Annotated in this window: 52 protein-coding genes and 2 tRNA genes (1 of these 54 running past the window's edge); 41 read left to right on the top strand and 13 right to left on the bottom strand. The window is 57.8% G+C overall.

Annotated features, from left to right (window positions below; all coding sequences use genetic code 11):
- Window positions 1–360, bottom strand: the 5' portion of a protein-coding gene (gene pxpB / locus BHE81_RS19590; RefSeq protein WP_004176857.1) for a 5-oxoprolinase subunit PxpB. The gene continues 297 nt to the left of window position 1, outside the view; only the first 360 of its 657 coding nucleotides appear in the window; it begins with the start codon at window positions 358–360; its stop codon lies beyond the left edge, outside the window.
- A gap of 14 nt (window positions 361–374) precedes the next feature.
- Window positions 375–1118 (bottom strand): type 2 GTP cyclohydrolase I, encoded by a 744-nt coding sequence (locus tag BHE81_RS19585; RefSeq protein ID WP_004176858.1) that lies wholly within the window; start codon window positions 1116–1118, stop codon window positions 375–377.
- A 267-nt stretch (window positions 1119–1385) separates the two neighbouring features.
- On the opposite strand from BHE81_RS19585, the gene dtpD reads away from it, so the two are divergent.
- The gene (gene dtpD, locus BHE81_RS19580; RefSeq protein ID WP_004199663.1) at window positions 1386–2864 is read left to right on the top strand and encodes a dipeptide permease DtpD; all 1479 of its coding nucleotides are present in this window, start codon (window positions 1386–1388) and stop codon (window positions 2862–2864) included.
- Here dtpD and phrB read toward each other — a convergent pair.
- Together phrB and BHE81_RS19570 are read right to left on the bottom strand one after the other, a co-directional pair.
- Window positions 2836–4278 (bottom strand): deoxyribodipyrimidine photo-lyase, encoded by a 1443-nt coding sequence (gene phrB / locus BHE81_RS19575; RefSeq protein WP_009308193.1) that lies wholly within the window; start codon window positions 4276–4278, stop codon window positions 2836–2838. The two genes, dtpD and phrB, sit on opposite strands and share 29 nt — an antisense overlap.
- A 183-nt stretch (window positions 4279–4461) precedes the next feature.
- A complete protein-coding gene (locus BHE81_RS19570) occupies window positions 4462–4671 on the bottom strand; it encodes a DUF2517 family protein (protein WP_004142243.1) in 210 nt (69 codons plus the stop codon).
- A gap of 306 nt (window positions 4672–4977) precedes the next feature.
- Here BHE81_RS19570 and kdpF point away from each other — a divergent pair, with 306 nt between their 5' ends.
- Genes kdpF through kdpE form a run of 6 tightly spaced genes read left to right on the top strand, consistent with a single transcriptional unit; the run spans window position 4978 to window position 12763 of the window.
- Window positions 4978–5067 carry a K(+)-transporting ATPase subunit F gene (gene kdpF, locus BHE81_RS19565; protein ID WP_020323459.1) on the top strand — a complete coding sequence of 30 codons (90 nt, stop codon included), beginning with the start codon at window positions 4978–4980 and terminating at the stop codon, window positions 5065–5067.
- Window positions 5067–6746, top strand: coding sequence for a potassium-transporting ATPase subunit KdpA (kdpA, locus tag BHE81_RS19560; RefSeq protein WP_004142245.1), 1680 nt, complete (start codon window positions 5067–5069; stop codon window positions 6744–6746). The genes kdpF and kdpA overlap by 1 nt, the downstream gene beginning before the upstream one ends.
- A 20-nt stretch (window positions 6747–6766) precedes the next feature.
- Window positions 6767–8815 carry a potassium-transporting ATPase subunit KdpB gene (kdpB, locus tag BHE81_RS19555; RefSeq protein WP_004147607.1) on the top strand — a complete coding sequence of 683 codons (2049 nt, stop codon included), beginning with the start codon at window positions 6767–6769 and terminating at the stop codon, window positions 8813–8815.
- 10 nt (window positions 8816–8825) lie between these two features.
- Entirely contained in the window at window positions 8826–9401 is a 576-nt protein-coding gene (gene kdpC / locus BHE81_RS19550; protein ID WP_149888822.1) for a potassium-transporting ATPase subunit KdpC, read from the top strand.
- Window positions 9402–12089, top strand: a complete 2688-nt coding sequence (gene kdpD / locus BHE81_RS19545) for a two-component system sensor histidine kinase KdpD (RefSeq protein ID WP_004142255.1) — start codon at window positions 9402–9404, stop codon at window positions 12087–12089. It begins immediately after the preceding gene.
- Window positions 12086–12763: a two-component system response regulator KdpE gene (kdpE, locus tag BHE81_RS19540; RefSeq protein WP_002894776.1), complete on the top strand. Its 678-nt coding sequence runs from the start codon at window positions 12086–12088 to the stop codon at window positions 12761–12763. The genes kdpD and kdpE overlap by 4 nt, the downstream gene beginning before the upstream one ends.
- Here the strand turns inward: kdpE and BHE81_RS19535 are convergent.
- From BHE81_RS19535 to seqA, 3 genes are read right to left on the bottom strand one after another with little or no spacing between them, the layout of a single operon-like run.
- Window positions 12745–13182, bottom strand: coding sequence for a hypothetical protein (locus tag BHE81_RS19535; RefSeq protein WP_004893387.1), 438 nt, complete (start codon window positions 13180–13182; stop codon window positions 12745–12747). The two genes, kdpE and BHE81_RS19535, sit on opposite strands and share 19 nt — an antisense overlap.
- Window positions 13183–13236: 54 nt before the next feature.
- A complete protein-coding gene (gene pgm, locus BHE81_RS19530; protein ID WP_002894773.1) occupies window positions 13237–14877 on the bottom strand; it encodes a phosphoglucomutase (alpha-D-glucose-1,6-bisphosphate-dependent) in 1641 nt (546 codons plus the stop codon).
- 32 nt (window positions 14878–14909) lie between these two features.
- Window positions 14910–15458, bottom strand: a complete 549-nt coding sequence (seqA, locus tag BHE81_RS19525) for a replication initiation negative regulator SeqA (RefSeq protein ID WP_002894771.1) — start codon at window positions 15456–15458, stop codon at window positions 14910–14912.
- Between the two features lie 183 nt (window positions 15459–15641).
- Between seqA and ybfF the strand changes: the two genes are divergently transcribed.
- The 5 genes from ybfF to BHE81_RS19500 all read left to right on the top strand — a co-directional run bounded on the left by ybfF (window position 15642) and on the right by BHE81_RS19500 (window position 18887).
- Entirely contained in the window at window positions 15642–16415 is a 774-nt protein-coding gene (gene ybfF, locus BHE81_RS19520; RefSeq protein ID WP_004152229.1) for an esterase, read from the top strand.
- Between the two features lie 133 nt (window positions 16416–16548).
- A complete protein-coding gene (ybfE, locus tag BHE81_RS19515; protein WP_002894767.1) occupies window positions 16549–16842 on the top strand; it encodes a LexA regulated protein in 294 nt (97 codons plus the stop codon).
- 151 nt (window positions 16843–16993) lie between these two features.
- The gene (gene fldA / locus BHE81_RS19510) at window positions 16994–17524 is read left to right on the top strand and encodes a flavodoxin FldA (RefSeq protein WP_002894765.1); all 531 of its coding nucleotides are present in this window, start codon (window positions 16994–16996) and stop codon (window positions 17522–17524) included.
- A gap of 291 nt (window positions 17525–17815) precedes the next feature.
- Window positions 17816–18268, top strand: coding sequence for a ferric iron uptake transcriptional regulator (fur, locus tag BHE81_RS19505; RefSeq protein ID WP_002894761.1), 453 nt, complete (start codon window positions 17816–17818; stop codon window positions 18266–18268).
- 121 nt (window positions 18269–18389) lie between these two features.
- Complete coding sequence (locus tag BHE81_RS19500) at window positions 18390–18887, top strand: MFS transporter (protein WP_165859155.1); 498 nt, start codon at window positions 18390–18392, stop codon at window positions 18885–18887.
- Here BHE81_RS19500 and chiQ read toward each other — a convergent pair.
- Window positions 18884–19216 (bottom strand): ChiQ/YbfN family lipoprotein, encoded by a 333-nt coding sequence (chiQ, locus tag BHE81_RS19495; RefSeq protein WP_002894759.1) that lies wholly within the window; start codon window positions 19214–19216, stop codon window positions 18884–18886. The two genes, BHE81_RS19500 and chiQ, sit on opposite strands and share 4 nt — an antisense overlap.
- Before the next feature lie 47 nt (window positions 19217–19263).
- Window positions 19264–20667, bottom strand: coding sequence for a chitoporin ChiP (gene chiP, locus BHE81_RS19490; protein WP_004152230.1), 1404 nt, complete (start codon window positions 20665–20667; stop codon window positions 19264–19266).
- Window positions 20668–20896: 229 nt separating this feature from the next.
- Between chiP and BHE81_RS29145 the strand changes: the two genes are divergently transcribed.
- Window positions 20897–21049 carry a hypothetical protein gene (locus tag BHE81_RS29145; RefSeq protein ID WP_410404544.1) on the top strand — a complete coding sequence of 51 codons (153 nt, stop codon included), beginning with the start codon at window positions 20897–20899 and terminating at the stop codon, window positions 21047–21049.
- A gap of 53 nt (window positions 21050–21102) precedes the next feature.
- Here BHE81_RS29145 and glnS read toward each other — a convergent pair whose 3' ends face one another.
- Both glnS and nagE read right to left on the bottom strand, forming a co-directional pair.
- Window positions 21103–22770: a glutamine--tRNA ligase gene (gene glnS / locus BHE81_RS19480; RefSeq protein ID WP_002894753.1), complete on the bottom strand. Its 1668-nt coding sequence runs from the start codon at window positions 22768–22770 to the stop codon at window positions 21103–21105.
- Between the two features lie 178 nt (window positions 22771–22948).
- On the bottom strand, window positions 22949–24919 hold the full coding sequence (nagE, locus tag BHE81_RS19475; protein ID WP_149888821.1) for a PTS N-acetyl glucosamine transporter subunit IIABC: 1971 nt from the start codon (window positions 24917–24919) through the stop codon (window positions 22949–22951).
- Window positions 24920–25233: 314 nt separating this feature from the next.
- On the opposite strand from nagE, the gene nagB reads away from it, so the two are divergent.
- The 7 genes from nagB (at window position 25234) to BHE81_RS19430 (ending at window position 31773) form a co-directional block, all read left to right on the top strand.
- Window positions 25234–26034, top strand: a complete 801-nt coding sequence (nagB, locus tag BHE81_RS19465; RefSeq protein WP_002894749.1) for a glucosamine-6-phosphate deaminase — start codon at window positions 25234–25236, stop codon at window positions 26032–26034.
- 113 nt (window positions 26035–26147) lie between these two features.
- Entirely contained in the window at window positions 26148–27296 is a 1149-nt protein-coding gene (nagA, locus tag BHE81_RS19460) for an N-acetylglucosamine-6-phosphate deacetylase (protein ID WP_002894747.1), read from the top strand.
- Between the two features lie 8 nt (window positions 27297–27304).
- Entirely contained in the window at window positions 27305–28525 is a 1221-nt protein-coding gene (gene nagC / locus BHE81_RS19455; protein ID WP_004179041.1) for a DNA-binding transcriptional regulator NagC, read from the top strand.
- A 116-nt stretch (window positions 28526–28641) separates the two neighbouring features.
- Entirely contained in the window at window positions 28642–29394 is a 753-nt protein-coding gene (locus tag BHE81_RS19450) for an HAD-IIA family hydrolase (protein ID WP_002894738.1), read from the top strand.
- Between the two features lie 278 nt (window positions 29395–29672).
- The gene (gene asnB / locus BHE81_RS19445; protein WP_002894734.1) at window positions 29673–31337 is read left to right on the top strand and encodes an asparagine synthase B; all 1665 of its coding nucleotides are present in this window, start codon (window positions 29673–29675) and stop codon (window positions 31335–31337) included.
- A gap of 237 nt (window positions 31338–31574) precedes the next feature.
- Window positions 31575–31651 (top strand) — tRNA-Met (locus tag BHE81_RS19435).
- A 47-nt stretch (window positions 31652–31698) separates the two neighbouring features.
- Window positions 31699–31773, top strand: a tRNA-Gln gene (locus BHE81_RS19430).
- Window positions 31774–31892: 119 nt separating this feature from the next.
- Here BHE81_RS19430 and ubiF read toward each other — a convergent pair.
- Window positions 31893–33068, bottom strand: a complete 1176-nt coding sequence (gene ubiF / locus BHE81_RS19425; protein WP_020802204.1) for a 3-demethoxyubiquinol 3-hydroxylase — start codon at window positions 33066–33068, stop codon at window positions 31893–31895.
- A gap of 179 nt (window positions 33069–33247) precedes the next feature.
- Here ubiF and miaB point away from each other — a divergent pair, with 179 nt between their 5' ends.
- The 11 genes from miaB to BHE81_RS19370 all read left to right on the top strand — a co-directional run bounded on the left by miaB (window position 33248) and on the right by BHE81_RS19370 (window position 46505).
- The gene (miaB, locus tag BHE81_RS19420) at window positions 33248–34672 is read left to right on the top strand and encodes a tRNA (N6-isopentenyl adenosine(37)-C2)-methylthiotransferase MiaB (RefSeq protein WP_002894730.1); all 1425 of its coding nucleotides are present in this window, start codon (window positions 33248–33250) and stop codon (window positions 34670–34672) included.
- A gap of 153 nt (window positions 34673–34825) precedes the next feature.
- Window positions 34826–35872 (top strand): PhoH family protein, encoded by a 1047-nt coding sequence (locus BHE81_RS19415; protein WP_004176871.1) that lies wholly within the window; start codon window positions 34826–34828, stop codon window positions 35870–35872.
- Window positions 35869–36342 carry an rRNA maturation RNase YbeY gene (gene ybeY, locus BHE81_RS19410; protein ID WP_002894722.1) on the top strand — a complete coding sequence of 158 codons (474 nt, stop codon included), beginning with the start codon at window positions 35869–35871 and terminating at the stop codon, window positions 36340–36342. Before BHE81_RS19415 ends, ybeY begins: the two co-directional genes overlap by 4 nt.
- A gap of 147 nt (window positions 36343–36489) precedes the next feature.
- Window positions 36490–37368: a CNNM family magnesium/cobalt transport protein CorC gene (gene corC, locus BHE81_RS19405; RefSeq protein ID WP_004197606.1), complete on the top strand. Its 879-nt coding sequence runs from the start codon at window positions 36490–36492 to the stop codon at window positions 37366–37368.
- A 125-nt stretch (window positions 37369–37493) separates the two neighbouring features.
- A complete protein-coding gene (lnt, locus tag BHE81_RS19400; RefSeq protein WP_149888820.1) occupies window positions 37494–39032 on the top strand; it encodes an apolipoprotein N-acyltransferase in 1539 nt (512 codons plus the stop codon).
- Between the two features lie 354 nt (window positions 39033–39386).
- On the top strand, window positions 39387–40298 hold the full coding sequence (locus tag BHE81_RS19395; protein ID WP_002894712.1) for an amino acid ABC transporter substrate-binding protein: 912 nt from the start codon (window positions 39387–39389) through the stop codon (window positions 40296–40298).
- A gap of 164 nt (window positions 40299–40462) precedes the next feature.
- Complete coding sequence (locus tag BHE81_RS19390) at window positions 40463–41203, top strand: amino acid ABC transporter permease (RefSeq protein ID WP_002894709.1); 741 nt, start codon at window positions 40463–40465, stop codon at window positions 41201–41203.
- Window positions 41203–41877: a glutamate/aspartate ABC transporter permease GltK gene (gene gltK, locus BHE81_RS19385; RefSeq protein WP_002894707.1), complete on the top strand. Its 675-nt coding sequence runs from the start codon at window positions 41203–41205 to the stop codon at window positions 41875–41877. Before BHE81_RS19390 ends, gltK begins: the two co-directional genes overlap by 1 nt.
- Complete coding sequence (locus BHE81_RS19380; protein ID WP_002894706.1) at window positions 41877–42602, top strand: amino acid ABC transporter ATP-binding protein; 726 nt, start codon at window positions 41877–41879, stop codon at window positions 42600–42602. The genes gltK and BHE81_RS19380 overlap by 1 nt, the downstream gene beginning before the upstream one ends.
- Before the next feature lie 373 nt (window positions 42603–42975).
- A complete protein-coding gene (locus BHE81_RS19375) occupies window positions 42976–44646 on the top strand; it encodes a ShlB/FhaC/HecB family hemolysin secretion/activation protein (RefSeq protein WP_004176875.1) in 1671 nt (556 codons plus the stop codon).
- A 65-nt stretch (window positions 44647–44711) separates the two neighbouring features.
- A complete protein-coding gene (locus tag BHE81_RS19370; protein WP_023302163.1) occupies window positions 44712–46505 on the top strand; it encodes a filamentous hemagglutinin N-terminal domain-containing protein in 1794 nt (597 codons plus the stop codon).
- Between the two features lie 45 nt (window positions 46506–46550).
- On the opposite strand, the gene BHE81_RS19365 is transcribed toward BHE81_RS19370, so the two are convergent.
- Window positions 46551–47033: a zinc ribbon-containing protein gene (locus BHE81_RS19365; RefSeq protein WP_002894699.1), complete on the bottom strand. Its 483-nt coding sequence runs from the start codon at window positions 47031–47033 to the stop codon at window positions 46551–46553.
- A 226-nt stretch (window positions 47034–47259) separates the two neighbouring features.
- On the opposite strand from BHE81_RS19365, the gene leuS reads away from it, so the two are divergent.
- The 10 genes from leuS to rlpA form a co-directional block, all read left to right on the top strand.
- Window positions 47260–49842 carry a leucine--tRNA ligase gene (gene leuS, locus BHE81_RS19360; RefSeq protein WP_004176877.1) on the top strand — a complete coding sequence of 861 codons (2583 nt, stop codon included), beginning with the start codon at window positions 47260–47262 and terminating at the stop codon, window positions 49840–49842.
- A gap of 14 nt (window positions 49843–49856) precedes the next feature.
- A complete protein-coding gene (lptE, locus tag BHE81_RS19355) occupies window positions 49857–50447 on the top strand; it encodes an LPS assembly lipoprotein LptE (protein ID WP_002894693.1) in 591 nt (196 codons plus the stop codon).
- Window positions 50447–51478: a DNA polymerase III subunit delta gene (gene holA / locus BHE81_RS19350; protein WP_024622874.1), complete on the top strand. Its 1032-nt coding sequence runs from the start codon at window positions 50447–50449 to the stop codon at window positions 51476–51478. Before lptE ends, holA begins: the two co-directional genes overlap by 1 nt.
- A complete protein-coding gene (gene nadD / locus BHE81_RS19345) occupies window positions 51471–52121 on the top strand; it encodes a nicotinate-nucleotide adenylyltransferase (protein ID WP_004176879.1) in 651 nt (216 codons plus the stop codon). Before holA ends, nadD begins: the two co-directional genes overlap by 8 nt.
- 72 nt (window positions 52122–52193) lie before the next feature.
- A complete protein-coding gene (locus tag BHE81_RS19340; protein ID WP_023302165.1) occupies window positions 52194–52823 on the top strand; it encodes an adenosylcobalamin/alpha-ribazole phosphatase in 630 nt (209 codons plus the stop codon).
- Between the two features lie 222 nt (window positions 52824–53045).
- On the top strand, window positions 53046–53363 hold the full coding sequence (rsfS, locus tag BHE81_RS19335) for a ribosome silencing factor (protein ID WP_002894623.1): 318 nt from the start codon (window positions 53046–53048) through the stop codon (window positions 53361–53363).
- Window positions 53364–53366: 3 nt separating this feature from the next.
- Window positions 53367–53834 (top strand): 23S rRNA (pseudouridine(1915)-N(3))-methyltransferase RlmH, encoded by a 468-nt coding sequence (gene rlmH, locus BHE81_RS19330; RefSeq protein ID WP_002894620.1) that lies wholly within the window; start codon window positions 53367–53369, stop codon window positions 53832–53834.
- A gap of 27 nt (window positions 53835–53861) precedes the next feature.
- Complete coding sequence (mrdA, locus tag BHE81_RS19325) at window positions 53862–55763, top strand: peptidoglycan DD-transpeptidase MrdA (protein ID WP_002894617.1); 1902 nt, start codon at window positions 53862–53864, stop codon at window positions 55761–55763.
- Window positions 55763–56875, top strand: coding sequence for a peptidoglycan glycosyltransferase MrdB (mrdB, locus tag BHE81_RS19320; RefSeq protein WP_002894613.1), 1113 nt, complete (start codon window positions 55763–55765; stop codon window positions 56873–56875). Before mrdA ends, mrdB begins: the two co-directional genes overlap by 1 nt.
- Before the next feature lie 11 nt (window positions 56876–56886).
- Window positions 56887–57671, top strand: a 785-nt coding sequence (gene rlpA, locus BHE81_RS19315; RefSeq protein ID WP_228268723.1) for an endolytic peptidoglycan transglycosylase RlpA, incomplete at its 3' end; no start/stop codon positions are given.

The following is a 57671-nucleotide window of genomic DNA, read 5'->3' as shown; positions in this document are numbered from 1 at the left end:
GTGCAGTTCGACCACCTGCTTTTCGCTCAAACCGCTATGGCGCGCGACGTCGCCAAGATCTGGTCCCGCCTCGCCGCCGTAGATAACCGGGATACTTATCTCACGGGATTCCGGCTCCAGCGCATCGCTCTCTTCCCACCAGCGCTGCAGCTTGTCAATCGCCTCCCACGCCATCTCCTGCGGACGACGCAGCACAACGGTGATGTTGTTCATCCCCGGGATCACTTCAACCACCTCTTCGCGATCGGTCAACCGCTGCGTCAGTCCCCAGATACGTTTTTGGCTCTCCAGGGTCACCGGAGGCTCAAGCTCCAGGACCACCGCCGTTTCACCTAACAGATAACAACGCGCTCGCTGCACTTTCTTCTCTCCCGTCAGGCAGGGTTAGGAATATCAATAAAGGTAACATCCAGATCGGTCGTTTCCGTCAGCCATTCGCTGAGGGCGCGAATGCCGCCCCGCTCGGTGGCGTGGTGGCCGGCGGCATAAAAATGCAGGCCCTGCTCGCGGGCAGAGTGAATAGTTTGTTCCGACACTTCGCCGGTGATAAAGGCGTCCACGCCAAAGCGCGCCGCGGCGTCGATAAAGCTCTGGCCGCCGCCGGTACACCAGGCGACGCGGCTGACGGTGTCCGGCCCGGTATCGCCGCACCACAGCGGCTTGCGCCCCAGTCGCGCTTCGATCCACGAGGCCAGTTCGAGGCCGGAAACCGGCATCGACAGCTCGCCCCACGGCACCAGCGGTTCGATTTCGCCGAGCACGTTAATCCCCAGCAGATGCGCCAGCTGCGCGTTATTGCCCAGCTCCGGATGGGCATCCAGCGGCAGGTGCCAACCATAGAGATTGATATCGTTGGCCAGCAGGGTTTTCAGGCGACGGCGCTTCATGCCGCGGATCACTGGCGATTCGTTTTTCCAGAAATAGCCGTGATGAACAATCACCGCATCCGCCTGCAGACGGACGGCCTCATCCAGCAGCGCCTGGCAGGCCGTCACTCCGGTGACGATCTTGTGCACCGTTTCGCGTCCTTCCACCTGCAGACCATTAGGGGCGAAGTCACTGATGGCCGCACTATTGAGCTTGTCGTTAATCAGTTGTTCCAGTTCGCTATTTTTCATCGCCACTCCAGCAGATAATCAGGTTATACAAAGGCATAACATAACCATATCCATTCGGGTCGTCGATAGTCCGCTACCGGCACTGACCATGACTTTTTAACGAATCCCGCAATTTGTCTATTCATCCCGCCGCGCATTAGTGTATATTTATGCACTAATAAAGCATATTAAATAATCAGAAAGCCCCTCAAGCCATGAATATGACTGATAAATCGCTATTCATGCAGAACGATCGACTTTCGCTTTACGCCAGGAAACACACTTCATATGCAGACAACATCATCGCAACCGCGGGCGATCTACTACGTCGTGGCGCTGCAAATCTGGGAGTATTTTAGCTTTTACGGCATGCGCGCCCTGCTGATCCTCTATCTCACCAATCAGCTCAAATATGACGATAACCATGCCTACGCCCTGTTCAGCGCCTACTGTTCGCTGGTCTATGTGACACCGATCCTCGGCGGCTATCTGGCCGATAAGCTGTTAGGCAACCGGATGGCGGTCATGCTCGGCGCGCTGCTGATGGCCATTGGCCATCTGGTGCTCGGGGCCAGCGAAACCGCTCCGCTTTTCCTGTACCTGTCGCTGGCGATCATCGTCTGCGGCTACGGGTTGTTTAAATCCAACGTCAGCTGTCTGCTGGGCGAGCTGTACGAACCCGCCGATCCGCGTCGCGATGGCGGCTTTTCGCTGATGTATGCCGCCGGCAATATCGGCTCGATTATCGCGCCGATCGCCTGCGGCTACGTACAGGAGGAGTATAGCTGGGCGATGGGCTTTGCCCTGGCGGCCATCGGCATGGTCGCGGGGCTGGTGATTTTCCTCTGCGGCAACCGTCATTTCCAGCATACCGCTGGCGTCAACCGCCAGGCGCTGTGCGCGCGCCGCTTCCTGCTGCCGAACTGGGGCTGGCTGCTGGTGTTGCTGGTTACCGCCCCGCTGCTGATTGCGGTACTGTTCTGGCAGGAGTGGTCGGTGTATGCCCTGATCGTGGCCACGGCCATTGGCCTCGCGGTACTGGCGCGGATCTACCTGCGCGCCGAAACCGATAAACAGCGCAAGGATCTGCGCCTGATCGTCGTCCTGACCGCCTTCAGCCTGCTGTTCTGGGCCTTCGCCCAACAGGGCGGGAGCTCCATCAGCCTGTATATTGACCGCTTCGTTAACCGCCATATCATGAGCTACGAAGTCCCTACCGCTATGTTCCAGTCAATCAACGCCTTCGCGGTGATGCTCTGCGGGATGGTGCTGGCGTGGCTGGTGAAAGAGAGCGTGAACGGCAATCGCACCGTGCGCATCTGGGGGAAATTTGCCCTCGGTCTGGGCCTGATGAGCGCCGGGTTCTGCATTTTGACCCTCAGCGCCCGCTGGTCGGCGGCCTATGGTCAGTCGTCCATGCCGCTGATGGTGCTGGGTCTGGCGGTGATGGGCTTTGCCGAACTGTTTATCGACCCGGTCGCGATGTCGCAGATCACCCGCATTGAGATCCCGGGTGTCACTGGGGTGCTGACCGGTATCTATATGCTGCTCTCAGGGGCCATCGCCAACTATCTGGCCGGCGTTATCGCCGACCAGACCTCGCAGGCGTCATTCGACGCCGCCGGAGCGGTGAACTACTCCATTGACGCCTACATTACCGTCTTCAGCCAGATCACCTGGGGCGCGCTGGCCTGCGTCGGCGTGGTGCTGGTCATCTGGCTGTATCATTCGCTGAAAGTCAGGACCCGCCGTCTGGCGGTGGAGTAATTCCTTTTCTGGCGGCCTCCCAGGCCGCCAGCGTCTCCTGCCGCGCCTGCTTGTGATCAACTATCGGGCGCGAATAGTCCAGCGTGATCCCTTGTTTATCCGCCCACGCCCACGGCTGATGCAGGGCCTTCTCCGGCACCTTTGCCAGCTCCGGCAGCCAGCGACGTATAAACACCCCCTGTTTATCAAACTTTTCGCCCTGGGTGGTGGGGTTAAATATGCGAAAATAGGGCGCGGCGTCGGTGCCCGTTGAAGCCGCCCACTGCCAGCCGCCGTTATTCGCCGCCAGGTCGCCATCAATCAGCTGGCTCATGAAATAGCGCTCGCCCGCCCGCCAGTCGAGGCGCAAATCTTTCGTCAGGAAGCTGGCGACAATCATGCGCAACCGGTTATGCATCCAGCCGGTGGCGTTCAGCTGGCGCATGGCGGCATCAACAATCGGAAAACCGGTCTCCCCGCGCTGCCAGGCCTGCAGGGCGGCCTCCTCTGCGCGCCAGGCGACCTTATCTGTCCAGGCAGTAAATGGCCGTCCTTTACAGAGCTTCGGATAGTAGACCATCAGATGGCGGTAAAACTCGCGCCAGATCAGCTCGTTAAGCCAGGTGGCGCCGGCTCCGCCGTCCAGCGCGGCGGGATGTTCCGTCAGCAGACGATGCAGGCACTGGCGGGGGGACAGCACGCCGATGGCCAGGCAGGGCGACAGGCGACTGGTCCCTTCCACGGCCGGGAAGTCGCGCTGCCCCTCGTAATCCGCCGCCGCTTGCTGACAAAACGCGCGCAGACGCGCCAGCGCCGTTTTTTCATCCGCGGCAAACAGCAGCCCGTCAAACGGCGTTTGCGGGTAGTTAAGCTCAGGCAGCGGCGGCGCCTGGCGGGCAGGCGCCTGGCGCGGCTTCGGGGCCGCCACGCACGCCGGCAGTCCGTCCCGCAGACGGCGAATAAACGCATTTTTAAACGGGGTGAAGACTTTATACATTTCGCCGCCACCGGTCAGTACGCTGCCGGGCGGCAACAGGACGCTGTCGTCGAAGCCCTGGCAAATCACGTCGCGCAAGGTGTTCTCAACGGCGGCATCGCGCTGGCGTTCATTGAATTCGTACTGATAGTTGTAGAACAGGTGACTGACCTGATGCTGCTGGCAAAAATCGGCCAGCCGTTCGACGCTGGCGGTAAAATCGTCCGCCTCTTCTACCCACAGCGGTATACCCCGTTCCGCCAGCGCGGCATGCAGACTCTGTAAATGGCTGGCGATAAAAGCGGCCTGCCGTGGCGCCAGGTGATGTTCACGCCACTGCCCCGGGGTGGCGATATACAGCGCCAGCACCTGCGCCTGCGGATCGCGGCAGGCGGCAGCCAGCGCCAGGTTATCGTGAATGCGTAAATCCGTGCGTAACCAGACCAGATGGGTGGCCATATCACTCCTTATTATCCGTCAGCAATACTCATCTTATGATCTAAGCCGGCAAAAATAGCGCGCTCCGGCAAAATACGCACCAGCCAATTCCAAGGCGGCGCATAAAAACGAGTGTAGACAAGCGGCGAAAAAAAACCGCCGGGGCAACCCGGCGGTCTTGTTATTTTCTTCGCAGCAGGAGGATTAATAGAAATCGTGAGCGGCTTTCTCCGCCTGCGCCATCCACACCGGCTGCTCGCTGGTTTTCGACCACACCCGGTGCAGCCAGCTGTAGTAGCGGGCGCGATCTTTCCAGAACAGCATCACCGGCAGCGCCGCGACGCCAGCCACGACGGCGAAAGCACGACGCAGCAAAATAATATGAGCAGGATAAGCTTTGTACAACGCCATCATTTCTCTCCCCTTTGTCAGGCCGGCAAGCAGCGCCGGTAAAATTAATCATGTTTGTCTGAGCAAAATAATACCGCTCTGCTTGTAATTTTACTACTCATCCGACCACTAAAAAGCACGTATTTATACTTAATTTACATTCGCCACGTAAATTAGTTACGAAAAAGTTAAATTAATACTAACCATCAGTTAATTTGTGCCTTTGTCATTTTTATACTTTTTTTACACCGCACCCGCGGATTTTTGCGAAATCTTTGCGCCGTAATTTCTATCCTCCAGGTAAATCGAAAACACACCCGGAGGTGGATTGTGACTGCAGGCGTACTCACTGGCGTTGGGCTGGTGTTCCTGTTACTGGCTTATCTGGTTTATGCCTTGATACATGCGGAGGCATTCTGATGGCTGCCCAGGGATTTTTATTATTAGCCAGCTATCTGCTGGTATTGCTGGTGCTGGCGCGCCCGCTGGGGATGTGTCTGGCAAGAATGGTGAATGACATCCCGCTTCCCGGCCTGGCCGGGGTCGAGCGCGTCCTGTGGCGCGTGGCCGGGATCCGCGCCGAAGAGATGGGCTGGCTGCAGTATTTGCTGGCGCTCCTGCTGTTTAACGCCCTCGGCGGCCTGGCGCTGTTTGCCCTGCTGATGCTCCAGGGCGTGCTGCCGTTTAACCCGCAGCACCTGCCGGGGCTGTCATGGGATCTGGCGCTCAATACCGCGATCAGCTTTGTCAGCAATACCAACTGGCAGGCTTACGCCGGCGAAAGCACCATGAGTTATCTCAGCCAGATGGTCGGCCTGACGGTGCAGAATTTCCTCTCCGCCGCCACCGGCATCGCCGTGGTCTTCGCCCTGACCCGCGCCTTCGCCCGGCAGAAAATGTCGACCCTCGGCAATGCCTGGGTCGATCTGACGCGCATTACCCTGTGGCTGCTGCTGCCGCTCTCTCTGCTGGTGGCCCTGTTCTTTATTCAGCAGGGCGTGCCGCAGAATCTGCAGGCCTACCAGCCCTTTACCACCCTCGAAGGGGTGCACCAGCTGCTGCCGATGGGGCCTGTCGCCTCACAGGAAGCGATTAAGCTGCTGGGCACTAACGGCGGCGGTTTCTTCAATGCCAACTCCGCCCATCCGTTTGAAAACCCGACCGCGCTGACCAATCTCGTGCAGATGCTGGCGATCTTCCTGATCCCGGCGGCGCTGTGCTTCGCCTTCGGCGAGGTGGTAAGCGATCGGCGTCAGGGACGCGCCATCCTGTGGGCAATGACGCTGATCTTTATCCTCTGCGTCGCCGTGGTGATGTGGGCGGAGACCCGCGGCAATCCGCATCTGCTGACGCTGGGTGCCGACAGCAGCCTGAATATGGAAGGTAAAGAGAGTCGCTTCGGTATTCTCGCCAGCAGTCTGTTCGCGGTGATCACCACCGCCGCCTCCTGCGGCGCGGTCAATGCCATGCATGACTCCTTCACCGCGCTGGGCGGCATGGTGCCGATGTGGCTGATGCAGATTGGCGAAGTGGTATTCGGCGGCGTCGGCTCGGGCCTGTACGGCATGCTGCTGTTCGTTATGCTGGCGGTATTTATCGCCGGGCTGATGGTCGGCCGCACCCCGGAGTACCTCGGGAAGAAAATCGATGTCCGGGAAATGAAAATGATCGCCCTCGCCATTCTGGTCACCCCGACGCTGGTGTTGCTCGGCACGGCGCTGGCGATGATGACCGACGCCGGCCGCGCCGGGATGTTCAACCCTGGACCGCACGGCTTTAGCGAAGTGCTGTACGCCGTCACCTCGGCGGCCAATAACAACGGCAGCGCCTTCGCTGGCCTGGGCGCGGCGACGCCGTTCTGGAACCTGCTGCTGGCGTTCTGCATGCTGGTCGGCCGCTTCGCCGTCATCATTCCGGTGATGGCCATCGCCGGCTCGCTGGTGGCGAAGAAAATTCAACCGGCCAGCCCCGGCACCCTGGCCACTCACGACGCCCTGTTTATCGGTTTACTGATCGGCACCGTGCTGCTGGTGGGCGCCCTGACCTTTATTCCTGCGCTGGCGCTTGGCCCGCTGGCTGAACACTTTTCCTTACTTTGAGCGATGCGGAGCACCCTGTTATGAGTCGCAAACAATTAGCCCTGCTGGAGCCGACGCTGGTGCGCCAGGCGCTGCTGGATGCCGTGAAAAAACTCAGCCCGATGGTGCAATGGCGCAATCCGGTGATGTTTATCGTCTGGGTGGGCAGTCTGTTAACTACCCTGCTGGCGATCGCCATGGCTGGCGGCGCCCTGACCGGTAGCGCCACCTTTACCGCCGCCGTCAGTATCTGGCTGTGGTTTACCGTGCTGTTCGCCAACTTTGCCGAAGCGATGGCGGAAGGCCGCAGCAAAGCCCAGGCCAACAGCCTGAAAGGGGTGAAAAAAACGGCCTTCGCCCGCAAACTGCGCGCCCCGCAGCATGACGCGCCGGTCGACCACGTGCCGGCGGAAGACCTGCGCAAAGGCGACGTGGTGCTGGTGGAAGCCGGGGATATTATCCCCTGCGATGGCGAAGTCATCGAAGGCGGCGCCTCGGTGGACGAAAGCGCCATTACCGGCGAGTCTGCCCCGGTGATCCGTGAATCCGGTGGCGATTTTGCCTCGGTGACCGGCGGGACACGCATTCTCTCCGACTGGCTGGTGATCCGCTGCAGCGTGAACCCGGGAGAAACCTTCCTCGACCGGATGATCGCCATGGTGGAAGGCGCCCAGCGCCGTAAAACGCCGAACGAGATCGCCCTGACGATCCTGCTGATCGCCCTGACGCTGGTGTTCCTGCTGGCCACCGCCACCATCTGGCCCTTCTCGGCGTGGAGCGGCAATGCGGTCAGCGTTACCGTACTGGTCGCCCTGCTGGTGTGCCTGATCCCGACCACCATCGGCGGGCTGCTATCGGCCATCGGCGTCGCCGGGATGAGCCGTATGCTCGGCGCCAACGTGATCGCCACCAGCGGCCGCGCGGTGGAAGCCGCTGGCGACGTCGATGTCCTGCTGCTGGATAAAACCGGGACCATTACCCTCGGCAACCGCCAGGCTTCCGCCTTCCTGCCGGCTCGCGGCGTGGAAGAGCGAACCCTCGCCGACGCCGCCCAGCTCTCCTCGCTGGCGGATGAAACCCCTGAGGGGCGCAGCATCGTGGTGCTGGCGAAACAGCGCTTTAATCTGCGCGAACGCGATCTGCAGTCGCTGCACGCCACCTTTGTCCCCTTTACCGCGCAAACGCGGATGAGCGGCATCAATATCGATCAGCGCATGATCCGCAAAGGGTCGGTGGACGCCATTCGCCGCCACGTGGAGGCCAACGGCGGCCACTTCCCTGCCGATGTCGATAAACAGGTGGAAGAGGTCGCCCGCCAGGGGGCCACGCCGCTGGTGGTCGCCGAAGGCGAAAAGGTGCTGGGGATTATTGCGCTCAAAGATATCGTCAAAGGCGGCATCAAAGAACGTTTCGCCCAGCTGCGCAAAATGGGCATTAAAACGGTGATGATCACCGGCGATAACCGCCTGACCGCCGCGGCGATCGCCGCCGAGGCCGGCGTCGATGATTTCCTCGCCGAAGCGACGCCGGAAGCCAAGCTGGCGCTGATCCGCCAGTATCAATCGGAAGGTCGGCTGGTGGCGATGACCGGCGACGGCACCAACGACGCGCCCGCGCTGGCTCAGGCCGACGTGGCGGTGGCCATGAACTCCGGCACCCAGGCGGCGAAGGAAGCGGGCAACATGGTCGACCTGGATTCCAACCCCACCAAGCTGATTGAGGTGGTCCATATCGGCAAACAGATGTTAATGACGCGCGGCTCGCTGACCACCTTCAGTATTGCCAACGACGTGGCGAAATATTTCGCCATTATTCCGGCGGCGTTTGCCGCGGTCTATCCTCAGCTGGCCATGCTGAACGTGATGGGCCTGCATTCGCCCTCATCGGCGATCCTCAGCGCCGTTATCTTCAACGCGCTGATCATCGTCTTCCTGATCCCGCTGGCCCTGAAAGGCGTCAGCTATCGCCCGCTCTCCGCCTCGGCGATGCTGCGCCGCAACCTGTGGATCTACGGCCTCGGCGGTCTGCTGGTGCCCTTTATCGGTATTAAAGCCATCGACCTGCTGCTGACCCTGAGCGGTCTGGTGTGAGGAACAAACTATGTCATTGATTCGTCCAGCACTTGTGCTATTTATTCTGTTAACGCTGCTCACCGGCGGCGTCTATCCTCTGCTAACCACCTGCCTGGGACAATGGTGGTTTAACTCACAGGCCAACGGCTCGCTGATCCGCCTGAACGGTGAAGTGCGCGGCTCGGCGCTGATTGGCCAGAACTTCACCGCCGCAGGCTATTTCCAGGGCCGCCCGTCGGCCACCGCGGAGACGGCGGATAATCCCATGGCCTCTGGCGGCAGCAACCTCGCCGCCAGCAACCCGGCGCTGGATAAAGCGGTGAGCGAGCGCGTGCAGGCCCTGCGCGCCGCCAACCCGGACGCCGACCCGCGGGTGCCGGTCGAACTGGTCACCACCTCGGCGAGCGGTCTCGATAACAACCTGACTCCGGCCGCCGCGCTGTGGCAGGGGCCCCGGGTGGCTCAAGCGCGCCAGCTGAGCGTTGAGCAGGTAACCCAGTTGGTGAATCAGGCCACACAAACCCCGCTGCTGAGCTTCCTTGGCCAGCCGGTGGTCAATATACTGCAACTCAATATGGCGCTGGATGCCCTGAAGGATAAGTAAATGAGTGACGAGCCGCTGCGCCCGGACCCTGACCGCCTGCTGCAGCACACCGCCGCCCCGCATCGCGGCAAACTGAAAGTGTTCTTTGGCGCCTGCGCCGGGGTGGGGAAAACCTGGGCGATGCTGGCGGAAGCGCAGCGGCTGCGCGCCCAGGGGCTGGATATTCTGATTGGCGTGGCGGAGACCCACGGCCGTAAAGAGACCGCCGCGATGCTGCAGGGCCTGAGCACCCTGCCGCCGCGGCGGCTTGCCCATCGCGGGCGGTACGTCTATGAGTTCGATCTCGACGCCGCCCTCGCCCGCCGTCCGGCGCTGATTCTGGTGGATGAGCTGGCGCACAGCAATGCGCCAGGCTCCCGCCATCCAAAGCGCTGGCAGGATGTGGATGAACTGCTGGAGGCCGGGATAGATGTTTTCACTACCGTTAACGTCCAGCATCTGGAAAGCCTGAATGACGTCGTCAGCGGGATCACCGGCGTGCAGGTGCGGGAGACGGTTCCCGATCCCTTCTTTGACGCCGCGGACGACGTGGTGCTGGTGGACCTCCCCCCTGACGATCTGCGCCAGCGGCTCAATGAGGGCAAAGTCTACATCGGCGGCCAGGCCGAGCGCGCTATCGAAAACTTTTTCCGCAAGGGCAATCTGATTGCGCTGCGCGAGCTGGCCCTGCGCCGCACCGCCGACCGCGTCGATGAGCAGATGCGCGCCTGGCGCGACCGCCAGGGCCAGGAGAAAGTCTGGCACACCCGCGATGCGATCCTGCTCTGTATCGGGCACAACACCGGCAGCGAAAAGCTGGTGCGCGCCGCCGCCCGGCTCGCCGCCCGCCTGGGCAGCGTCTGGCATGCGGTGTATGTCGAGACCCCTTCCCTGCACCGGCTGCCGGAAGGCCGGCGGCGGGCTATTCTCGCCGCGCTGCGTCTGGCCCAGGAGCTGGGGGCCGAAACCGCCACCCTCTCCGACCCGTCGGAAGAGAAAGCGGTCCTCCATTACGCCCGCGAACATAACCTCGGCAAAATCGTCATTGGCCGCCAAAGCAAGCGCCGCTGGTGGGATCGCAGCGGCTTCGCCGATCGTCTGGCTCGCCATGCGCCGGACCTCGATCTGGTGGTGATCGCCCTCGATGAGAAACCCTTCCCCCTTGCCGCACGCGCCAGCGACAGCCGTCCGGCGCTGGAGAAATGGCGCCTGCAGCTGCAGGGCTGCGCGGTGGCGGTGGCGCTATGCGCCATCATTACCCTGGTGGCCATGCAGTGGTTGATGGCCTTCGAAGCCGCCAACCTGGTGATGCTCTATCTGCTGGGGGTGGTGATCATCGCCCTGGTCTATGGCCGCTGGCCGTCGGTGCTGGCGACGGTGATCAACGTCATCAGCTTCGATCTCTTTTTTGTCGCCCCGCGCGGGACGCTGGCGGTGTCGGATGTCCAGTATCTGCTCACCTTCGGCGTGATGCTCACCGTGGGCCTGCTTATCGGCAACCTCACCGCCGGCGTACGCTACCAGGCGCGGGTGGCGCGCTACCGTGAACGCCGTACCCGCCATCTGTATGAGATGTCTAAAGCGCTGGCGGTGGGTCGTAGCCAGCAGGATATCGCCACCACCAGCGAGCGGTTTATCGCCTCCACCTTTCAGGCCCGCAGCCAGCTGCTGCTCCCGGACGCCCAGGGAAAACTGCTGCCCTTAACCCACCAGCCAGGGCTGACCCCGTGGGATGATGCCATCGCCCGCTGGAGCTTTGATAAGGGCCAACCTGCCGGCGCCGGCACCGATACCCTGCCCGGCGTGCCGTATCAGATCTTGCCCCTGAAGAGCGCCGCCCGCACCTGGGGACTACTGGTGGTGGAGCCGGAGAATCTGCGCCAGCTGATGATCCCGGAGCAGCAGCGGCTGCTGGAGACCTTTACCCTGCTGGTGGCCAGCGCCCTGGAGCGCCTCACCCTGACCGCCAGCGAAGAGCAGGCCCGGCTGACCAGCGAGCGGGAAAGCCTGCGTAACTCGCTGCTCGCCGCCCTGTCGCACGATCTGCGTACTCCGCTGACCGTGCTGTTTGGCCAGGCGGAAATTCTGACCCTCGATCTGGCCAGCGAAGGTTCAAAGCATGCTCCGCAGGCCAATGAAATTCGCCAGCATGTGCTCAACACCACCCGGCTGGTGAACAATCTGTTGGATATGGCGCGGATCCAGTCCGGCGGCTTTAATCTGCATAAGGAGTGGCTGACGCTGGAGGAAGTGGTCGGCAGCGCGCTGCGCATGCTCGAGCCAAGCCTCGGCGGCCAGCATATTCAGCTGGATTTACCCGATCCCCTCCAGCTGGTGCATGTCGACGGGCCGCTGTTCGAGCGGGTGCTGATCAACCTGCTGGAAAATGCCCATAAGTATGCCGGCGCCCGGGCGAGCATCGGCATTCGCGCCGAGGCGGACGCCCGGCAGCTGTCGCTGGAGGTATGGGATAACGGTCCTGGGATCCCGGCAGGCCAGGAACAGACTATCTTTGATAAATTCGCCCGCGGCAACAAAGAGTCGGCGATCCCTGGCGTCGGGCTGGGCCTTGCCATCTGTCAGGCCATCGTCGACGTCCACGGCGGGACCATCTCCGCCAGCAACCGGCCCGAGGGCGGCGCCTCATTCCGTGTTACACTGCCGGGAGAAACGCCCCCTGAACTGGAAGAGCTACCTGAGGAATTGTGATTAACGTTCTGATTATCGAAGACGAACACGCTATCCGACGCTTTCTGCGCACCGCGCTGGAAGCCGACGGCATGCGCGTATTTGAAGCGGAAACCCTGCAGCGTGGGCTGATTGAAGCCGCCACCCGTAAGCCCGACCTCGCGATCCTCGATCTCGGCCTGCCGGATGGTGACGGCATTGATTTTATTCGCGACCTGCGTCAGTGGAGCCAGATGCCGATTATCGTCCTGTCAGCGCGTAGCGAAGAGCATGACAAAATTGCCGCCCTGGATGCCGGCGCCGATGACTACTTAAGTAAACCCTTTGGCATCGGCGAGCTGCAGGCCCGTCTGCGCGTCGCGCTGCGTCGCCACGGCGCGGCGCAGGCCGATGAGCCGGTGGTGCGCTTCGCTGACCTGGAGGTCAATATCCCCGCCCGCCGCATCCTGCGCGGCAGCGAAGAGATCCACCTGACGCCTATCGAGTTTCGCCTGCTGGCGGCGCTGTTGAATAATCCCGGCAAAGTGCTTACCCAGCGCCAGCTGCTGAATCAGGTGTGGGGGCCTAACGCCGTGGAGCACAGCCACTATCTGCGGATCTATATGGGTCATCTGCGACAAAAGCTGGAGGCCGATCCGGCACGGCCGCAGCATTTGCTGACCGAGACCGGGATTGGCTATCGCTTTATGCCCTGAATCCCGCCTCTGCAGTACCAGAGGCTGGCGATTTTCAGCCCTTCAGAGAGCAGCAGAAAGCCTGCCAGGATCGCTACATGCCGGACCCCGGCAGCCTGAATCAGCCACAGGCCCAGCGATAGCGAAGGCTGCATAAACAGCAGCCTGAGCGGCGCCTGCCCCCAGGCCAGCCACAGCGCATAGCGGCTCTGGTGGAAAAAAAAGATCATCGATAGCGGGATGCTGATAATCAGCAGAACATTCAGCGGGTACAGCCAGACCGCCGCGGAGCCCCAGGTGTGCAGCAGCTGGAGATAAGCCAGCAGATCGTCGTAAAAAGGGAGGCGGCGGTGGGCAATATTCCACCATAAGAATTGCAGGACGAAAAAGAGATCCATCCACGCCCAGAACAAAAAAAGAGACTTCCGTTGTATTTTCATCGCTATCCTTGCGAAAAAAATCAGGCCCGCAAGGGGCCTGATGGTAATGCGTCGTTAAGCGTTCTTCAGCACTTCGCTGACAATCTCTACCGCTTCTTTTTCAATCAGCTTGCGATGCTCTTCGCCGAGGAAGCTTTCGCAGTAGATCTTGTAGGCGTCTTCAGTGCCTGACGGACGCGCCGCGAACCAGCCGTTGTCGGTCATCACCTTGAGGCCGCCAATCGCCGCCCCGTTGCCCGGCGCCGCGGTCAGACGGGCAGTGATCGGATCCCCCGCCAGGGTGTCAGCGCTGACCATTTCCGGAGAGAGCTTGGACAGCGCCGCTTTCTGCGCGGAGGTCGCGGAAGCCTGCAGACGGTTGTAGCTCGGCGCGCCGAAGCGTTCCGCCAGTTCGTTGTAATGCTCCTGCGGGTTTTTCCCGGTCACCGCGGTGATTTCCGCCGCCAGCAGGCACATGATGATGCCGTCTTTATCGGTGGACCACGGCGTGCCGTCGAAGCGCAGGAAGGAGGCCCCGGCGCTCTCTTCGCCGCCGAAGCCGAAGCTGCCGTCGAACAGGCCGTCGACAAACCACTTAAAGCCCACCGGCACTTCCACCAGCTTGCGGCCCAGATCGTTCACCACGCGGTCAATCATCGCGGAGGAGACCAGCGTTTTACCCACCGCCACCTCTTTGCCCCACTGCGGACGATGCTGGAACAGATAGTTGATCGCTACCGCCAGGTAGTGGTTCGGGTTCATCAACCCCGCCGGGGTCACAATCCCGTGGCGGTCGTAATCCGGGTCGTTAGCAAACGCCAGATCGAACTTATCGCGCAGCGCCAGCAGGCCGGCCATCGCACACTCTGAGGAGCAATCCATGCGGATGGCGCCGTCTTTATCGAGGTGCATAAAGCGGAAGGTCTGATCCACCTGATCGTTAACAATGGTCAGATTGAGCTTGTAGTGCTCGCCAATGCGTTTCCAGTATTCGATACCGGACCCGCCCAGCGGATCGACGCCCAGCGTCAGGCCGGCTTTCTGGATTGCGGCCATATCGACGATATCCGCCAGCCCCTCAATGAACGGCTGCACCAGATCCTGTTCTTTAACGTGGCCAGAAGCCAGCGCCGCGTCCAGAGAAATGCGTTTCACGCCCTGCAGGCCCGCGGCCAGCAGTTCGTTGGCGCGGTTTTCCACCACTTTGGTGACGTTGGTATCAGCCGGGCCGCCGTTTGGCGGATTGTACTTGATACCACCATCTTCCGGCGGGTTGTGTGACGGGGTGATCACAATGCCGTCCGCCAGCGGACCGCCTTTTTTGTTATGCACCAGAATCGCGTTGGAGACCGCCGGCGTCGGGGTGAAGCCGTTGTTTTCCTGCACGATCACGTCGACGCCGTTGGCGGTTAACACTTCCAGCACCGAAATAAACGCCGGCTCGGAGAGGGCGTGGGTATCTTTGCCGACATAGCACGGACCGGTGATCCCGTTTTTCGCACGATCTTCCGCAATGGCCTGGGCGATGGCCAGGATATGCGGTTCGTTGAAGTTGTGGCGCGCCGCGCTACCGCGATGGCCAGAGGTGCCGAATTTTACCGCATGCTCCGCATTACCGACTTCAGGCTTCAGCACGTAGTACTGAGCAGTCAGTTGGGCGACGTTAATCAAATCACTCTGTTGCGCAGGCTGCCCCGCACGTTTATCGATTGCCATTGCCTGATCCTTCTGGTGCAAATGTTAAAAAGCTAGATCGTGCCGCAAACCTTTTCAATCAGCTCCGCAGGGAACTGCATCGACTGCATGATGTGCTCAATCATGCTGCATTTACGGCCGGTATTGGTATTGGTGATCACCCACCACGGTGTACCAGGAACCTGTTTCGGTTTGGTCTGATTACCGCTTTTCAGCAGCGTACGCGCATCTTCCGCGAAGTAAACGCGCGTGCGGCCGTGCAGAGACTCGGTGGCCTCGGCAAATGCTTTACTGTCCAGGGAGTAGAGGGTCGTCAACACCAGCATAAAACGGTTCACCGCGCGCTTCTGCTCGGCGTATTCATCAGATAACAGCATCTCGCGCATGGCGCGGACTTTATCTTTCACCGGGTTAGCGGGTTTCACCTCAGCGACAGGCGCTGGCGCCAGCGTCGGCGCGGCTTTGCTGACCGGTGTAGCCGGTTGGGAAACGGCGGAAAATTTTAGCATACGCCGTAAAATGTCGGATGCGCTCTCGCCGATATGCAGAGTGTGGCTGGCAATATAGCGATAGAGTTCATCATCAACTTCAATTGTTTTCATCTTAATCCAGTGCGATATCTTTTCTGAATACAAATCGTTGGGATTATAAGTACAAATCCCAACCGCGGATAGCGTCAAACCAGGATGGCGGTAAAACTCAGAAAACTTCTGGGTCTTGCAGCCGGATGGCAGAATGTCCAACATAATACCCTAACCCGACGGAGCGAAAAAAAGAACTTTGCCATGAAATTAAATAGCCGAGCGCAATCTGCACAGAATCCGCACAACCACTCCCCGATCGTGCTGGTCCACGGTCTGTTTGGCAGCCTGGACAACCTGGGCATCCTCGCCCGCGACCTGATCGCCGACCATGATATTGTGCAAGTCGATATGCGCAACCACGGTTTGTCGCCGCGGTCGCCAGAGATGACCTACCCCGCCATGGCGCAGGATCTGCTTGATACGCTCGACGCGCACCAGATCGAGCGCGCCACCTTTATCGGCCATTCGATGGGCGGGAAAGCGGTAATGGCGCTTACCGCCCTGGCGCCTGAACGCATCAGCGGTCTGGTGGCGATCGATATCGCGCCGGTGGATTATCACGTTCGCCGCCATGATGAGATCTTCGCCGCTATCCGCGCCGTCAGCGAATCCGCCGCCAGCACCCGCCAGCAGGCGGCGCAGGTGATGCGCGAGCACCTGCAGGAAGAAGGCGTGATTCAGTTCCTGCTGAAATCATTCGTCGACGGCGACTGGCGCTTCAACGTGCCGGTGCTGTGGGACCAGTATCCGCATATCGTCGGCTGGGAAACCATCCCGGCCTGGCCGCACCCGACGCAGTTTATTCCCGGCGGCAACTCGCCCTATGTGACCGACGCCTACCGCGACGCGCTGCTGGCCCAGTTCCCGCAGGCCCGGGCCCACGTCATCGCCGGCGCCGGACACTGGGTCCATGCTGAGAAACCCGAGGCGGTGTTACGCGCCATCCGCCGCTATCTGACGAGCATCGCCGCCTGATTGGCTAAAATATGCCCGACCGCGCCGCAGAATGCCCGCGGTCGTTGGCGCAGCCGTTCGCCTGATGTATGATGGCGCGCTATCTGCGCCGGCTAGAGCCCGGCAGCTTGTTTCCCCGAAGTCACTCAGAATCATGGCAAAAGAACAAACGGACCGTACGACATTAGATTTGTTCGCAAACGAGCGTCGCCCGGGAAGACCGAAAACCAATCCGCTGTCGCGCGATGAACAACTGCGCATCAACAAACGTAACCAGCTGAAACGCGATAAGGTTCGCGGGCTGAAGCGCGTGGAGTTAAAACTCAACGCCGATGCGGTCGATGCGCTCAACGAGCTGGCGGAAGCGCGTAATATGAGCCGCAGCGATCTCATTGAAGAGATGCTGATGACCCAGTTAACCGCCCTGCGCAGCCAGGGAAAAGTCTAACTTTCCGCGAAAAACCCGCATTCATGTAGCAGAGTGTGCAGTCGGGCGTGATTGCTGTTTCCGCGCCCTTGCCTGTTCTGCTATGATTGCCGTTATCTATGGGCATTGCGTCCCTACCACATCATTTAAGTTTCAAGAGGTTATTTTACTCATGGCAATCATCGGCATCTTTTTTGGCAGCGACACCGGCAACACCGAAAATATTGCAAAAATGATTCAAAAGCAGCTTGGTAAAGATGTTGCTGATGTTCACGACATTGCCAAAAGCAGCAAAGAAGACCTGGAAGCCCACGACATCCTGCTGCTCGGTATCCCGACCTGGTACTACGGTGAAGCGCAGTGTGACTGGGATGACTTCTTCCCGACGCTGGAAGAGATCGACTTCAATGGCAAACTGGTGGCGCTGTTCGGCTGCGGCGACCAGGAAGATTACGCAGAATACTTCTGCGACGCGCTGGGCACCATCCGCGACATCATTGAGCCGCGCGGCGCGACCATCGTCGGTCACTGGCCAACGGCGGGGTATCATTTTGAGGCTTCCAAAGGCCTGGCGGATGACGACCACTTCGTCGGCCTCGCCATTGATGAAGACCGCCAGCCGGAGCTGACCAACGAGCGCGTTGAGAAATGGGTGAAGCAGGTTGCCGAAGAGCTGCACCTCGAAGAAATCAAAAACGCCTGATGATTAAGCGGCGCAATCATTGGGTTGCGTCGCATTAATAGACAAAAGCAATCAAACTAATAGCTACAAGTTTTTAACTTTTAATCACATATCTGTACAATGTCCTCTGATTCTACGAGGCACGTGACGCAGTTTGTAGCTGGTGCCTCGTTTTTGACAGCAAACCAGGCCTGATGCTTGCAGTTTTCATTTACCAGTGGCAGTTCTATAATGAGACGCATTACGTCGGGTTAATTTCTGTATGACTTCCGTTGAAGGAAGTAGATCGTTTAGCAACAGGACAGATTCCGCATGACTGACAACAATACCGCATTAAAGAAGGCTGGCCTGAAAGTCACACTTCCTCGACTAAAAATCCTTGAAGTGCTGCAGGAACCGGATAACCATCATGTCAGTGCGGAAGACTTATATAAACGCCTGATCGACATGGGCGAAGAGATCGGTCTGGCGACCGTTTACCGCGTCCTCAACCAGTTTGATGACGCCGGCATCGTGACTCGTCATAATTTCGAAGGCGGAAAATCCGTTTTCGAACTGACCCAGCAGCATCACCACGATCACCTGATCTGCCTCGACTGCGGCAAAGTGATCGAATTCAGCGACGACTCGATCGAATTACGCCAGCGTGAAATTGCCTCCCGCCACGGCATCCGCCTGACCAACCACAGTTTATATCTGTACGGTCACTGTGCGGAAGGGGATTGCCGCGAGGACGAACACGCCCACGACGCGGTGGAAAAATAATTCCCCGTTTCGCTGAGACTGAAAAGCCAACCTGCCGGTTGGCTTTTTTATGGGCGCCTCTGGCACCCTTCCCGCACACGCCCCTGGGGTGACTTTCCTCATCCCCGCTTTGTCCGGAGAGTTGATATGGAACTTCGCCAGCGGGGCGATCTCTGATCGGATCGGTCGTCGTCCGGTGCTGATGGGCATTACCGTGCTGGCCCTGCTCACCACCTGGCCGGTGATGCACTGGCTCACCGTCGCGCCCGATTTCACCCGTATGACGCTGGTCCTGCTATGGTTCTCGTTCTTCTTTGGCATGCATAACGGCGCGATGGTCGCGGCGCTTACCGAAGTGATGCCGGTACACGTCCGCACCGTGGGCTTTTCGCTGGCCTTTAGTCTCGCTACTGCCATTTTCGGCGACCTGACGCCAGCTATTTCCACCGCCCTGGTCGAGCTCACCGGCGATAAAAGCCCGCCGGGCTGGTGGCTAATGTGCGCCGCGCTGTGCGGATTCATTGCCACCGCGCTACTGTTCGTGCGGCTGAGCCGCGGCTATCAGCCGGCGGAGAGTCAGCGCAAAAAAACAAACGGGCGGAGATATGCCCCGCCCGTTTGCCGCTGTCGTCTGATTTAATGGGTCGTATTATTGCTGCGGATCTCCTTCCAGATCTGATCGCAGCGCGCTTTCACCGCCTGATCGTTGCCGGTGCGGGTGGCCTGAATACACTGTTGGTAATCCAGGACGCGAACGCTCTCCTGGTTGGCGAACTGCTGGTGCTGTTTATCCTTTTTCAGCACATTCAGTACGCTCTGGCAGGCTTCAATCTTGTCCGGATTCCCTTCCGCCGTATTAATACAGGCGCTATAGGCATCTTTCAGTTTGGTGTCTTCTTTCGGCGCCGGCGACGTGGTGCAGGCCACCAGGCCCGCTGCCATCATGGCAATAAGCAGCATTTTTTTCATTGTCGTTCTCCCAGAGGTGCGGCAGGCTCACGCCCGCCGCGCAGGCATCAGAAAATAGTGAACGGGGCGATAACCATGAACTTCACGTCGCGCTCATCCTGGAAGATGTTGCCGTAGCCGCCGCTCCAGCTCGGAATATCGGAATGGTTGTCGTATTGGGTAAAGTGCAGTTTGAACAGGGTGCCCTTCGCCCGCCCTTCCTGTACGGTATACATTGCATCCAGGCTATAGGCCGACTCTTTCAGGCGATAGTCAGGGTCATAGTACGCATCCGGAGAGGACATTCTTCCCGGCTTCGCATCCCAGGCGTAGACATAAGACGCGCCGAACGCCCAGCCCGGCATATCCCAGTTTTTCATGTCATACATCGCGCCAAAGAAGACCGCTTTTTCGCCATTGGCGTTAAAGTCGGAGCGGTTATCCCACCAGATATCGAGACGACCATTGGAAGAGGCGTAGGTCGGGGTCATACGCTGCAGGAAGTAGCCCTGCTGGCCATCAGCCTTCACCCAGGTTCCCTCGAGACGCAGATCCAGGACATCCGCCACCTTATAACCAAAGGTTAACGCCTGCAGCCATGCGGTGCCATCATAGATGTCGTTGACCCCGCCGTTGCTGACCTTATCGCGGGTGCCGTAGAACTGGTAGCTGGTGCTCAGCGGCGCGCCGGCGACGTCAAACTTGTAGCTGGCTTTAGCAAAGTACTGATCGATATAGCCCTGAGCCTGACCAAATGCCGCCTCCAGCACCAGGTCATTTTTGAAATCATATTTAGCACCGACGGAGTGGAGATAATCGACTTTGGTCTTCTTATCGTTCTGATAGAAATCGTCCATCTCGATATGCCATGGCGCTTTATACTCGTTCGTCCACATATAGGAGAAACTTAACGCGCCCGCCGTGCCATAGTCGAAGTTAGCCCCGGCCTCCGCCCCCTGATAGGTACCTGGCATAAAACTCCAGTGCGGGGCCAGCAGAGTCTGGCCGGTTGGCTGGATATAGCCCGCACGTGCCCACGCCGGACCATATTTGAATTTCGCTGCGGCTTTATACAGGCTGATGCCGCTCTTATCGCCGGAATAGTCTTCGTCATAGGCTTTGTTACGTGACGAGAAGGCAATTTCGTTCGGGTGGCCGCTATCGCCGTTCTCCGCCATTTCAATCGCGGTAAACGCGGCAATATCAAGGCCAAACATATCGGCGGCATAGCCGGACTGGAAGTCCAGGTTGGCGTTCCAGGTGGAGTGGGAAAGGTTGGTTTTGTATTTGTCGCCGTCGGTCACATCTTTACGGTCACGCTCACGCTGCCAGTAATAGATACCGCCGGTTAAGGTTGAATCATCGATAAAGCCTGCTGCGCTGGCCTGTGGAGCAACAACCCAGCCCGACATCGCGGTGACGGCGGCAATAGCCAGCGCCAGCGTACTACGTTTGCCACTAAACGTACGCATGTGCATATCCTCTTTGACGTTTTAAAAGGCGAAGACCAGCGGTCAATCGCTAAAAAATAAATAAAACTGCAAAATGTGGGGCGGTAAAAAAGACCGCGAAACCACTATAGATAGACTATTTTTCGTGACGCGAATTATCAATGTTTTTCGTGAGGCAAAGCTTAAGATTATGACAAAGCGCACATATTTTATGTCGTTTTGTTACAGTCTTATCTCTGATGATTTTGTTATGGAAGTCATTGCAAAATCAGGGAAAAACGCAATCATTGAAAGCGATTACATTGGTTTTTTGTATGTGACAGGAAACATCAGAAGCGCTATTTATTACCGCGCAGAAACAGAATTAATTCGCATCGCGAAAATGAAAAGTTTAATTAGCTGATTCTGAAACAAAAAAAGCGCCGCTGGGAGCGACGCTTTGACAGAAAAGAAATGTTATTCGCCCGCTTTCGCCCAGGTATCACGCAGCCCGACGGTGCGGTTGAACACCAGATTGGTTGCGGTTGCATAGCGGCTGTCGAGGCAGAAATAGCCTTCACGCTCAAACTGGTAAGCTTTACCGGCTTCGGCCTGCGCCAGGCTCGGCTCCGCGTACCCCTGTTTGATCACCAGCGATTCCGGGTTGATTACCGCGAGGAAATCGTCCGCCGCGCCCGGGTTTGGCACGCTGAACAGACGATCGTAGAGACGGATCTCTACCGGCAGCGCATGCGCCGCGCTTACCCAATGGATCACGCCTTTGACCTTGCGGCCGTCGGCCGGGTCTTTGCTCAGGGTGTCGGCATCGTAGGTGCAGAAGATGGTGGTAATATTGCCTTCGGCATCTTTCTCCACGCGTTCCGCTTTGATGACGTAGGCGTTGCGCAGACGCACTTCTTTACCCAGCACCAGACGCTTGTACTGTTTGTTGGCTTCTTCGCGGAAGTCCGCGCGATCGATCCAGATTTCGGCGCTGAACGGCACTTCACGACTGCCCATTTCCGGCTTGTTCGGATGGTTCGGCATCACCACCATTTCGCTTTCGCCCTGCGGATAGTTCTCGATAACCAGTTTCACCGGATCGATCACCGCCATCGCGCGCGGGGCGTTTTCGTTCAGATCTTCACGAATGCAGGACTCCAGCGACGCCATCTCGATGGTGTTGTCCTGCTTGGTCACGCCGATGCGCTTGCAGAACTCGCGGATGGATTCGGCGGTGTAGCCGCGACGACGCAGACCGGAGATGGTCGGCATACGCGGGTCGTCCCAGCCTTCCACGTGCTTCTCAGTCACCAGCTGGTTCAGCTTACGCTTGGACATCACGGTGTATTCGAGATTCAGGCGCGAGAATTCGTACTGACGCGGATGCACCGGGATGCTGATGTTGTCCAGCACCCAATCGTACAGGCGGCGGTTGTCCTGGAACTCCAGGGTACACAGCGAGTGGGTAATGCCTTCCAGCGCATCGCTGATGCAGTGGGTGAAGTCGTACATCGGGTAGATGCACCACTTGTTGCCAGTCTGATGATGCTCAGCGAACTTAATGCGGTACAGCACCGGATCGCGCATCACGATAAACGGCGACGCCATATCGATCTTCGCGCGCAAGCAGGCTTTGCCTTCTTCGAAGCCGCCGCTGCGCATTTTTTCAAACAGCGCCAGGTTCTCTTCCACGCTGCGGTCGCGATACGGGCTGTTTTTACCCGGCGCTTTCAGGGTGCCGCGGTATTCGCGAATTTCATCAGGAGAGAGTTCATCAACATAGGCCAGACCTTTGTTGATCAGCTCAACCGCATACTGATGCAGCTGATCGAAATAATCAGACGAGTAGCATACGTCCCCGGACCAGTGGAAACCTAACCACTGCACGTCGTTTTTAATCGACTCAACGTATTCGATATCTTCTTTCACCGGGTTGGTGTCATCGAAACGCAGGTTGCATTGGCCCTGATAATCCTGGGCGATGCCGAAGTTCAGGCAGATGGATTTTGCATGGCCAATGTGCAGATAACCGTTCGGCTCCGGCGGGAAGCGAGTGTGAACGGTGGTATGTTTACCGGTAGCCAGATCTTCATCAATAATCTGACGGATAAAGTTAGTCGGGCGGGCTTCTGCCTCACTCATCACGGGTTCCTCAAAGCGTAAACAACGTATAACGGCACATGATCTTACAAGCAGGGCGTAGTGACAACTATTAGTTACGTAAAATAGGTATCAGAAGAGGATTATGGGGCCGATTGCTGGAAAAAAAAGCGGCGAAGGTTTCCCTTCGCCGCTGAGGCAAAAACTCGACTCAGGAGCCTTACTTGCCTTTAATCTCATACAGCGGCGTCTGGCCAGCAACGACCTTACCGCTCGCCAGTATCACCAGCGCGCTGTAGTCATCGCTGTTGCTGCAGACGACCGGACTGATCATTGAGCGCGCGTTGGCGTTGAGGAAGTCCAGATCCATTTCCAGAATCGGCTCACCCGCCTTCACGTCCGTGCCCTCTTCAACCAGACGTTTGAAGCCCTTGCCTTCCAGCGCCACAGTGTCGATACCCATGTGAACGACGATTTCCGCACCGTTGTTGGTTTCGAGGCAGAACGCGTGGTTAGTGTTGAAAATTTTCACCACGGTACCTGCGGCCGGGGCCACCACGATGTTGCTGGTCGGTTTCACCGCGATCCCGTCGCCAACGGCTTTGCTGGCGAAGGCTTCGTCCGGCACCTGCTCGAGGGCCACCACGTCACCGGTAATCGGCGAAACCAGCGACTCAACGGTCTTCGCGTTCGCTACCGCCTGCGGTTTAGCCGCGGGCGCTGCGGTGGCGACGTTGCCAGCCGGTGCGGCTGTTTGCGCGCCTATCGGGGCTGCCGCTACCGGGCCGCGGGTAACCACTTTTTTCATCTCATCGCCGATAGACTCTGCTTTCGCACCGACGATAACCTGGATGGTTTGCTTATTCAGTTTCACCACCCCGGACGCGCCGAGACGTTTACAGGCGGCGTCGTTCACCTTCGCCGAATCGCCCACGGTCAGACGCAGACGGGTGATACAGGCGTCAATGGCTTTCAGGTTGTCCGTTCCGCCCACCGCGGCGATATAGCTGGTCGCCAGCTGGGTCAGCCCCTCTTCAGTGTTGCTGTTGGCTTCTTCCGTTACCACGTCAGCGGCTTTGTCTTCACGACCCGGCGTTTTCAGGTTGAACATGCGGATCACCGCGCTGAACAGCAGGAAGTAGACGAAGAAGAACACCACGCCCATCACCAGCAGCATCCAGACGTTTTTGCTGGCGGCCGGCAGGCTGTACATCAGCACGTAGTCAATTGCACCTGCGGAGAAGGAGAAGCCCGCATGGATCCCGAGCGCCGTTGCGATGAACAGGCTGATACCGGTCAGCACCGCATGCAGGAGGTACAGCAGCGGAGCCAGGAACATGAACAGGAATTCCAGCGGCTCGGTTACCCCGGTCAGGAACGCGGTGATGGCCACGGACAGCAGCATACCGCCGACCATCGGACGACGCGCTTTCGGCGCCGCCAGATACATCGCCAGCGCCGCACCCGGCAGACCAAACATCATGATTGGGAAGAAGCCGGACATGAACATCCCCGCGGTGCCGTCGCCGGCGTAGAAGCGGTTGATGTCGCCGTGGAACACAGCGCCAGCGGCGTTAGTGAACTCACCAATCTGGAACCAGGCGATGGTGTTCAGCACCTGATGCAGACCGGTTGGGATCAGCAGACGGTTGATGAAACCAAAGATACCGGAACCCAGCGCCCCTGCGGAGACGATCCATTCGCCGCCAGAGTGGATAGCGTGCTGCACCGGCGGCCAGACGTAGCCGAAGATCGCCGCGAGGATCAGACAGAAGAAGCCGGTGGCGATCGGCACGAAGCGTTTGCCGCCGAAGAAGCTCAGGAAGTCCGGCAGCTTGATGCCGGCCCAGCGGTTGTATACCGCCCCTGCCACCAGACCGGTAATGATACCGGCCAGCACGCCCATATTGATTTCCGGGTTGATGGTGACCATCGCTTTGGTCATCACGAAATACCCTACCGCACCGGCCAGCGCCGCAGAACCGGCGTTATCCTTGGACCAGCTTGATGCCACACCAATTGCGAAGATCAGCGCCAGATTATCGAAGATCGCCCCACCCGCTTGCGCGATGAAGGGTACATTCAACAGGTCTGGTTGCCCGAAACGCAGCAGCAATGCCGCGACCGGCAGCACTGCGATAGGGAGCTGCAACGCCCTACCCAGTCGCTGAAAGAAACCTAAAATATTCATCTTATTCCCCCTATGAGACCCCGATGAGGCTCATTTCAAAGCCACTTTTTTATTGTGTAACAAGGTCGGTTTTATCACTTACCGGCAAAGTGTGTGAAAAATTAATTCGTATCGCAAATTAAATGGGTATTTTTTGTGATAATTGTCACCAAATATCGTATTCCCTCCTCCCTTGCACTGGCTAACAACGAAAACTTATTTTATCATTCAAAAAATCAACACGGATTGACCCCGGTCGGCGCAGTTGCTGCAATACTCTCCTTAGAGTGCTGGCGCCAATCCGCCAGAATCTACTTTGACTATAGAGGTGAAGAATGAGACTGATTCCCCTGGTAACCGCTGAGCAGGTCGGTAAATGGGCTGCCCGCCATATCGTTAACCGCATTAATGCATTTAAACCAACCGCGGACCGTCCGTTCGTCCTGGGTCTGCCAACCGGTGGTACCCCGCTGACCGCCTACAAGGCGCTGGTTGAAATGCATAAAGCAGGCCAGGTTAGCTTCAAGCACGTCGTCACCTTTAACATGGATGAATACGTTGGCCTGCCGAAAGAGCATCCGGAAAGCTATCATAGCTTTATGCACCGTAATTTCTTTGACCACGTTGATATTCCGGCAGAAAATATCAACCTGCTGAATGGTAACGCGCCGGACATCGATGCGGAATGCCGTCGCTATGAAGAAAAAATTCGTTCCTACGGTAAAATCCACCTGTTCATGGGCGGCGTGGGCAACGATGGTCATATCGCGTTTAACGAACCGGCCTCTTCTCTGGCGTCCCGCACCCGTATTAAGACCCTGACCCATGAAACCCGCGTAGCGAACTCCCGCTTCTTCGACGGCGATGTGGATCTGGTGCCGAAATATGCGCTGACCGTCGGTGTGGGCACCCTGCTGGACGCAGAAGAAGTGATGATTCTGGTGCTGGGTCATCAGAAAGCGCTGGCGCTGCAGGCGGCGGTAGAAGGTAACGTCAACCACATGTGGACTATTACCTGTCTGCAGCTGCATCCGAAGGCGGTGATCGTCTGCGACGAACCGTCCACCATGGAGCTGAAAGTGAAGACGCTGAAATATTTCAACGAATTAGAAGCTGAAAATATTAAAGGTCTGTAATGTAGTCCTTCCCGCGCCCTGGCGCGGGATCATCTTTTTCTTTGTACGCACCATCATGTCGGCGGCAAACGAACGAACGCTGACCTGATGAGGCGTATATACCGGGGGTCGTAATGTATGCATTAACCCAGGGCCGGGTTTATACCGGTCATGAAATTCTCGATGACCATGCGGTTGTTATCGCTAATGGCTTTATCGAACGTCTTTGTCCGCTGGCAGATTTGCCGTCTGACATCGAGCAGCGCTCAGTCAACGGCGCAATAATCGCCCCCGGTTTTATCGACGTCCAGCTCAACGGCTGCGGCGGCGTGCAGTTTAACGACAGCCCAGAGGCGGTCACTGTCGAAACGCTGGAGATCATGCAGAAGGCCAACGAACGCTCAGGCTGCACCAGCTTCCTGCCGACGCTGATTACCTCCAGCGACGATCTGATGAAGCAAGGCGTGCGCGTGATGCGCGAATATCTGCAAAAACATCCGAACCAGGCGCTGGGCCTGCATCTCGAAGGGCCGTGGCTGAATATCGTTAAGAAAGGCACCCACAATCCGGACTACGTGCGTAAACCGGACGCGGCGCTGGTCGATTTCCTGTGCGACAACGCCGATGTGATCACCAAAGTGACCCTCGCCCCTGAGCGCGTTGAGCCAGAAGTGATCCGCAAACTGGTCGCCGCCGGGATCGTTGTCTCCGCGGGCCACTCCAACGCTACGCTGAAAGAGGCGAAAGTCGGCTTCCGCGCGGGCATTACCTTCGCCACCCACCTGTATAATGCGATGCCGTACATTACCGGCCGCGAACCGGGTCTTGCCGGGGCGATTTTTGACGAGCCGGATGTCTACTGCGGTATCATCGTCGACGGGATGCACGTCGATTACGCCAACGTGCGCAACGCCAAGCGCCTGAAAGGCGACAAGCTGTGCCTGGTCACCGACGCCACCGCGCCGGCGGGGGCGAATATTGACCAGTTCATTTTTGCCGGGAAAACAATATACTACCGCAATGGGCTGTGCGTAGATGAAAACGGCACCCTCAGCGGATCTTCGCTGACCATGATTGAAGGGGTGCGTAATCTGGTTGAGCATTGCGGCGTGGCACTGGACGAAGTATTGCGCATGGCGACGCTCTATCCTGCGCGCGCTATCGGCGTGGACAAGCAGCTCGGCAGCATTGCGCCGGGCATGGTCGCTAACCTGACCGCCTTTACACGCGATTATAAAATCACCAAGACCATCGTTAATGGTAACGAGGTCGTCACTGAGTAAGTAAAAGTATGACAGCAGGCGGACAAGCTCAAATTGGTAACGTTGACCTCGTAAAACAACTGAACAGCGCGGCCGTGTACCGCCTGATTGACCAGCATGGGCCCATCTCGCGCATTCAGATAGCCGAACAAAGCCAGCTTGCCCCTGCCAGCGTGACCAAAATCACGCGTCAGCTTATTGAGCGCGGCCTGATCAAAGAAGTCGATCAGCAGGCCTCCACCGGTGGCCGCCGCGCTATCTCTATCATCGCAGAAACTCGCAACTTCAACGCCATCGGCGTGCGGCTTGGCCGCTATGACGCCACTCTGACCCTGTATGATTTAAGCAGCAAGCCCCTGGAAGAGGAGCACTTCCCGCTGCCCGAGCGCACCCAGGAAACGCTGGAACACGCCCTGCTGAATATCATCGCCACCTTTATCGAAAACTGTCAGCGCAAAATTCGAGAGCTGATCGCTATCTCAGTGATCCTGCCGGGCCTCGTCGACCCGGAAAGCGGCGTGATCCGCTATATGCCGCACATTGCGGTGGAAAACTGGGGCCTGGTCGGGGCGCTGGAGAAACGCTTCAATGTTACCTGCTTTGTTGGCCACGATATCCGCAGCCTGGCGCTGGCCGAGCACTATTTTGGCGCAAGCCAGGATTGCGAAGACTCCATTCTGGTGCGCGTGCACCGCGGTACCGGGGCGGGGATTATCTCCAACGGGCGCATTTTTATCGGCCGCAACGGCAACGTCGGCGAAATTGGCCATATTCAGGTCGACCCGCTGGGCGAACGCTGCCACTGCGGCAACTTCGGCTGTCTGGAGACCGTCGCGGCCAATGCCGCCATTGAACAGCGGGTTCGCCACCTGCTGGAGCAGGGCTACCAGAGCCGTCTGACGCCGGATGACTGCACGATCAAAACTATCTGCAAAGCGGCCAACAAGGGCGATGCCCTGGCCTGCGAGGTGATTGAGTACGTGGGGCGCCACCTCGGGAAAACGATCGCCATCGCCATTAACCTGTTCAACCCACAAAAAATCGTCGTCGCCGGCGAAATAGTGGAAGCTGAAAAGGTCCTTCTTCCGGCCATCGAAGGCTGCATTAACGCCCAGGCGCTTAAGGCGTTTCGTAAGAACCTGCCGGTGGTGCGCTCCACCCTCGATCACCGCTCTGCAATCGGCGCCTTCGCGCTGGTCAAACGCGCCATGCTCAATGGCACGCTGCTGCAGCGTTTGCTTGAGAGCTAATCGCCCCTTTTCTGATAGCGCGTCACCTTGATACGGGCGGGCCTCGCCCGTCAGAGGTGTGAAACCTCATCGATGACGCGTATAGTTTCGTCTTTGTTAATGATTCTGGACCCACCATGACCATTCAAAACATAATTTGTGATATTGACGGCGTACTGATGCACGATAACGTCGCCGTTCCCGGCGCAGCCGAGTTTATCAAGCGCATCCTCGATAAAGGCATGCCGCTGGTAATGCTGACCAACTACCCGTCGCAAACCGGCCAGGATCTGGCGAACCGTTTCGCCACCGCTGGAATTGATGTTCCGGATAGCGCCTTTTACACCTCAGCGATGGCCACCGCCGATTTTCTGCGTCGCCAGGAAGGCAAAAAAGCCTACGTGGTGGGAGAAGGGGCGCTGATCCACGAGCTGTACAAAGCCGGCTTTACCATTACCGATGTGAACCCGGATTTTGTCATCGTCGGAGAAACTCGCTCCTTTAACTGGGAAATGATGCATAAGGCCGCCTTCTTCGTCGCCAACGGCGCCCGCTTCATTGCCACTAACCCGGATACGCACGGTCGCGGCTTCTACCCTGCCTGCGGCGCGTTGTGCGCCGGGATCGAGAAGATCTCCGGCCGTAAGCCGTTTTACGTCGGCAAACCCAGCCCGTGGATCATCCGTTCAGCACTGAATAAAATGCAGGCTCACTCCGAGCAGACGGTGATCGTCGGCGATAACCTGCGCACCGATATACTGGCCGGTTTCCAGGCGGGGCTGGAGACTATTTTGGTGCTCTCCGGCGTCTCCACCCTCGACGACATCGACAGCATGCCGTTCCGCCCGTCGTGGATTTACCCTTCCGTCGCGGAAATCGATATTTTCTGATGCCAACCACGTCGCAGGACGTGGTTTTTCATTTCTAGCGGCCATCAGAATTACCCCATCTAATAAAAACGGCCTATAAATACGAATTCCTCAATAAAGCCGTTCAAAAGATACTCTTTTTTCACTGTTCAACAATCACGGTTGCGTTTTTTCTTTTTCCGGCCGCAAAACCCTTGCGCCTGCTCCCCCTTTACGGCATTTTCTTAAGCACGCACTCAGGCTTCGCCACGAGACGAAGCCAGCACAACATCAAACACGACAGGGTAATGGAGAAGGCTATGTGTTCTATTTTTGGCGTACTGGATATTAAAACTGACGCAGGCGAGCTGCGTAAAAAGGCGCTGGAGCTTTCCCGCCTGATGCGCCACCGCGGTCCGGACTGGTCTGGCGTATATGCCAGCGACAAAGCGATTCTGGCGCACGAGCGCCTGTCGATTGTCGACGTCAACGCCGGGGCCCAGCCGCTGTACAACGCCGAAAAAACCCATGCGCTGGCCGTTAACGGCGAGATCTACAACCACCAGGCGCTGCGCGCGGAGTATGGCGATCGCTACCAGTTCCAGACCGGTTCCGACTGCGAAGTGATCCTCGCGCTGTATCAGGAAAAAGGCCCGGAGTTCCTCGACGATCTGCAGGGAATGTTCGCCTTCGCCCTGTACGACAGCGAAAAAGACGCGTACTTAATTGGCCGCGACCATATCGGCATTATCCCGCTGTATATGGGCCATGACGAACACGGCAACTTCTATGTCGCCTCCGAAATGAAAGCGCTGGTGCCAGTATGCCGCACCATTAAAGAGTTCCCGGCGGGCAGCTACCTGTGGAGCAAAGACGGCGAAATCCGCCAGTATTATCAGCGCGACTGGTTTGATTACGACGCGGTGAAAGACAACGTTACCGATAAGAACGAGCTGCGCCAGGCGCTGGAAGAGTCGGTGAAAAGCCACCTGATGTCCGACGTGCCTTACGGCGTGCTGCTCTCCGGCGGTCTTGATTCATCGGTCATCTCGGCTATCACCAAGAAATTCGCCGCCCGTCGCGTCGAAGATCAGGAGCGTAGCGAAGCCTGGTGGCCGCAGCTGCACTCTTTCGCGGTCGGTCTGGAAGGCTCTCCTGACCTGAAAGCGGCGCAGGAGGTGGCCAACCACCTCGGCACCGTGCACCACGAAATTCACTTTACCGTCCAGGAAGGGCTGGATGCCATCCGCGACGTTATCTATCACATCGAAACCTACGATGTGACCACTATTCGCGCCTCGACGCCGATGTACCTGATGTCGCGGAAAATTAAAGCCATGGGCATCAAAATGGTGCTTTCCGGCGAAGGTTCGGACGAAGTGTTCGGCGGCTACCTCTACTTCCATAAGGCGCCGAACGCCAAAGAACTGCACGAAGAGACGGTGCGTAAGCTGCAGGCGCTGCATATGTTTGACTGCGCCCGCGCCAACAAAGCGATGTCCGCCTGGGGCGTGGAGGCCCGCGTGCCGTTCCTCGACAAGAAGTTCCTCGACGTCGCGATGCGCATTAACCCGCAGGATAAGATGTGCGGCAACGGCAAAATGGAAAAACACATTCTGCGCGAATGCTTTGAATCCTACCTGCCGGCCAGCGTCGCCTGGCGCCAGAAGGAGCAGTTCTCTGACGGCGTCGGCTACAGCTGGATCGATACCCTGAAAGAAGTGGCCGCCAAACAGATCAGCGACCAGCAACTGGAAACCGCAAGCTTCCGCTTCCCGTACAACACGCCGACCTCCAAAGAAGGCTATTTGTACCGCGAGATCTTCGAAGAGCTGTTCCCGCTGCCGAGCGCGGCGGAGTGCGTCCCTGGCGGTCCGTCGGTGGCCTGCTCTTCAGCGAAAGCCATTGAGTGGGATGAAGCGTTCAAAACCATGAACGATCCATCAGGCCGCGCGGTCGGTGTCCACCAGTCGGCTTACAAATAAGCCCAGACGGGCGGTGAAACGCAAAACGGACCCTCCGGGGTCCGTTTTCTTTTTGCCGGATTTATACCGCTGAAAAACGATAAATAACCAATAATTGCCGAATATTCCAGCGAGCTGTTCGCAACCTAACCAAACAGTCACATTACAACGATTTTCCTTGAAAAAGAGGTTGACGCTCGCAGGCCCAATACGCATAATGCGCCCCGCAACGCCGATAAGGTTACGCGAAAAAAAGATGGCTACGTAGCTCAGCTGGTTAGAGCACATCACTCATAATGATGGGGTCACAGGTTCGAATCCCGTCGTAGCCACCAAATTCTGGACGTATCGATACGCATCGATAAATCCGCAAACAATTTGTTGGGGTATCGCCAAGCGGTAAGGCACCGGATTCTGATTCCGGCATTCCGAGGTTCGAATCCTCGTACCCCAGCCATTTCAATGCAAAAAAGCTCACTTCGGTGGGCTTTTTTGCTATTGGCGTCCTGACATGCTTACTCCGTACTGACTGCCGGGCAGGCGCTCTCCGCTACGCCCCTGCCCGGGAAGCCGGTTTTACAAGCCTAAGGCATACTTCAGCGCCTGACGCTTCAGCACCCCGGCGCGTTCAGCCGCCATCAGGCCAATATTACGCAGCATCCGCACCGGCGCCAGGTCATTGCTGAAACCGGCATAAAAGAGGTCCATCCCCGACTGCATGATAAAATTATCCGCTCGCCGCCGCGCCTGGTAGCGCTTCAGCACCGGCAGGCTGGCCCAGTCTTCGCCGCGGCCGCGCGCTTCCGCCAGGATCTCCAGCAGGGCATCGACATCACGATAGCCAAGATTAACCCCCTGCCCCGCCAGTGGATGAATGGTGTGCGCCGCATCGCCCACCAGCGCCAGGCCGGGCTGAACATACTGCAGCGCATGACGCCGGGTGAGCGGGAAGGCGCCGGCCGCCTGCGGCGTCACCCGTCCCAGCCGCGCCGGAAAGTGACTGGCGATCTCCTGCTGGAGCTGCGCCATGGTCATGCTCTGCAGCTGACGGATCCGCGCCGGGGCGTCGTACCAGACCAGCGAGGCCCAGTGGTCGAACAGCGGCAGGAAGGCGCGTGGGCCGCTGGGAGTAAACTGCTGCCAGGTGCTGTCGCCGGGATCGTCGGCGCATTCGACGCTGATCAGCATACAGGACTGCTGATATTGCCAGGCGTGCACGCCGATGCCGGCCATCTCCCGCACCTGGGAGTTAGCGCCGTCGGCGCCGATAACCAGCCGGGCGTGGATCGTCTCCCCCTCGCGCAAATGCAACGCCGTCTGCGTCTCGCCGCGCTGCATCGTTTTCAGTTCGCTACCGACGCGCAGGGTAACCGCCTCATGCGCCGCCAGCGCTTGCCACAGGCCCCATTGCAGAACCTTGTTCTCGACCATATAGCCCAGCTCCGGCAGCTTGAGCTCCGCGGCGTCGAAGGCGACGTGCGCGCTCTCCCACTCCCAGGTCTCCAGACGGCGATAAGCATGGACGCGCATCGCCCGTATGGCATCCCAGACGCCGAGACTCTTCAGCAGGCCAACCGAAGCCGCGCTGATCGCCGAGATCCGCACATCCGGGGCGGATGCCGGATCGAACGCCGGTGGCGCCACTTTCTCAAGCACCGTCACGGTAAATCCCTGTTGCGCCAGCCCTAACGCCAGGGCGCCGCCGACCATGCCGCCGCCCACGATGGCGACATCTGTTACGTGAATTGTCATGGCTATTATCCTTAAAGCAGAATCCGTTAAGTTTACCGGATTTTTCGCCCTCTTGCGGCGATAACGCTCGCACTGGTCAGGGGGCGACCAAAGCATTACAATACGCGCCCTGGAATGCGAAATTCACCCTGTATATATCCCCGCGTTTTGGATATCTATTACTGAGCATGAGCAAGTCAATGACAAAAAAACTCCATATTAAAACCTGGGGCTGTCAGATGAACGAGTATGATTCATCAAAGATGGCCGATCTGCTGGATGCGACACATGGGTATCAACTGACCGAAGTGGCGGAAGAAGCAGATGTGCTGTTGCTCAATACCTGCTCAATTCGTGAGAAGGCCCAGGAAAAAGTTTTCCATCAGCTTGGCCGTTGGAAGCTGCTGAAAGAGAAGAACCCGGACCTGATTATTGGCGTCGGCGGCTGCGTGGCTTCCCAGGAAGGCGACCATATTCGCCAGCGCGCGCACTATGTCGATATTATTTTCGGGCCGCAAACCCTGCACCGCCTGCCGGAGATGATTAACTCCGTGCGCGGCAACCGCAGTCCGGTAGTTGATATCAGCTTCCCGGAAATTGAAAAATTCGATCGCCTGCCAGAGCCGCGCGCCGAAGGGCCGACCGCCTTTGTCTCGATTATGGAAGGTTGCAATAAATACTGCACCTACTGCGTGGTGCCGTATACCCGCGGAGAAGAAGTTAGCCGTCCGTGCGACGATATCCTGTTTGAAATCGCCCAGCTGGCGGCGCAGGGCGTGCGTGAGGTCAATCTGCTGGGGCAGAACGTTAACGCCTGGCGCGGTGAGAATTACGACGGCACCACCGGCAGCTTTGCCGACCTGCTGCGCCTGGTCGCCGCCATCGACGGCATCGACCGCATTCGCTTCACCACCAGCCACCCGATCGAATTTACCGACGATATCATCGACGTTTATCGCGATACGCCGGAGCTGGTGAGTTTCCTGCACCTGCCGGTGCAGAGTGGCTCCGACCGTGTGCTGAACCTGATGGGACGCACCCATACCGCGCTGGAGTATAAAGCGATTATTCGCAAGCTGCGTGAAGCGCGCCCGGATATTCAGATAAGCTCCGACTTTATCGTCGGCTTCCCCGGCGAAACCACGGAAGATTTCGAAAAGACCATGAAGCTCATCGCCGACGTCAATTTCGATATGAGCTACAGCTTTATCTTCTCCGCTCGCCCGGGCACCCCGGCGGCCGATATGGTCGACGACGTGCCGGAGGCGGACAAAAAACAGCGTCTGTATATCCTGCAGGAACGCATTAACCAGCAGGCGATGGCCTGGAGCCGTCGCATGCTCGGCACGGTACAGCGCATCCTGGTGGAAGGCACCTCGCGTAAGAACATCATGGAGCTCTCCGGACGTACGGAGAATAACCGGGTGGTCAACTTCGAAGGTACCCCGGACCTCGTCGGTAAGTTTGTCGATGTCGAAATCGTCGATGTATATACCAACTCGCTGCGCGGTAAAATCGTGCGCACCGAAGCGGAGATGGGTCTGCGTATCGCTGAATCACCCGAATCAGTGATTGCCCGCACCCGTAAAGAGAACGATCTTGGCGTGGGAATTTACCAGCCATGATCCCTTCAGGCCTGTCGGTTCCGGCAGGCCTTGTAATTCCTCTCTCCGTCCCTATATCTACAGCAATGCTTGCGCCATTTTCCTGTGACGTAAATAATTTCCTGATTAGCCGGCCACGCGCCGCGTCCGGCCACCTGCGTAAAGAGGAATAGTTTGAACATAGACACTCGTGAGATTACCCTGGAGCCAGCGGATAACGCACGCCTGTTAGCCCTGTGCGGCCCGTTTGACGACAACATTAAACAGCTGGAGCGTCGGTTAGGCATTGAGATCAACCGCCGTGACAATCACTTTAAGCTGACCGGTCGCGCCCTGTGCGTGCACGCTGCCGCCGATATTCTGCGCAGCCTGTATGTCGACACAGCGCCAATGCGCGGTCAGATTCAGGATATTGAACCAGAGCAGATCCACCTGGCGATCAAGGAAGCGCGCGTACTGGAGCAGAGCGCCGAAAGCGTGCCTGAGTACGGTAAAGCCGTCAATATCAAGACCAAGCGTGGGGTAATCAAACCGCGTACGCCGAACCAGGCGCAGTACATCGCCAATATCCTCGATCACGACATCACTTTCGGCGTGGGTCCGGCGGGTACGGGTAAAACCTATCTGGCGGTGGCGGCGGCGGTCGATGCGCTGGAGCGCCAGGAGATCCGCCGTATTCTGCTGACCCGTCCGGCCGTCGAGGCAGGCGAAAAGCTCGGCTTCCTGCCCGGCGATCTGAGCCAGAAGGTCGACCCGTATCTGCGCCCGCTGTATGACGCGCTGTTTGAGATGCTCGGCTTTGAGAAAGTGGAGAAGCTGATTGAGCGTAACGTCATCGAAGTGGCCCCGCTGGCCTATATGCGCGGACGGACGCTGAATGACGCCTTTATCATTCTTGATGAAAGCCAGAACACCACCATCGAACAGATGAAGATGTTCCTGACCCGCATCGGCTTTAACTCCAAGGCGGTGATCACCGGCGACATCACGCAGATTGACCTGCCACGCAGCACCAAATCCGGTCTGCGCCATGCCATCGAAGTACTGGCGGAAGTCGATGAGATCAGCTTTAACTTCTTCCATAGCGAAGACGTGGTGCGCCATCCGGTGGTCGCCCGCATCGTGAACGCCTATGAGGCATGGGAAGCCGCAGACCAGAAACGTAAAGCAGAGCTGGCCGCCGAGCGCAAACGCGAAGCCCAGGAACAGGAGCAAAAATGAGTCAGGTGATCCTCGATTTACAGCTGGCCTGCGAAGAGACCAGCGGCCTGCCGGACGAAGCCCTTTTTCAACGCTGGGTCGACGCCGTCATTCCGCCGTTTCAGGAGGAGTCAGAGTTAACGATTCGTCTGGTCGACGTTGCAGAAAGCCATGAGCTGAACCTGACCTATCGCGGCAAGGATAAGCCGACCAACGTCCTCTCCTTCCCGTTTGAAGCGCCGCCGGGAATTGAAATGCCGCTGCTCGGCGATCTGATCATCTGCCGTCAGGTGGTAGAGCAGGAAGCCAGCGAGCAAGGTAAGCCGCTGGAGGCGCACTGGGCGCATATGGTGGTGCACGGTAGCCTGCATCTGCTGGGCTACGATCATATCGAAGACGACGAAGCGGAAGAGATGGAAGGCCTTGAAACAGAGATAATGCTTGCTCTGGGCTATGAGGACCCGTACATTTCCGAGAAGATTGCGGAATAGCGCCCAGCCGGATGGCGGTGCTTGCGCCTCATCCGGCCGCTGTTTCTGCGTTTTACCTGCCAGAAAGTCAGGCAACCCATGCCGTCCGGCGCTGAGTTTACGCGCGACGAGCGACAGTTAAATCAACATGAGAACCCAAACGACGCCATGAGCGACGACAATTCACACAGTAGTGACACAGTAAACAGCAAAAAGGGATTTTTCTCCCTGTTACTCAGCCAGCTTTTTCACGGGGAACCGAAAAACCGCGATGAACTGCTGGCGCTGATCCGTGATTCCGGGCAAAACGACCTTATCGATGAAGATACGCGTGACATGCTCGAAGGGGTAATGGATATCGCCGACCAGCGGGTCCGCGACATTATGATCCCCCGTTCACAAATGATAACCCTGAAACGCAACCAGACGCTGGACGAGTGCCTGGATGTCATCATCGAATCCGCCCACTCGCGTTTCCCGGTCATCAGTGAAGATAAAGATCACATCGAAGGGATTCTGATGGCCAAGGATCTGCTGCCGTTTATGCGCAGCGACGCCGAAGCCTTCAGCATGGAAAAAGTGTTACGGCCGGCGGTTGTCGTCCCGGAAAGCAAGCGGGTCGACCGCATGCTGAAAGAGTTTCGCTCACAGCGCTATCATATGGCGATCGTTATTGACGAATTCGGCGGCGTCTCTGGCCTGGTGACCATCGAGGATATCCTTGAGCTCATCGTCGGGGAAATTGAAGACGAGTACGACGAAGAAGAAGATATCGATTTCCGCCAGCTGAGCCGCCACACCTGGACGGTGCGCGCCCTGGCCTCCATCGAAGACTTCAACGACGCCTTCGACACGCACTTTAGCGATGAAGAAGTGGATACCATTGGCGGGCTGGTGATGCAGGCCTTCGGCCATCTGCCGGCCCGCGGCGAATCTATCGACATTGATGGTTACCAATTCAAGGTAGCAATGGCAGATAGTCGTCGTATCATTCAGGTGCATGTAAAGCTGCCCGATGACGCTCCCCAGCCGAAGCTGGAAGAGTAAGCGGTAGCGCTGAAATGGCCAGCCGGGAGACCGCGAGTCATACACGGTTGTAGGTGCCCCGCGTCCGGCTGGCAAAAAGAATAGCCTGTAGCAGCAGGCGTTAATTAACGGGACGATTAACCTAAATGGTATTTGCCTCTCTTCTTGAACGCCAGCGCATACGTCTGTTGCTGGCGCTGTTGTTTGGAGCCAGCGGAACGCTGGCTTTTTCACCTTATGTCTTCTGGCCAGCGGCTATCGTTTCGCTGATCGGTCTGCAGGCGTTAACCCTCAACCGACGCCCGCTGCAAAGCGCCGGGATCGGCTATTTCTGGGGACTCGGGCTGTTCGGCACGGGTATCAACTGGGTCTATGTCAGCATCGCTCAGTTTGGCGGAATGCCCGGCCCGGTTAACGTCTTCCTCGTCGTTCTGCTGGCGGCCTATCTCTCGCTCTACACCGGCCTGTTTGCCGGCCTGCTCGCCCGTCTGTGGCCTAAAACTAACTGGATACGGATGGCTATCGCTGCCCCTGTCGTCTGGCAAATCACCGAGTTCCTGCGCGGCTGGGTGCTGACCGGCTTTCCGTGGCTACAGTTCGGCTACAGCCAGATTGACGGCCCGCTGAAAGGCCTCGCGCCGGTGATGGGCGTCGAGGCGATTAACTTCCTGCTGATGGTAGTCAGCGGCCTGCTGGCCCTGGCCCTCGTCCAGCGCAACTGGAAGCCGCTGGCGATTGCCGCGCTGCTGTTCGCCCTGCCGTTCCCGCTGCGCTATATCCAGTGGTATCAGCTGCTGCCGGCGCGCGCGACCCAGGTCTCGCTGGTGCAAGGCGATATCCCACAGGCCATGAAATGGGACGAAAAGCAGCTGGTCAATACCCTGAAAACCTACCTGGCGCTGACCCAGCCGCATATCGGCCACTCGCAGCTGATTATCTGGCCTGAATCGGCCATCCCGGATCTGGAGATCAACCAGCAGCAGTTCCTCAGCATGATGGACGATCTGCTGCGCGCAAAAGACAGCTCGCTGATCACCGGCATTGTCGATGCGCGTCTCAACAAGCAGAACCGTTACGATACCTACAACACCATCATTACTCTCGGCAAAGATAACCCGTACCGCTACGACTCGACCAACCGCTACAACAAGAACCATCTGGTGCCGTTCGGCGAGTTTGTACCGCTGGAGTCGATTCTACGCCCGCTGGCGCCGTTCTTTGCCCTGCCGATGTCCTCCTTCAGCCGCGGCCCCTACGTGCAGCCGCAGCTGATGGCGCATAACCTGAAGCTGACCGCGGCCATCTGCTACGAGATCATCCTCGGGGAACAGGTGCGGGATAACTTCCGGCCGGACACCGACTTCCTGCTGACCATCTCGAACGACGCCTGGTTCGGCAAGTCCATCGGCCCGTGGCAACACTTCCAGATGGCGCGAATGCGGGCCCTGGAGCTGGCCCGCCCGCTGCTGCGCAGCACCAACAACGGCATTACTGCGGTGATCGGCCCGCGCGGCGAGATCCAGAAGATGATCCCGCAGTTTACCCGCGAGGTGTTGACCACCACCGTGACCCCCACCAGCGGCTTAACCCCTTACGCCCGCACCGGCAACTGGCCGCTATGGGCGCTGACGGCGCTGTTTGGTTTCGCCGCGCTGCTGATGAGCCTGCGCCAGCGTCGCCGATAAGTTTCTCCGCCGGCGACGCCCGTCGCCGGCTTTTTCTTCCCATCATCTGCCACTCTGGCACAGTCATTGCTTTATTTAACCTGGTAGCGGCATCGTCCGACCCAGTGCAACCGGGTTGCACCAGAAACGATCGGTGGTCGCGCTATTTTGGTGCAATGGAAGATATTTGCCTCCGATTGGTGCGGAGCGCTTCGCAAAAATAAACAATAAAGCAGCAAAATCTTTACATTAAGCCAAACTAAATGCTAACAAACACATACAAATGCGGCACGTGGATGCGTGCCCCCAATAACAACACACACAATCACAATGGGTATCAATAGCGTCGCTGACGCTGCGGATAAGGAGTTGGATATGCAATTACGTAAACTGGCCACGGCAATGCTGGTAATGGGAATGACCGCTGGTCTGGCGCAGGCGGAAGATGCTGCCCCGGCGGCTGGCCAGAACACCCTGGATAAGATCGCCAAAAACGGGGTTATCGTTGTCGGCCATCGTGAATCTTCGGTCCCGTTCTCTTACTACGATAACCAGCAGAAGGTTGTGGGCTACTCTCAGGATTATTCCAACGCCATCGTCGATGCCATCAAGAAAAAACTGAACAAACCCGATCTGCAGGTCAAACTGATCCCGGTCACCTCGCAGAACCGTATCCCGTTGCTGCAGAATGGCACCTTTGATTTCGAGTGCGGCTCAACCACCAACAACCTTGAGCGCCAGAAACAGGCGGCCTTCTCCGATACCATCTTCGTGGTCGGTACCCGTCTGCTGGTGAAGAAAGGCGGTCCGATCAAAGATTTCCCGGACCTGAAGGATAAAGCGGTCGTCGTCACCTCCGGAACCACCTCAGAGATCCTGCTGCATAAGCTGAACGATGAGAAAAAAATGAATATGCGCATTATCAGCGCCAAAGATCATGGCGACTCTTTCCGCACCCTGGAGAGCGGACGCGCCGTGGCCTTTATGATGGATGATGCCCTGCTGGCTGGCGAACGCGCCAAGGCGAAGAAACCGGATAACTGGGAAATCGTCGGCACCCCGCAGTCGAAGGAAGCCTATGGCTGCATGCTGCGGAAGGACGATCCGACGTTCAAGGCGCTGGTTGATGAAACCGTCGCCCAGGCTCAGACCTCTGGCGAAGCGGAGAAGTGGTTTGACAAATGGTTCAAAAACCCTATTCCGCCAAAAAATCTTAACCTCAACTTCGAGCTGTCGGACGACATGAAAGCGCTGTTCAAATCACCTAACGACAAAGCACTGAACTAATTATAACAACCAGGGGCGGGATATCCTGCCCTCCCGATGATTGTCACAGCACGGACAGACTATACGGCGGCTGGTCGTTCCCCAGCCGCCGCGAATACCGAAACAAGCTGGACAACCGTCTTCGAGGGTAGCAATGGCTACCCTTTTTTTTCCAGGAGTCATGTATGTCAATAGACTGGAACTGGGGGATATTCCTGCAACAGGCCCCCTTCGGCAACACTACCTACCTGGGCTGGCTGTGGAGCGGTTTTCAAATCACCGTCGCCCTCTCCATCTCGGCCTGGATCATCGCTTTTCTCGTCGGCTCACTGTTCGGCATTTTACGCACGGTACCCAATCGCTTCCTCTCGGGCATTGGCACCTGCTATGTCGAACTGTTTCGCAACGTGCCGCTGATCGTGCAGTTCTTTACCTGGTACCTGGTGGTGCCGGAGTTCCTGCCGGAAAATATCGGCATGTGGTTTAAATCGGAGCTGGACCCAAACATTCAATTCTTTGTCTCCTCCATGCTGTGCCTGGGGCTGTTTACCGCCGCTCGCGTCTGCGAGCAGGTACGCGCCGCCATCCAGTCGCTGCCGCGCGGGCAGAAGAACGCCGGCCTGGCGATGGGCCTGACCCTGCCGCAAACCTACCGCTACGTGCTACTGCCGAACGCCTACCGCGTTATTGTGCCGCCGATGACCTCGGAGATGATGAACCTGGTAAAAAACTCGGCCATCGCCTCCACCATCGGTCTGGCCGATATGGCCGCGCAGGCGGGCAAACTGCTGGACTACTCCGCTCATGCCTGGGAGTCTTTTACCGCCATCACCCTGGCCTATGTTTTCATCAACGCGGTGATTATGCTGATTATGTATGTGGTCGAGCGTAAGGTTCGCCTGCCTGGCAATATGGGAGGCAAATAATGTACGATTTTGACTGGAGTTCGATCGTTCCCTCCATGCCCTATCTGCTGGCAGGGCTGGTGATCACCCTGAAGATTACGGTGATCGCCATCGTGGTCGGCATCGTCTGGGGCACCCTGCTGGCGGTTATGCGCCTGTCCAGCTTTCTGCCGCTGGCCTGGTTTGCTAAATCCTACGTCAACGTATTCCGCTCAATCCCACTGGTGATGGTCCTGCTGTGGTTCTACCTGATTGTCCCGGGCTTCCTGCAGAACGTGCTGGGACTGTCGCCGAAAACGGATATTCGCCTGATCTCGGCGATGGTGGCGTTTTCGATGTTCGAAGCCGCCTACTATTCAGAGATTATCCGCGCCGGCATTCAGAGCATCTCCCGCGGCCAGTCCAGCGCCGCGCTGGCGTTGGGGATGACCCACTGGCAGTCAATGCGGCTGGTGATCCTGCCGCAGGCCTTCCGCGCCATGGTGCCGCTGCTGCTAACCCAGGGGATCGTCCTGTTCCAGGATACCTCGCTGGTGTATGTATTGAGTCTCGCCGACTTCTTCCGTACCGCCTCCACTATTGGCGAGCGTGACGGAACCCAGGTCGAAATGATCCTGTTCGCGGGCGGCGTCTATTTTGTGATTAGCCTCAGCGCCTCGCTGTTGGTCAGCTGGTTGAAGAAAAGGACTGTGTAATGATTACCCTGAAAAACGTTTCAAAATGGTATGGTCACTTTCAGGTGCTGACCGATTGCTCCACGGAAGTGAAAAAAGGCGAAGTCGTGGTGGTCTGCGGGCCGTCAGGCTCCGGTAAATCCACGCTGATTAAGACTGTGAACGGCCTTGAGCCGGTACAGCAGGGGCAGATTATTGTCGATGGCACCGTGGTTAACGATAAAAAGACCAACCTGGCTAAACTGCGCTCGCACGTCGGCATGGTGTTTCAGCATTTTGAACTGTTCCCGCATCTGTCGATTATCGACAACCTGACGCTGGCGCAGGTCAAAGTGCTTAACCGCGATAAAGCCTCAGCGCGCAAGAAAGGCCTCAAGTTGCTGGAGCGCGTTGGCCTGGCGGCGCATGCGGAAAAATACCCGGCGCAGCTCTCCGGCGGCCAGCAGCAGCGCGTGGCCATTGCCCGAGCCCTGTGTATGGACCCGATCGCCATGCTGTTTGATGAGCCCACCTCAGCGCTTGACCCGGAGATGATTAACGAGGTGCTGGACGTTATGGTCGAACTGGCCAACGAGGGGATGACCATGATGGTCGTGACCCATGAGATGGGCTTTGCCCGCAAGGTGGCGAACCGGGTGATCTTTATGGATGAAGGGAAGATTGTCGAGGATGCCGATAAAGAGGCCTTCTTTGCCAATCCGCAATCCGAGCGTGCCAAAGATTTCCTCGCCAAAATACTTCATTAATGTTTTTTCTCTGCGCATACCGCCCGGTATGCGCAGTTAATCTTTTCCGCCATATTATTCGCCAATGTTATTTATGCGGCAGATTATCGCTACTATCATTTACGTACCCAATAAACCTCGCCGATAAAAGCTGAACTTATTTATTAAATCGATCAATTCATAAAGAATTCAATAATGAATTCGTGGACCGGCATTGCCACCGCCGCTAGCATATAACGCCTCGTAACAGGTTCGTCGCATGATTATTTTATTAATTGAATATAATATTCTTGCCTGACCTCGCCTGCGCCGAAATAAAGGCCATCGATATTCTCTGCCGCTCGCAGAATAATGGATGCGCCACCAAACCAATGAAACAAATGGATATTGCTTCATGTTAATTCGATCTCGCACGCTCACCGGGCTGCTGTTTATCACGCTGGCGGGCACCTCAGCCGCCGGGGCCGCGCCATTGGCCTCTTCTACTCACCAGACGGAGCAGGATAAAGCCCGCCAGGAGGCGCTGGCGCCGCAGCAACAGGATTTTCAGTCTTCACAACAGCGCGTGGCGCCGCAGGGGATCCCTTTTCCTGAGGAAACGCATTGCAAATTGATCAACCGGGTCGATATCGACTCCGATAACCAGGCGCTCACCCGGAAATTACTGGCGAAAACCGCACGGCAGGCGCAGGGACGCTGTCTGGGTAGCGAAGGCATTCGCCTGCTGGCCTATACCTTGCAAAATGAGCTGATCGCGCAAGGCTACATCACCTCGCTGATTGATGTGCCCTCCCAGTCGCTGGAGCACGGCATACTCAGGTTCACGCTGCACTATGGCAAAGTGGGCGCTATCGACTATGCCGACGGCTCGGACACCACCCGCCTGTGGAATTCCCTACCCACCTCTTCCGGTACTATCCTGCGCTTAAGCGACCTTGAGCAAGGGATGGCCAACCTGCAGCGTCTGCCCGGCGCCACCGCGCACATGAAACTGTTGCCGGGCCAACACGAGGGAGAAAGCGATATCCAGATCGCCCGCAGCCTGGCGAAAAAATGGCAGCTTGGCGCCTGGCTTGACGACGCCGGCAGCAAAGCCAGCGGACGCTACCAGGCCGGCGGGGCCCTCTATCTCTATGACCTGACCACCCTCAACGATATCCTGTACCTTTCCGGCGGGGGCGATATTGAATTCAATCAGCATAACGACGGCAACCACAACGGCAGCCTGTATTACTCCATTCCCTTTGGCTACTGGACACTAAGCGCCTACGGGGCATACAGCCAGTATCGTCAGCAGTTTAACGGCAACTGGTCGACGATGGATTATAAGAGTAAAAATCGCTACTACAGCGCCACGCTGAGTCGTCTGCTCTCCCACACCCGGCAGCAAAAAACCACCGCTGACCTGCGGATCGCCAAGAGCACCTCGCATTATTACTTCGGCGGCAGTGAGCTACTGGTGATGCGCAAGCAGAACCCCTCATGGGAATTCACCCTCAACCACCAGCACTACTTTAACAAAAAGATTGTTGATGCCAGCATCGGCATCCAGCGCAGCCTGCCGTGGCTCAGCTCGACAGCAACGCCGGAAGAGCAGGCCGGGCTGTATAGCCCGCTGTCGCGGATTGTGCATGGTAATCTGCAGGCAATGATGAAATTTGACGCCACCGGCGACAAATTTACCTGGGCTCCCCGCCTCAGCGCCCAGTTCAGCCCGGACAAACTCGCTTCCGATAATAAATTCAATATTGGTAGTCGCTGGAGCGTGCGCGGTTTTGACGGTGAAAACAGCCTGTCCGGCAATCAGGGATGGTACTGGCGCAACGATTTTATCTGGGATCTGGCCACCCACGAGCGGCAATTCTATTTGGGCGCGGATATAGGCCGTCTTATCGGCGCCGATCTATATCAAAAAGGCAAAGTGCTCTCCGGCGCCGTCAGCGGGCTGCGCGGTCAGCTATGGTCAACGCAGTACGATCTGTTTATTAGTACCCCGCTGAGTAAACCGGATAAGTTTCATAGCGACGCCCTGAATATGGGCTTTTCATTACAGTGGAGGTATTAATTCGCACATTATTGACTCGTCATATTTACATTATTTATTAATCATTATTTAAAGGAATAAAGAAAATGTTTAAGTTTAAGGCTTCTTATGTCGCACTGGCGGCAGTATTAACCTCGTCGGTAGTTTATGCCGACCCCACAAGCTATACGCACTCTTCCGGCGCCACGGTTATCGATATTGAAAAGCCGAACGCCGCCGGTGTCTCCCATAACCTGTACCGCGACTTCAACGTCGGCGCCAATGGCACCATCCTCAATAACAGCGGCGATGATGTCAGCCACAGCACATTTGGCAATATCGCCCGCAACAATAATCTGACCGACGGCAGCGCTTCGGTGATTTTGAACGAGGTGACCTCCAAAAACGCCAGTAGCCTGAAGGGCTTTATCGAAGTCAACGGTCAGAAAGCGGATGTGGTAATCGCCAACCCGAACGGCATCACCTGTTCCGGCTGTAGCTTTGTTAATACCAACAAGGCTATCCTGACCACCGGCAAGGTTAATATGACCGACGATGGCGCCATCGGCAGCTATACCGTAACGGGCGGCACCCTCACCATCGGCGAAAATGGCATGAACGCCGCCAACGGCTACGCGGTTCTGCTCGCCGACGCGATTAAGATTAACGGTAAAGTGCAGGCCAACAACGCCCTGGTCAGCGCGGGCAACTTCACCATGGATAACAGCTCTGGCTCGGTGACCTCCGCCGGTAAAAAGGCCACCCTGATCCAGATGACGGTTAACCCGCAGTACAGCATCGACGTCAGCAGCCTTGGCGGCATTGAGGCCAACAGCATCAGCATGGTCGGCAATAACATCGGCTTTGGCGTACGTAATAAGGGTTCTATTATCTCCAACGGCACGCTGATGCTCACCAGCAACGGTAATTTACTGAACAAAGGGTCAATAACGGGCAAAGGTTTGCTGAGCCAGGTTTCCACCGTCACGGGCATCACCAATGACGGTAGCATCGCCGGCGCCTATTATTTAATGCTCTCCAGTGGCGATTATATCGTTAACACCGGTTCTCTCTCCGGCGGCCAGCTGATTGCCACCGCTAACGGCAACATCACCAACGGCGACTCAGGCACGATGACCGGCACCAGTGGATTAAGTCTGACCAGCGGCGGGAAAATCCGCAACGAAGAAAAAGCCTCCCTGCTGTCAAATAACCAGATTGCCGCCACGGCAATCGGTGATTTCCTCAATGAAGGCAAAATCAGCGCCAAACACACCAGCCTGACGTTTGTCGGCGACAGCTTTAAAAACACTGGCAATATTAACTCTACTGGCCAAACCACCATTCAGTCGCTTACACAGGACGGCAGCGCCAATACGGGCGAAATCTATAACCTCGGCAATATCACCGGCGAAAATATCAATCTGCAGACCAATGGCACGCTGGCGCAAAGCAGCAGTGGTCGTATTGAGGCAACCAACGCCATTACCGCCCACAGCTACTGGCTGAACCAAAATGGTTATATGAATGCCGCCGATATCACCACCGATCACGGCGTAGTGAATAATTATGGCAATATTACTGCCAAAAATATTTCAATCACGACCTACTCAGATATCACCAACGAAGGGCAGATCAGCAGCACCGGCGACCTGACCTTAAATACCAAAAATAAAGGCGCGATCTACAATTATTCAACCCTCAGCGCGGGCGGCAACATGACGTTAACCGCCACCAAAGTGGTCAATGGTGGTAAAAGTTGCGGCATACTGGGCCTGGCGAAATGCGGCGTCGGGACGTTAACTGCTGACAAGCTGGTACTGAACTCATCGCAGAAATATGTTAGCGACATGGGTGGAAAACAGTATTTCAAGAGCACCGAAGTCAACACGGTGAAATAAGACAAACCACGATGCGCGAAGCCTCGCGCATCGTTTTTCGCACGCTTAGGGCTCGAAGGGCCGACGCTGGAACTGATCGTGGCCACATTTTGGACAGCGCGGCAGCACGTCCGGGGTGTATACCGCCAGGTGATAGTGGCACTTCTCGCAGACCAGGTTGCCCAGACCGACCACTTCGCCGCTGTGGTACACGCCGTGGTGATTCAGATCCTGAAAGACTTCCCGCCACTCGAGCTGGGTTTTGTCGGTGATATCAGCCAGCTCCTGCCACAGGCTCTCTTTGATCACCCGCATAAACACGCTGTCGCTCTCGTCTTCGTGACTCTCTTCGTAGCTGCGGGCAAACTCCTCGAGGTCGCGCTTGACCGCCGCAATCACCGACTCGATCTCGCTCTGCGTCAGATCGCCGGCGCGGACGATTTTTTCCCGCGCCTGCGTCACCAGCGCGTCGATATCGCGCTCTCCATGGCGGAGCCGTTCGCTGAGCGAGGAGACCAGTTCACGGTAATATTGAGCAACCTTGTTCATCATTTCGCCTCCGGTGGGGTTAACGTCTTCTGATAATAGACCTTATTCCTCTCCCGCTGTGTCTGACAAGCCACAGAGTCGCGAAATAATCTGCGCAGCTTTTGCCGATGTTGATGTGCGAAAAGCTGTTTTGACGTGGGCGTTTGGGCTATGCTATGCCGATCTGAAATAACACATCCATTGGCTACACTATGTAGCTGTATTGAAAACAGGACCACTGGCTGCCATGCAAGAGCAATACCGCCCGGAAGAGATAGAATCGAAAGTCCAGCTTCACTGGGACGAAAATCGTACATTTGAAGTAACTGAAGACGAGAGCAAAGAGAAGTATTACTGCCTGTCGATGCTTCCTTATCCTTCTGGTCGACTACACATGGGTCACGTGCGTAACTACACCATCGGCGACGTGATTGCCCGCTACCAGCGCATGCTGGGCAAAAACGTCCTGCAGCCGATCGGCTGGGATGCGTTCGGTCTGCCGGCAGAAGGGGCGGCGGTGAAAAACAACACCGCGCCAGCGCCGTGGACCTACGACAACATCGCCTACATGAAAAACCAGCTCAAAATGCTGGGCTTCGGCTATGACTGGAGCCGCGAGCTGGCGACCTGCACCCCGGAATACTACCGCTGGGAGCAGAAGTTCTTCACCGAGCTGTACAAAAAAGGCCTGGTGTACAAAAAAACCTCCGCAGTGAACTGGTGCCCGAATGACCAGACCGTGCTGGCCAACGAACAGGTTATCGACGGCTGCTGCTGGCGCTGCGATACCAAGGTCGAGCGTAAAGAGATCCCGCAGTGGTTTATTAAAATCACCGCCTACGCCGATGAACTGCTGAACGATCTGGATAAGCTGGACCACTGGCCGGACACCGTGAAGACCATGCAGCGCAACTGGATCGGCCGTTCGGAAGGGGTAGAAATTTCCTTTGACGTCAACGACTACGCCGATAAGCTGACCGTCTACACCACCCGTCCGGACACCTTTATGGGTTGTACCTACCTGGCCGTCGCGGCGGGTCACCCGCTGGCGCAGCAGGCTGCGGCGAACAATCCGGCGCTGGCCGCCTTTATCGACGAGTGCCGCAATACCAAAGTGGCCGAAGCCGACATGGCGACGATGGAGAAAAAAGGCGTCGATACCGGCTTTAAAGCCATTCATCCGCTGACCGGTGAAGAAATTCCAGTCTGGGCGGCAAACTTTGTGCTGATGGAATACGGCACCGGCGCGGTAATGGCCGTTCCGGGTCACGACCAGCGCGACTACGAGTTCGCCAGCAAGTACGGTCTGAACATTAAGCCGGTTATCCTCGCTGCCGACGGCTCCGAGCCGGATCTCTCCGAGCAGGCGCTGACCGAGAAAGGCGTCCTGTTTAACTCCGGCGAGTTCAGCGGTCTTGATTATGAAGCGGGCTTCAACGCCATTGCCGACAAACTGGCTGCCATGGGCGTGGGCGAGCGTAAAGTTAACTACCGTCTGCGCGACTGGGGCGTATCCCGTCAGCGCTACTGGGGCGCGCCGATCCCGATGGTGACCCTGGAAGATGGCACCGTGCTGCCGACTCCGGAAGATCAGCTGCCGGTGATCCTGCCGGAAGACGTGGTCATGGACGGCATCACCAGCCCGATCAAAGCCGATCCTGAATGGGCCAAGACCACCGTCAACGGCCAGCCGGCGCTGCGCGAAACCGACACCTTTGACACCTTTATGGAATCCTCCTGGTACTATGCGCGCTACACCTGCCCGCAGTATCAGGAAGGAATGCTGGATTCGAAAGCGGCCAACTACTGGCTGCCGGTAGATATCTACATCGGCGGTATCGAACACGCCATCATGCACCTGCTCTACTTCCGCTTCTTCCATAAGCTGATGCGCGACGCGGGCATGGTGAACTCCGATGAGCCGGCGAAACAGCTGCTGTGCCAGGGCATGGTGCTGGCTGACGCGTTCTACTATGTGGGCGAAAACGGCGAACGTAACTGGGTTTCCCCGGTTGACGCCATCGTTGAGCGCGACGAAAAAGGCCGCATCGTGAAGGCCAAAGACGCGGCGGGCCACGAGCTGGTGTACACCGGCATGAGCAAGATGTCCAAGTCGAAAAACAACGGCATCGACCCGCAGGTGATGGTTGAGCGCTACGGCGCGGATACCGTGCGTCTGTTCATGATGTTTGCGTCCCCGGCGGATATGACCCTCGAGTGGCAGGAATCTGGCGTTGAAGGGGCGAACCGCTTCCTGAAACGCGTCTGGAAACTGGTCTACGAGCACACCACCAAAGGAGAGGTTGCGGCACTGAACGTGGCGGCTCTGAGCGAAGATCAGAAAGCGCTGCGTCGCGATATCCACAAAACCATCGCCAAAGTGACCGATGACATCGGCCGTCGTCAGACCTTCAACACCGCCATCGCGGCAATCATGGAGCTGATGAACAAGCTGGCGAAAGCGCCGCAGGAAGATGAGCAAGATCGTGCGCTGATGCAGGAAGCTCTGCTGGCGGTGGTGCGTATGCTCAACCCGTTCACTCCGCACGCCAGCTTCACCCTGTGGCGTGAGCTGAACGGCGAAGGCGATATCGACAACGCGCCGTGGCCGGTAGCGGATGAGAGCGCGATGGTGGAAGACAGCACCCTCGTCGTCGTCCAGGTCAATGGCAAAGTTCGTGGTAAAATTACCGTTGCGGTAGATGCAACTGAAGAGCAGGTTCGCGAGCGCGCCGGCCAGGAACATCTGGTGGCGAAATATCTCGACGGTAAAACCGTGCGTAAAGTGATTTACGTTCCGGGTAAACTGCTCAATCTGGTCGTTGGCTAAGCGCGGGAGGAAGCGTGCGATATCTGGTAACAATGTTGTTATCTCTGGCGGTGCTCGTCACCGCCGGCTGTGGCTGGCATTTGCGTAGCACTACCAAGGTGCCCGCCACCATGAAAACCATGATTTTCCAGTCGAGCGATCCGAACGGCCCGTTAAGCCGCGCGGTACGTAATCAGCTGCGTCTTAACGGCGTGGAACTGATCGACGCCAGCACGCTGCGTAAAGATGTCCCTTCTCTGCGCCTCGATGGCTCGTCGATTCAGAAAGATACCGCATCGGTGTTCCAGGATGGTCGTACGGCGGAGTATCAGATGGTCATGACCGTTCATGCCAGCGTCCTGATCCCGGGTCACGATATCTATCCGATTACCACCAAGGTCTATCGGTCGTTCTTTGATAACCCGCAGGCGGCATTAGCGAAAGACGCCGAGCAGGATATGATTATCCAGGAAATGTACGACAAAGCGGCGGAACAGCTGATTCGTAAGCTGCCAAGCGTTCAGGTAGCGGATGTTGAAGCAACCCAGCAGGAAGAGAAACCGGTCGCCAGCAGCGCGGCGCCGGCTTCCTCGGGTAACCGCGTCTCCACCACGCTGGGTCAATGATGATTCGGTTGTACCCGGAACAGCTCCGCGCGCAGCTCACTGAAGGGCTGCGCGCGGCCTATCTGCTGCTTGGCAACGATCCCCTGCTGTTGCAGGAAAGCCAGGACGCCATTCGCGAAGCTGCTGCCGCGCAGGGCTTTACCGAGCACCATACTTTTTCAATCGACAACAGCACCGACTGGCAGGCGATTTTCGCCTTAAGCCAGGCGATGAGCCTGTTTGCCAGCCGGCAAACCCTGCTGTTGATCCTACCGGAAAACGGCCCCAACGCGGCGATCAATGAACAGCTCGCCACGCTGGTTGGCCTGCTGCACGACGACCTGCTGCTGATAGTTCGCGGAAATAAGCTGACCAAAGCCCAGGAGAATGCCGCATGGCTCACCGCCCTGGCTCAGCGCGCCGTCCAGGTCAGTTGCCAGACGCCGGAATACGCGCAGCTGCCGCGCTGGCTGGCCGCCCGGGCCAAACAGCATCAGCTGCAGCTCGACGACGCGGCCAGTCAGCTGCTGTGCTACTGTTACGAAGGCAATCTGCTGGCGCTGGCGCAGGCGCTGGAGCGTCTGGCGCTGCTCTGGCCGGACGGTAAGCTAACCCTGCCCCGCGTTGAGCAAGCGGTAAACGATGCCGCGCACTTTACGCCTTACCATTGGGTCGATGCCCTACTGGCAGGCAAAAGTAAGCGCGTGCTGCACGTCCTGCAGCAGTTACGCCTTGAAGGCTGCGAGCCGGCGATCCTGCTGCGTACTCTGCAGCGGGAGCTGCTGCTGCTGGTTAACCTCAAGCGCCAGGCGACGCACACGCCGCTGCGCTCGCTGTTTGATAAACATCGGGTCTGGCAAAACCGCCGTCAGCTGCTCAGCGACGCTCTCACGCGCCTGAGCGGGGAACAGCTGCGCCAGGCGGTGACCCTTCTGACCCGCGCGGAGCTCACCTTTAAACAGGATTACGGGCACGACGTCTGGCCCGAACTGGAAAGTCTTTCGTTGTTGCTCTGCCACAAAGCCCTGGCGGACGTTTTTATTGATGGTTGATATGACTCAGTTACAGGCAATCTATGGCGGCACCTTCGATCCGGTGCATTACGGTCACCTCAAGCCGGTTGAGATCCTGGCGAATCAGATTGGCCTGAGCAAGGTCATCATCATGCCTAACAACGTCCCGCCGCACCGGCCGCAGCCGGAAGCCACCAGCGCCCAGCGCGTGCACATGCTGAAGCTGGCGATTGCCGATAAACCGCTGTTCACGCTCGATGAACGCGAACTACGGCGCGATACCCCCTCCTGGACGGCGCAAACGCTGCAGGAGTGGCGCCAGGAGCAGGGGCCGCGCAAACCGCTGGCGTTTATCATTGGCCAGGATTCGCTACTGACCTTTCCCACCTGGCACAACTATGAAACCATTCTCGACAATGTCCACCTGATTGTTTGCCGCCGCCCGGGTTACCCGCTGACCATGGCGCAGGAAGCGGATCAGCGCTGGCTGGATCGCCATTTAACCCACGACGTGGAGTCTCTGCATAACCGCCCTTCCGGCGTGATCTACCTGGCTGAGACGCCGTGGTTCGATATTTCCGCGACGATCATCCGCCAGCGCCTTGAGCGCGGCGAGTCCTGCGCCGAGATGCTGCCTGCCGCCGTGCTGGATTACATCCGCGAGCAGGGACTCTATTGCTGACCCCAGGCTGGGCCTGGCGCGAAAAAAGCGCTATCGTAACGCCATCTTTTCATCGCCTGTCAGAGCCTGTTCATGAAATTGTGGTTAGTTCGCCATGGCGAAACCGAAGCCAACGTTGCCGGGTTATACAGCGGCCATGCCCCAACGCCCCTGACGCCGCGCGGCGTCGCTCAGGCGCGCGCGCTCGGCGAACGGCTGCACCTGGCGCCTTTCGATAAAGTATTCTGTAGCGAGCTGGCGCGGACCGGGACAACGGCCGATCTGCTGCTTGGCGACCGCGCTATCCCGCGTGAGCGCCATCCCGCGCTCAATGAGATGTTTTTCGGCGACTGGGAGATGCGTCATCATCGCGACCTCCAGCGAGAAGATGCGGAAAACTATGCCGCCTGGTGTGCCGACTGGCAGCATGCGGCCCCCACCAACGGCGAAAGCTTTCAGAATTTTGCCCGCCGCGTCAGCGAGTTTATCCCAACGCTGACCGACTGCCGCCAACTTGACCATCTGCTGATCGTCGGCCATCAGGGCGTCCTGAGCCTGCTGACCGCCCTGCTGTTGCAGATGCCTGCGGCGGCGATGTGGCACTTTCCCATTGCCCATGGCGCCTGGAGCCTCCTCGAAATCCGCGACGATTTCACCACCCTGCGGGTATTAAATAGCCAGGCCGTCTGGCAGCCGCAAGAAGAATTCCCGCCAGACCATTGACAGGCCAGAGCAGGCTGTTATTCTCCGCTGCCAGGCAGCATCCGCCAAAGCGGGTTTGCAGAAATTGTTTTACAAAAATGGCGATGCAATCCGCGGCGAGGGATGGGATGATAGCCCGCCACGAACGCCTGCCGACAGACATTTCACCCGACTTTTTCATCAGTTCAGGTATACTGTCAGGCTCTTTATGATTATCAATCTTCACGCACCCAGGGGGAACACTTGCAGGGTAAAGCACTCCAGGATTTTGTTATCGACAAAATTGATGACCTGAAAGGTCAGGACATCGTTGCCATTGATGTACATGGCAAATCCAGCATCACCGATTGCATGATTATCTGCACCGGCACCTCAACGCGTCATGTGATGTCTATCGCCGACCACGTGGTTCAGGAGTCCCGCGCCGCCGGCATGCTGCCGCTGGGCGTTGAAGGGGAAGCCGCCGCCGACTGGATCGTCGTCGACCTCGGCGACGTGATGGTCCACGTCATGCAGGAAGAGAGCCGTCGTCTGTACGAGCTGGAAAAACTCTGGAGTTAATGCGTGAAGTTGCAGCTGGTGGCCGTTGGCACCAAAATGCCGGACTGGGTACAGACCGGCTTTAGCGAGTATCTGCGCCGTTTTCCCAAAGATATGCCGTTCGAGCTGGTGGAGATCCCTGCCGGTAAGCGCGGTAAGAACGCTGATATCAAACGCATCCTCGAAAAAGAGGGCGAGATGATGTTAGCCGCTGCCGGTAAGAACCGCATCGTGACCCTGGATATTCCGGGTAAACCATGGGATACACCGCAGCTGGCGCGCGAACTGGAACGCTGGAAACAGGACGGGCGCGACGTCAGTTTACTGGTAGGCGGCCCGGAAGGTCTCTCTCCCGCCTGTAAAGCAGCGGCGGAACAGAGTTGGTCGCTCTCCACCCTCACCTTACCTCACCCGCTGGTGCGCGTACTGGTGGCCGAGAGTCTGTACCGGGCGTGGAGCATCACCACCAACCACCCGTACCACCGTGAGTAATGATGATCAGGGTAGACTAAGCAGCGAATGAAATTACAGAATTCTTTCCGCGACTATACGGCTGAATCCTCGCTGTTCGTGCGCCGGGCGCTGGTCGCTTTTTTGGGGATTTTGCTGCTTACCGGCGTTCTGATCGCCAACCTGTACAATGTGCAAATCGTTCGCTTCGACGACTATCAGACGCGCTCGAACGAAAACCGCATCAAGCTGGTGCCGATCCCGCCGAGCCGCGGCATTATTTACGATCGCAACGGCACCCCGCTGGCGCTTAACCGCACCATTTACCAGCTGGAGATGATGCCGGAGAAAGTCGATAACGTACAGCAGACGCTGGATGCGCTACGCGACGTCGTCGATTTAACTGACGATGACATCGCCGGTTTCAAAAAGGAGCGCGCCCGCTCCCATCGTTTTACCTCGATTCCGGTAAAGGTCAACCTCAGCGAAGTGCAGGTGGCCCGCTTTGCCGTCAACCAGTACCGCTTTCCCGGCGTGGAAGTCAAAGGCTACAAGCGTCGTTATTACCCCTATAATTCGGCGCTGACTCACGTCATTGGCTATGTCTCAAAAATTAACGATAAAGACGTCGACCGCCTGGATAAAGAGGGCAAGCTGGCCAACTACGCCTCGACGCACGACATTGGTAAGCTGGGTATAGAGCGTTATTACGAGGACGTTCTGCACGGTCAGACCGGCTACGAAGAGGTTGAAGTGAACAACCGCGGCCGCGTCATTCGTCAGCTGAAAGAGGTGCCTCCGCAGGCCGGACGCGACATCTACCTCACCCTCGACCTCAAGCTGCAGCAGTATATTGAAACGCTGCTGGCCGGCAGCCGCGCCGCCGTGGTGGTGACCGACCCGCGTACCGGCGCTATTCTGGCGCTGGTTTCAACCCCGAGCTATGACCCGAACCTGTTCGTCGACGGCATCTCCAGCAAAGATTACTCCGCGCTGCTCAACGACCCGAACACACCGCTGGTCAACCGAGCGACGCAGGGGGTCTATCCGCCGGCGTCGACGGTCAAACCGTACGTCGCCGTCTCGGCGCTGAGCGCCGGGGTGATCACTCGCAACACCAGCCTCTTCGACCCCGGCTGGTGGCAGTTGCCCGGCTCAGAGAAACGCTATCGTGACTGGAAAAAGTGGGGCCACGGCCATCTGAACGTCACCAAAGCGCTCGAGGAGTCTGCAGATACCTATTTCTACCAGGTCGCCTATGACATGGGCATCGACCGTCTCTCAGAGTGGATGAGCAAGTTTGGCTACGGCCACTACACCGGTATCGACCTCTCCGAGGAGCGCTCTGGCAACATGCCGACCCGCGAATGGAAGCTCAAGCGCTTTAAGAAACCCTGGTACCAGGGGGACACCATTCCGGTGGGCATCGGCCAGGGTTACTGGACCGCCACGCCGATCCAGATGAACAAAGCGCTGATGATCCTGATTAACGACGGCGTGGTGAAGGTGCCTCATCTGCTGCAGAGCACCGTGGAAGACGGCAAGCCCGTACCCTGGGTCCAGCCCCATGAGCCGCCGGTAGGCGATATCCATTCCGGCTATTGGGAAATCGCCAAAGACGGCATGTACGGCGTGGCCAACCGCGGCAACGGCACCGCGCACAAATACTTCGCCAGCGCGCCGTATAAAATCGCGGCCAAGTCAGGTACCGCTCAGGTGTTCGGCCTGAAGGCCAACGAAACCTATAACGCGCACCGGATCTCCGAGCGCTTGCGCGACCATAAACTGATGACGGCGTTTGCGCCTTATAACAACCCGCAGGTTGCCGTGGCGATGATTCTGGAAAACGGCGGCGCCGGCCCGGCGGTCGGTACCATTATGCGCCAGATCCTCGATCACATCATGCTGGGCGATAACAACACTACGCTGCCAAGCGAAAACCCGGCGGTAACCGCAGGGGAGGATCAATAATGACGGATAATCCGAACAAAAAATCGCTATGGGATAAAATCCATCTTGACCCCACCATGCTGCTTATCCTGCTGGCGCTGCTGACCTACAGCGCGCTGGTTATCTGGAGCGCCAGCGGTCAGGACGTCGGCATGATGGAGCGTAAAATCGGCCAGATCGCCATGGGCGTGGTGATCATGATCGTCATGGCGCAGATCCCGCCGCGGGTCTATGAAGGCTGGGCGCCCTACCTCTATATTTTCTGTATCATCCTGCTGGTAGCCGTTGACGCCTTCGGCGCCATCTCCAAAGGGGCGCAGCGCTGGCTGGATCTCGGTATTGTGCGCTTTCAGCCGTCGGAGATCGCCAAAATAGCCGTGCCGCTGATGGTGGCGCGGTTTATTAACCGCGATGTCTGTCCACCGTCGCTGAAGAACACCGGCATTGCCCTGGTGCTAATCTTCCTGCCAACGCTGCTGGTGGCGGCGCAGCCTGACCTCGGGACCTCGATCCTGATCGCCCTATCCGGACTGTTTGTGCTGTTCCTCTCCGGCCTCAGCTGGCGCCTGATTGGTATCGCCGTGGTGCTGGTCGCCGCCTTTATTCCGATCCTGTGGTTCTTCCTGATGCACGACTATCAGCGTCAGCGCGTGATGATGCTCCTCGATCCGGAAACCGACCCGCTGGGCGCCGGCTATCACATTATTCAGTCTAAAATTGCCATTGGCTCCGGCGGTCTGCGCGGCAAAGGCTGGCTGCATGGCACCCAGTCGCAGCTGGAGTTTCTGCCGGAACGCCACACCGACTTTATCTTCGCCGTCCTCGCCGAAGAGCTGGGCCTGATTGGCGTACTGATCCTGCTAGCGCTTTATATTCTGCTGATTATGCGCGGACTGTGGATCGCCGCCCAGGCGCAAACCACCTTTGGCCGGGTCATGGCCGGTGGTTTAATGTTGATTTTATTCGTTTATGTCTTCGTAAATATTGGTATGGTGAGTGGTATTTTACCGGTGGTGGGCGTACCGTTGCCGCTGGTGAGCTACGGGGGCTCCGCCCTGATCGTACTGATGGCCGGGTTTGGTATCGTAATGTCGATCCATACCCACAGAAAAATGTTGTCGAAAAGCGTTTAAAGGGGTTAGCAATGCGTAAGCAATGGCTGGGGATCTGCATAGCAGCGGGGCTGCTGGCGGCATGTTCGAGTGATGACGTGCAACAAAAAACGGTCAGTACTCCACAGCCGGCCGTCTGTAATGGCCCGACGGTTGAGATCAGCGGCGCCGATCCGCAGTATGAAACGCCGAACGCCACGGCGAATCAGGATTACGAGCGCGACGGTAAAAGCTACAAAATCGTTCAGGATCCGGCCAACTTTACTCAGGCCGGTTTCGCGGCGATCTATGACGCTGAACCCAACAGCAACCTGACCGCCAGCGGCGAAGCCTTCGATCCGACTCAGTTGACCGCAGCGCACCCGACGCTGCCGATCCCGAGCTACGCGCGGATCACTAACCTTGCCAACGGACGGATGATCGTCGTGCGGATTAACGATCGCGGTCCCTATGGCAACGATCGGGTCATCTCGCTTTCCCGCGCATCCGCTGACCGCCTGAACACCTCCAACAACACCAAAGTGCGCATCGACCCCATCATCGTCGCGCCTGACGGTTCGCTTTCCGGCCCGGGGATGGCCTGTACCACCGTCGCCAAACAGACTTACGCCCTGCCCGCCCGTCCGAATCTGGACGGTGGGGGCGCCGCTGGCATGAGCCAACCCGCACCCACTGACGTTCGCCCGATCAGCAACAGCACGCTGACGCCGGCAGACAGCGTGGGCGCGCCGGTGAACAGCGGCGGTTTCCTCGGCGCGCCGACGCCCCTGAACAACGGCGTGCTGGAGAGTAGCGAACCAGCGGCAGCCGCCCCGAC

This window comes from Klebsiella sp. AqSCr (assembly GCF_008452795.1).
GTDB lineage: Bacteria > Pseudomonadota > Gammaproteobacteria > Enterobacterales > Enterobacteriaceae > Klebsiella > Klebsiella pneumoniae.
Note: the sequence above shows the minus strand (reverse complement) of the source record. Positions and strands in the feature narration are given on the sequence as shown.

What these genes read in the sequence shown, in the direction of transcription:
- BHE81_RS19340 (WP_023302165.1), top strand. Translation starts at nt 52,194, where the DNA reads ATGAAATTGTGGTTAGTTCGCCATGGCGAAACCGAAGCCAACGTTGCC.
- kdpB (WP_004147607.1), top strand. Translation starts at nt 6,767, where the DNA reads ATGAGTCGCAAACAATTAGCCCTGCTGGAGCCGACGCTGGTGCGCCAG.
- ybfE (WP_002894767.1), top strand. Translation starts at nt 16,549, where the DNA reads ATGGCAAAAGAACAAACGGACCGTACGACATTAGATTTGTTCGCAAAC.
- BHE81_RS19380 (WP_002894706.1), top strand. Translation starts at nt 41,877, where the DNA reads ATGATTACCCTGAAAAACGTTTCAAAATGGTATGGTCACTTTCAGGTG.
- ybeY (WP_002894722.1), top strand. Translation starts at nt 35,869, where the DNA reads ATGAGTCAGGTGATCCTCGATTTACAGCTGGCCTGCGAAGAGACCAGC.
- ybfF (WP_004152229.1), top strand. Translation starts at nt 15,642, where the DNA reads ATGAAATTAAATAGCCGAGCGCAATCTGCACAGAATCCGCACAACCAC.
- chiP (WP_004152230.1), bottom strand. Translation starts at nt 20,667, where the DNA reads ATGCGTACGTTTAGTGGCAAACGTAGTACGCTGGCGCTGGCTATTGCC.
- BHE81_RS19570 (WP_004142243.1), bottom strand. Translation starts at nt 4,671, where the DNA reads ATGATGGCGTTGTACAAAGCTTATCCTGCTCATATTATTTTGCTGCGT.
- pgm (WP_002894773.1), bottom strand. Translation starts at nt 14,877, where the DNA reads ATGGCAATCGATAAACGTGCGGGGCAGCCTGCGCAACAGAGTGATTTG.
- ubiF (WP_020802204.1), bottom strand. Translation starts at nt 33,068, where the DNA reads ATGACAATTCACGTAACAGATGTCGCCATCGTGGGCGGCGGCATGGTC.
- leuS (WP_004176877.1), top strand. Translation starts at nt 47,260, where the DNA reads ATGCAAGAGCAATACCGCCCGGAAGAGATAGAATCGAAAGTCCAGCTT.
- BHE81_RS19535 (WP_004893387.1), bottom strand. Translation starts at nt 13,182, where the DNA reads ATGAAAATACAACGGAAGTCTCTTTTTTTGTTCTGGGCGTGGATGGAT.
- BHE81_RS19395 (WP_002894712.1), top strand. Translation starts at nt 39,387, where the DNA reads ATGCAATTACGTAAACTGGCCACGGCAATGCTGGTAATGGGAATGACC.
- glnS (WP_002894753.1), bottom strand. Translation starts at nt 22,770, where the DNA reads ATGAGTGAGGCAGAAGCCCGCCCGACTAACTTTATCCGTCAGATTATT.
- BHE81_RS19375 (WP_004176875.1), top strand. Translation starts at nt 42,976, where the DNA reads ATGTTAATTCGATCTCGCACGCTCACCGGGCTGCTGTTTATCACGCTG.
- nagC (WP_004179041.1), top strand. Translation starts at nt 27,305, where the DNA reads ATGACAGCAGGCGGACAAGCTCAAATTGGTAACGTTGACCTCGTAAAA.
- fldA (WP_002894765.1), top strand. Translation starts at nt 16,994, where the DNA reads ATGGCAATCATCGGCATCTTTTTTGGCAGCGACACCGGCAACACCGAA.
- BHE81_RS19365 (WP_002894699.1), bottom strand. Translation starts at nt 47,033, where the DNA reads ATGAACAAGGTTGCTCAATATTACCGTGAACTGGTCTCCTCGCTCAGC.
- kdpA (WP_004142245.1), top strand. Translation starts at nt 5,067, where the DNA reads ATGGCTGCCCAGGGATTTTTATTATTAGCCAGCTATCTGCTGGTATTG.
- BHE81_RS19450 (WP_002894738.1), top strand. Translation starts at nt 28,642, where the DNA reads ATGACCATTCAAAACATAATTTGTGATATTGACGGCGTACTGATGCAC.
- kdpC (WP_149888822.1), top strand. Translation starts at nt 8,826, where the DNA reads ATGTCATTGATTCGTCCAGCACTTGTGCTATTTATTCTGTTAACGCTG.
- corC (WP_004197606.1), top strand. Translation starts at nt 36,490, where the DNA reads ATGAGCGACGACAATTCACACAGTAGTGACACAGTAAACAGCAAAAAG.
- BHE81_RS29145 (WP_410404544.1), top strand. Translation starts at nt 20,897, where the DNA reads ATGGAAGTCATTGCAAAATCAGGGAAAAACGCAATCATTGAAAGCGAT.
- nadD (WP_004176879.1), top strand. Translation starts at nt 51,471, where the DNA reads ATGGTTGATATGACTCAGTTACAGGCAATCTATGGCGGCACCTTCGAT.
- seqA (WP_002894771.1), bottom strand. Translation starts at nt 15,458, where the DNA reads ATGAAAACAATTGAAGTTGATGATGAACTCTATCGCTATATTGCCAGC.
- BHE81_RS19585 (WP_004176858.1), bottom strand. Translation starts at nt 1,118, where the DNA reads ATGAAAAATAGCGAACTGGAACAACTGATTAACGACAAGCTCAATAGT.
- nagE (WP_149888821.1), bottom strand. Translation starts at nt 24,919, where the DNA reads ATGAATATTTTAGGTTTCTTTCAGCGACTGGGTAGGGCGTTGCAGCTC.
- gltK (WP_002894707.1), top strand. Translation starts at nt 41,203, where the DNA reads ATGTACGATTTTGACTGGAGTTCGATCGTTCCCTCCATGCCCTATCTG.
- kdpD (WP_004142255.1), top strand. Translation starts at nt 9,402, where the DNA reads ATGAGTGACGAGCCGCTGCGCCCGGACCCTGACCGCCTGCTGCAGCAC.
- nagB (WP_002894749.1), top strand. Translation starts at nt 25,234, where the DNA reads ATGAGACTGATTCCCCTGGTAACCGCTGAGCAGGTCGGTAAATGGGCT.
- lnt (WP_149888820.1), top strand. Translation starts at nt 37,494, where the DNA reads ATGGTATTTGCCTCTCTTCTTGAACGCCAGCGCATACGTCTGTTGCTG.
- fur (WP_002894761.1), top strand. Translation starts at nt 17,816, where the DNA reads ATGACTGACAACAATACCGCATTAAAGAAGGCTGGCCTGAAAGTCACA.
- miaB (WP_002894730.1), top strand. Translation starts at nt 33,248, where the DNA reads ATGACAAAAAAACTCCATATTAAAACCTGGGGCTGTCAGATGAACGAG.
- asnB (WP_002894734.1), top strand. Translation starts at nt 29,673, where the DNA reads ATGTGTTCTATTTTTGGCGTACTGGATATTAAAACTGACGCAGGCGAG.
- mrdB (WP_002894613.1), top strand. Translation starts at nt 55,763, where the DNA reads ATGACGGATAATCCGAACAAAAAATCGCTATGGGATAAAATCCATCTT.
- dtpD (WP_004199663.1), top strand. Translation starts at nt 1,386, where the DNA reads ATGCAGACAACATCATCGCAACCGCGGGCGATCTACTACGTCGTGGCG.
- chiQ (WP_002894759.1), bottom strand. Translation starts at nt 19,216, where the DNA reads ATGAAAAAAATGCTGCTTATTGCCATGATGGCAGCGGGCCTGGTGGCC.
- BHE81_RS19390 (WP_002894709.1), top strand. Translation starts at nt 40,463, where the DNA reads ATGTCAATAGACTGGAACTGGGGGATATTCCTGCAACAGGCCCCCTTC.
- phrB (WP_009308193.1), bottom strand. Translation starts at nt 4,278, where the DNA reads ATGGCCACCCATCTGGTCTGGTTACGCACGGATTTACGCATTCACGAT.
- nagA (WP_002894747.1), top strand. Translation starts at nt 26,148, where the DNA reads ATGTATGCATTAACCCAGGGCCGGGTTTATACCGGTCATGAAATTCTC.
- BHE81_RS19370 (WP_023302163.1), top strand. Translation starts at nt 44,712, where the DNA reads ATGTTTAAGTTTAAGGCTTCTTATGTCGCACTGGCGGCAGTATTAACC.
- mrdA (WP_002894617.1), top strand. Translation starts at nt 53,862, where the DNA reads ATGAAATTACAGAATTCTTTCCGCGACTATACGGCTGAATCCTCGCTG.
- holA (WP_024622874.1), top strand. Translation starts at nt 50,447, where the DNA reads ATGATTCGGTTGTACCCGGAACAGCTCCGCGCGCAGCTCACTGAAGGG.